Genomic DNA, 55,156 nt, shown 5'->3' on the forward strand with positions numbered 1-55,156 from the left:
GACCTCTGCGCCCGGATGAACAGGAATCCCTCCCTCACTCCGCTCAGCTCTATCGGGAGCTGGCCGCAGCCCAGCTCCCCGCCGCGGTCAGTCAGGAGGCATTTACATGAAAAAAGAACATTATCCCAAGGGGCAGCGCCGGCAGGCGCTGAAAGAACAGGTAAAGGCCAAGCCCGGACTGACCGCCGTCTATATCATTCTCCGGGCACTGGTCATTGTGGCTATCGTGGCACAGTCCTTCAAGGGCAATTTTGAAAATGTGTTCCTGTGTGTCCTCACCCTGTTTCTTTTTACGCTGCCCGCCTTCCTGGAGCGTACCATCCGCATCGAGATCCCGGACACCCTGGAAATCATCATCCTGTTATTTATTTTTGCGGCCGAGATCCTGGGTGAGATCCAGGCCTATTACATCCAGTACCCCTACTGGGATACGATGCTCCATACGCTCAACGGCTTTCTGTGCGCCGCCATCGGCTTTTCCCTGCTGGACATTCTCAACCGGAATGAAAAACTGAAATTCAGCCTTTCTCCCGTTTATCTGGCCGTGGTGGCCTTTTGTTTCTCCATGACCATTGGCGTGCTGTGGGAATTTTTTGAATTTTCCATGGACCAGCTCTTCCTGCTGGATATGCAGAAGGACACCGTGGTCAATTCCATCGGCTCGGTGATGCTGGACCCCAGCGGCGGCAACACCCCCATTGCCATCAAACACATTACCGACGTCATTGTGGTCACAGCCGATGGCACGCAGCAGTCTCTTGGGCTGGGCGGTTACCTGGATATCGGTATTATGGATACCATGAAGGATCTGTTCGTTAATTTCATTGGCGCGGTGGTCTTTTCCACCATTGGCTTCCTCTATGTGAAAAACCGGGGCAAAGGAAAATTTGCGCCTCAGTTTATCCCCACTGTGGTGGATCATGTGGAAATAACGGTCGATCAGGACGGTCCTGCTCAGGATTGACCTATCCCCATTCTTCTGTCTTTCCACCCGCTGTCTCCTTTTTTCAAATTTTCTTATAGCAAGCCCGCATAGAGTTCTTCCAACAGGTCCATACTAGGATCGTACCACGGTAACAAGGAGGAATTAGCTATGAACCAGACCCCTAACAACAGCATCAAATGCTCTGTCACCAACTGCGCCCACCACTGCGGCGGTCAGAATTACTGCACCCTGAATGAGATCAAGGTGGGCTGCTGCGAGCCCAACGCCACCAAGTGCGCCTCTACCGAGTGCGCTTCCTTCCAGCTGGGCCAGCATTAAACGTCTGAGCAGCAAAAAACAGGACCTGCTTTCGCAGGTCCTGTTTTTTGTGTTTGGAATTACTCCTTGGGCTCGGCGGGTGCCTCCGCCTTGGGCGCCTCCGCCTTGGGGGCGGCGGCAGCGGCCGGAGCAGCCTTGGGCGCCGCAGGCTTCACCTCGGGCACCTTGCCGTCCACGGTGATCAGCTTGCGGGGGCACTTCTGAGCACAGATACCGCAGCCGATGCACTTCTCGTAGTCGATCACAGCCAGGTTGTTGACCATGGTGATGGCTTCCCTGGGGCAGTTCTTCATACACAGGGAGCAGCCGATACAGCCGTTGTCGCACACCTTCCGGGCATCCGCCCCCTTGTCGTGGGAGGAGCAGGGAATGGTAACGTGACGCTTGGTCTTGTAGGGCTCCAGAGCGATGATGTGGCGGGGGCACACATCCACGCACTTGTTACAGGCCTTACACTTCTCCTCGTCCACCTTGGCCACGCCGTCGATGACATGGATGGCGTCGAAGGGACAGGCCTTCTCGCAGGAACCCAGACCCAGGCAACCGTAGGAGCAACCCAGATCGCCGCCGCCAGGCAGCTTGGACGCAGCCACGCAGTCGTGGAGACCCACATAGTTGTACTGCTTGTAGTTCTGGCCGCAGCCGGTGCAGTGGACCTGAGCGACCTGCTTCACAGAAGCTCCGGCGGATACGCCCATGATCTCGCCGATCTGAGCGGCCACAGCCTCACCGCCGGCAGCGCATGCGTTGACGGGGGCGGTGCCCTTCACCACGGCGGCGGCATAGCCGGAGCAGCCGGGGAAGCCGCAGCCGCCGCAGTTGGCGCCGGGCAGACAGCCCAGGATGGCCTCTTCACGGGGGTCCACCTCAACGGCAAACACCCGGGACGCCACAGCCAGCACCAGACCGAAGATGGCGCCCAGCACAGCCAGCACCACAACGGCAAAAATAACAGTATTCATACTCTCACGCCTCCCTTAACCAAAGACCTTCAGGCCGGAGAAGCCCATGAAGGCCAGGGCCACCAGGCCGGCGGCCATCAGGGCGATGGGGAAGCCCTCAAAGGCCTTGGGGCACTTGGAGAACTCCATGCGCTCACGGATGCTGGCGAAGATCACGATGACCAGCAGGAAGCCGATACCACCGGTAACGCCGTACACCACGCTCTCGATGAAGCTGTAGTTGTTCTGGGTGTTCTGCAGCACCACGCCCAGCACAGCGCAGTTGGTGGTGATCAGAGGCAGGTACACACCCAGGGCCTCATAGAGGGAGGGCATGGCCTTCTTCAGGAACATCTCAATGAACTGCACCAGAGAGGCGATGACCAGAATATAGGTCACGGTCTGCATAAAGGTCAGGTTCAGAGGAACCAGGATCAGGTTGTTGATGGGCCAGCAGATGGCGGAAGCCAGACCCATAACAAAGATGACGGCGAGGCCCATGCCGGAGGCCGTCTCCACCTTCTTGGACACGCCCATAAAGGGGCAGATGCCCAGGAACTGGGCCACGATAAAGTTGTTGACCAGGATGGCGCCAAGGGCTATGGTAAACAGTTTTGCCCAATCCATTACTTGGCCACCTCCTCAGTCTTCTTATCGCCCTTCTTGGGCTTGTTCAGGATGTACTGCATGGCGGCAATCACACAGGCCAGAGTGATAAAGCCGCCCACAGGCAGGATCATACCCAGAGCGGGGATGCCCTCGGGCAGGATGCGGATGCCGTCCCCGCCGTTGAGAATGCCGCCGCCAAAGGTACCGTTGCCCAGGAACTCACGGACCACGCACATGATGACCAGCACCATGGTATAACCCAGGCCCTGGAAAATACCGTCCAGCGCGGAGGAGGCGGGACCGTTCTTGTAGGCAAAGGACTCGGCCCGGCCCAGAATGATACAGTTCACCACGATCAGGGGGATGAACAGGCCCAGGCTCTCAGCCAGGGAGGGCAGGAATGCCTGCAGGCACAAATCCACCACGGTCACGAAACCGGCAATCACTACGATAAAGCAGGCGATACGGATGTTGTTTGGGATGATCTTGCGCAGGATGGAAATGATGATATTGGCCAGAGTGAGGATCACCAGCACCGACAGGCCCATGCCCAGGCCGTTGAACAGCGTGGTGGTGATAGCCAGCACGGAGCACATACCCAGCAGCTGGACGGTGACGGGGTTCTGGAAAAACAGGCCGTCACGCAGTTGATTCTTTACATTCATTTCTTCAATACCTCCTTAGCCCAGGCTGGCCGCGGCGGCAATGGCGCTGGAAACAGCCTCTGCCACGCCGCGGGAGGTGATGGTTGCGCCGGTAATGGCGTTGATCTCGCCGCCGTCTTTGGTCACCTTGACCTCTCCGGTCTTGCCCACAAACTGAGCCTGCCAATCAGGCTTGCTGGCGTTGGAACCCAGGCCGGAGGTCTCGCCGCTGCTGGTGATGGACACGCCGGTACAGGCACCGTCATGATCCACGCCCACCATAACGATCAGGTTGCCGCTGAAAGAGGTGGCGGGCTTGACCTCCACCACATAGCCGGCGTCGCCGGCCTTGTTGATGCTGAGTACGGTGGGGTCGTCGCCAGTGTACTCCACAGGCTCATAAGTATCGGAAGGGAGAACAGCAGACATTGCCGCCTTGGTCTTGGCTTCCTTATTGGCCGCGATATAGGGAGCGGTAAGCATATTGATCAGGCCCAGCACCAAAGCGGTAGCCGCACAGATGGCAAAGAGCACAATGACCAGAGTGGCCATGCCAGGCTCTTTCTTCTTGGTTACAGTCTCACTCATGGTTTAGCCCTCCTTTCCGGCTTTGGCCTTCGCCTTGGCGGCAGCCTTCATTTCCTTGGTAACGCCGTAGCGGTTGGGCTTACCCACCTTGTCAATGAGCCACACGCAGCAGTTCATGATCAGGATGGAGTAGGACACGCCCTCGGGATAGCCGCCGAAGTAACGGATGAACACGGTGAGCAGGCCACAGCCAATACCAAAGATGACCTCACCCCTCTTGGTGACAGGGCTGGTCACATAGTCGGTAGCCATGAAAAAGGCGCCCAGCATCAGACCGCCGGTGCACAGCTGATAGAGCATCCAGGTGAGCCGGTCGTTGCCGCCCATGGGGAAGGCAAAGGTAAGCACGGCTACAGTAGCGATGTAGGCTACGGGGATGCGGGCGCGGATCACGCCCCGCCAGATCAGGTACAGGCCGCCCAGCAGCAGCATGAGGGCGGAAACCTCGCCAATACAACCGCCCACGTTGCCCACGAAGGCGTCCAGCAGAGAGGCCTTGGGCAGCAGGCCGCCGTGCATGAAGTCAGCGCCCAGGGGGGTGGCGCCGGTAACGATATCGGCGCCGGCCATGGTAACGGAGCCGGAGAATAGCCCGGCCCACTTGTCAGCGCCGATGCCGGGCACGATCCAGGTGGTCATGGCCACAGGATAGCACAGCATCAGGAAAGCACGGCCGCCCAGGGCGGGGTTCATGAAGTTCTGGCCCAGGCCGCCGAAGAGCTGCTTGACCACCACGATGGCGAAGAAATCGCCGATGATCAGCATCCAGTAGGGCAGGGTGGGCGCGCACACAAAGGCCAGCAGCACGCCGGTGACGGCGGCGGACAGGTCGCGGTTGGCGCAGGACTTCTTCATCAGCTTGCGGTAGGCCCACTCGAAGAACTCGCAGGCCACCACGGAGATCAAAGTGGCAACCAGGGCGCGGGGGCCAAAGAACACCACACCCATGACCAGGGCGGGCACCAGCGCGATGAGCACGTCGCGCATCAGGTTCTGGGTATCAATGGGGGAGGCCACGTGGGGGGACGAGGCCACCGTCAGATTCAGCTTCTTTTCCTCATTCATGCTTTGGCCGCCTCCTTTGCCGCTTTTTCCTTGGCCGCCAGATTCCGCAGCTCACCCTTGGTCACGCGGAAGGACTGGACCAGGTGGATACGGGCGGGGCAGATGTAGTTGCAGGAACCGCACTCGATGCAGTCCATGACGTTGAGGGCCTCCGCCTCTTTCCACATACCCTTTTCGGCATACAGATGCATATACACGGGAGTCAGGTGCATGGGGCAGACGTTGACGCAGCGACCGCAGCGCAGGCAGACCTCTTCCTCCACAACGGGAGCGGCCTCGCGCTTGGTGAGGCAGAGCACGGCGTTAGTCCCCTTGATGCAGGTGACGTTCAGGTCATACTGAGCGATACCCATCATGGGGCCGCCGGTGAGGATGCGCTCAGGCATCTCCTTGAAGCCCTTGGCCTCGTCGATGAGCTCCTGGAAGGACATACCCAGGGGCACCAGCAGGTTCTTGGGCTCCTGAATGGCGTCGCCGGTAACGGTGATCACCCGGTGGGTAACAGGCTTGCCCTCCACCACGGCGTCGTACACAGCGGCGGCGGTACCCACGTTGAACACGGCGCAGCCCACATGGGCGGGCAGGCCTCCGGGGGGCACCTCACGGCCTGTGATGCTCTGGATCAGCTGCTTCTCAGCGCCCTGGGGATAACGGGTACGCAGGGAGGTCACAGTCACGTCTCCCTTACCGCCAGCCAGAGCCCGCAGGTGATCCACAGCGTCTTCCTTGTTGGCCTCCACACCGATGACGCCACTCTTCAGGCCAAAGGCCTGCATGAGGATGCGCAGACCGCCAATGACCTTTTCGCCATGCTCCAGCATGAGGCGATGGTCGGCGGTGATGTAGGGCTCACACTCGGCACCGTTGAGAATCACAGTGTCCACCTTGCCGATGCCGGAGCTGATCTTCACATGAGTGGGGAAGCCGGCGCCGCCCATACCGGTAAGGCCAGCCTCCTTCACAATGTTGACGATCTCGTCCGCGCTCAGCTTGGTATAGTCGGGATGAGGGATGAGTTCGGAACCCCAGGTATCCTGGAAGTCGTTCTCGATCACCACCGACATACACTTGCCGCCGCCCACGTAGGGGCGGGGCTCCACCGCTTTGACCTCGCCGGAGACCGAAGCGTGGATGGGGGCACCCAGACCGGCGATCTCACCGATCTTCTGACCCACCTTGACATGGTCGCCCACAGCAACGATGGGCTTACAGGGAGCACCGATATGCATGGACATAGCGATGACCACCTGCTTGGGAGCAGCGCTCAGAGGCGCTATCTCCTTGTGGCGTGCCAGCTCCTTCCGGTCATGGGGATGCACGCCGCCGTAAAAGCTTTGCTTCATAGGTCCACCTCGCAAATCTGACCCACACACGGGCCATTTTTCTGAGTTGTTTGACCGGTATCTCAAACAGAACTATCATATCGCAAAGCACATAAATTGTCCAGTTAAAACCGTCAAATTTCTTACTGTTTTTCATTTAAACTTGCCAGTTTTATTAAAAACATAGATTCTTCTGCTCCATTTTTGCTCTTTGAAAAAATTATACCAACCGGTTTTCCTGTTGACGGAACCGTGGATTCTGTCCCGCCCTCCGTCACTTTACTTGTTTAAAATGCAGAAGTTTTAAAAGGTTGATTGACAAAGCCCCCAGGGAAAGTTATGATTATGTCTAACAACTTGCAGCAGCAGAAATGCGATGACCGGGACAGTACGGGCGGCACATAAGCGCAGAGAGGGAGCGGTCGGTGTAAGCTCCCGTGAGGCCGCATCGGAAGGTCACCCGGGAGCGGCCCCGCCGAATACAGTAGGCGGGGACGGTCACCCTCCGTTACCGGGGCACGAGTGCGCGGGGTTGTCCCGCGAAGTTAGGTGGTACCACGGAGTGCTATGGCGGCTTCGTCCTATGGGACGAAGCCGCCATGTTGTTTTTCTCCCATACCAGCCAAAGGAGGTCTTTTCCACCATGAGAATGAAAACAGCCCAGATCCTGATGGAATGTCTGCTGGAGCAGGGGGTGGATACCGTATTCGGTTACCCCGGCGGCACCATTCTAAATGTATATGACGAGTTCGAGCTGCACGGCTATAAGGATAAGATCCGGCATATTCTCACCGCCCATGAGCAGGGCGCCTCCCACGCCGCCGACGGCTACGCCCGTGCCACCGGCAAGGTGGGCGTGTGCTTTGCCACCTCCGGCCCCGGCGCCACCAACCTGACCACCGGCATTGCCACCGCCTATTACGACTCCTCCCCCGTGGTGTTCATTACCTGCAACGTCAGTGAAAACCTGATTGGCAAGGACTCCTTTCAGGAGGTGGATATCACCGGTATCTCCATGCCCATCACCAAGTGCAACTACCTGGTAAAGGACCCCAACCAGCTGGCCGACGTGATCCGGGAGGCCTTCGCCATCGCCCGCACCGGCCGCCCGGGCCCGGTACTGGTGGACATCGCCAAAAACGTCACCGCCGCCGAGGCGGAGTATGAGCCCCTGCCCCTGGCGGAGCATCCCAACCACGGCCGTCTGGCCGCCATGCTTCGCCGGGCCAGCCACGATTTGAAAGCTCCCGAGCCCGATGCCGGAGATATCCAGACTCTGCTGGATATGATCGAGGAGGCCCGCCGACCTCTGGTTCTGGTGGGCGGCGGCGTGATCCGTTCCAAGGGCGCGGTGCCCCAATTCCGCAAATTTATCGAGACCCTCAGCGCCCCGGTTGCCTCCACTATTATGGGCGGCGGCGCCTGTCCCGGCGACCATCCTCTGTTTACCGGCATGATCGGGATGCACGGTTCCCACGCCTCCAATATGGCCAGCGACCAGTGTGACCTGCTCATCGCCATCGGCTGCCGCTTCTCCGACCGGGTAGCCACCGATCCTGCTACTTTCGCCCCCAATGCCAAGATCGTCCACATCGACATCGACCGGGCGGAGATCGACAAGAATGTGGTCACCGACCACCACATCATCGGCGACGCCCGCCGGGTGCTGGAGCTGCTCAACGCCAAGCTGCCCGCCCATGACTATCCCGCGTGGAAGGAGTGGGTGTTCTCCCACGAGGAGATCCCCCTGAAAAAGGACGATATCCTCCACCCCCATGAGATCCTGGAGACCATTCAGGAGGTTACCGACGGGGACGCCATCATTACCACAGACGTGGGCCAGCATCAGATGTGGTGCGCTCAGTACTACCACTTCTCCCGCCCCGGCCAGCTGATCACTTCCGGCGGTTTCGGCACCATGGGCTTCGGCCTGGGCGCCGCTATGGGCGCCGCCGTGGGCAACCCAGGCAAGGTGGTGGTCCAGTGTACCGGTGACGGCTGTTTCCGGATGAACTGCCATGAACTGTGTACCGCCGAGCACTACAACATCCCGGTCATCACCGTGATCTTCAACAACCGGACTCTGGGCATGGTGCGCCAGTGGCAAAATCTGATCTACCACAAGCGTTTCTCTCAGACCGACCTGGACCGGGGCCCTGACTTTGTGAAGCTGGCGGAGGCCTACGGTATTCAGGGCGAGCGTGCCGCCACTCAGGAGGAGTTTGAATCGGCCTTCCGCCGGGCTGTGGCCGCCGGCCGCCCCTATCTGATCGAGTGCGCCATTGATAAGGACGCCATGGTCCACCCCATGGTATCCGCGGGTACCCCTGTCACCGACTTTATTCTGGACTGAGGAGGGTGTGGAATATGAATGAGATGAACGCCACCCGCCGCACCCTTTCGGTGCTGGTGGAAAACGCCGCCGGCGTCCTGTCCCAGGTCTCCCGGCTGTTTTCCCGCAAAGGCTACAACATCGAATCCCTGGCTGTTGGCACCACCGATGACCCCACGGTTTCCCGTATCACCATCGAAGTGTGGGCCGACGCCCCCATGATCGAGCAGATCATGAATCAGCTGCGGAAGCAGTTTCCTGTCTACTCCGTTCAGGAATTGAAGCCGGAGCGCTCCATTCGCCGGGAGCTGGTGATGTTCAAGGTCAAGGCGGAGACCCACGACATCCGCAACGAAGTCATCCAGATTGCCAATATCTTCCGGGCCTCCATTATTGACGTATCTCTGAAGTCCCTGACCCTGGCCCTTATCGGCGATGAGACCAAAGCAGAGGCCATGCAGAAACTGCTGGAGGCCTTCGGCATCCTGGAGCTGGTCCGTACTGGTATGGTGGCTCTGGAGCGAGGGGCCTATACCATTGAGGACGAGACCAAAGAACAAGCCGAATTCAATCTGGGCAAAAACTTCCTTTAAAAGCCACCAGGCCGCCACCGGCGGCCCGCTCTCGAAATCTTTTCAGAGATTGTATCATACTTATCATTCTTTTCCTCCCCGCTGTGTTATCATCGGGGACAAGAAAAAACCTTCATTTGACAAAGGAGTGCAAAGACTATGGCTAAAATGTATTATGAGAAGGACTGTGACCTGTCTTATCTGAACGGCAAAAAGATCGCCATCATCGGCTACGGTTCTCAGGGTCACGCTCACGCCATGAACCTGAAGGATTCTGGCTGCGATGTGTGCGTCGGTCTGCGTCAGGGCTCCAAGAACTGGGCCAAGGCCGAGCAGGCCGGTCTGCAGGTCAAGACTGTCGCCGAGGCCGCCCAGTGGGGCGACATCGTGATGATGCTCATCAACGACGAGGTCCAGGCCGAGGTCTATAAGAAAGATATCGCTCCTTATATGACTGAGGGCAAGGCCCTGGCTTTCGCCCATGGCTTCAATATCCGCTATCAGCAGATCGTGCCTCCCGCCGGTGTGGACGTATTCATGGCCGCCCCCAAGGGTCCCGGCCACACCGTCCGCTCCACTTACGTCAACGGTAAGGGCGTACCCTGCCTGGTGGCCGTGGAGCAGAATGCCACCGGCAACGCCTACAAGATCGCCCTGGCCTACATCGCCGGTATCGGCGGCGCTCGTGCCGGCGTGATGGAGACCACCTTCCACGACGAGACCGAGACCGACCTGTTCGGCGAGCAGGCCGTGCTGTGCGGCGGCGTGGTGGACCTGATGCGCTGCGGCTTTGAGACTCTGGTGGAGGCCGGTTACGAGCCCGAGAACGCCTACTTCGAGTGCATCCACGAGATGAAGCTCATCATTGACCTGATCAACAAGGGCGGCGTGGCTGCCATGAACTACTCCATCTCCGACACCGCCGAGTATGGCGAGTATGTGTCCGGTCCCCGGGTGCTGCCCTACGAGGAGACCAAGAAAAATATGAAGGCCGTGCTGGCCGACATCCAGGACGGCACCTTCGCCGGCAAGTGGATCGCCGAGAACAAGAACGGCCGCACCTTCTTTAACTCCAAGCGTGCCGCGCTCAAGAAGCACCAGATGGAGATCGTGGGCGAGGAGCTGCGCAAGAATATGATCTGGGGCGGCGACACCGACCTGGATACTGCTTCCAACTAATTGAATGACAAAAAGTGGCCCTCCGGTTGGAGGGCCACTTTTTATTTAGATGCAAACCGCTTCATGATCCGCTCCAGCACCCGGTGGAGCAGCACACCCAGAGCAATATTGAGGGTATAGGCAATGAGATAGAAACTGATATGTCTGGGATCGTAGTCCAGCCAGGGAGCCAGAAGACTATACTCCCGGGTAATGACCACGTTGAGCAGATAGATCTCCAGACTGCTGCTCCCTACCAGACGCAAAAAGGCAGGCACCCGCCGGCCGGGATACCAGACCAGCAGTCTGCCCAGAATAAGGCACACTGGCACTACCCCTGCGGTAATCGCAAGCGTCAACGGAAAAATGGTGGGCTGGACCCGCCAGCACGGTACCACAGCTATCCCAAGCATCAGCGCCGCCCCCCACACCGCCAGGTGCCGGACACTGAGCTTTTTGCCCTCCATCACATAGGAGCCCACCAGAAAGCCCATGGCAAAATCCGGGATACGCAGCAGAAAATCCGGCAGGTGCAGCACTCCGGCACTCCAGGTCACCCGATAGAGCAGATATCCCAGCAGATAGATCGTCAGGGTCAGCCACTCCTTATGGCGGCAGCGACAAAACAGTTTGAAGTACAGCGGAGCCACCAGGTAAAACACCAGAATTACAGAGATATACCAGTTGAAGCCGCCGGGCACATTCATCCAGTAATACAGCGTGGACAAATTCCAGAAGATCACATCAGGGGTGATCCGTCCTGCCGCGGCCAGTGCGATGCTGTATACCCCCACCACCAGCCAAAAGGCGGGCAGCAGCCGGCGCAGCCGGCGGCCCAGATAGCGTCCGTAGGGTTCCTGTTCCCGCCGGGCCAGAGAGCAGCAGATTCCCATACCGGAGAGCAGCAGGAAGATATCCACCCCTGCAAAGCCCAGGGCCCGGAACATCTGAAAGGGTCGAAAGGCAATGTTCAGTTCATAGGCATGGAAGAGCATCACATACAACATGGCCAGTCCCATCAGCTCTCCCCGGTAGCGGCTCAGCAGTCCATAGCTGTTCTGCTTTTCCAAGGGCATTCCACCACCTCGTTTTTCAAACGATATGTCCTATTATAAAGATACATAACGTCTTCGTCAATCCACTGTCATTCCTCCAGCCCCATCACATCCATGGAGTGGCGCATATGGATGGCCATGGCATAGCCCGCCCCCTCCCCGTCCCGCTTGCGGAAAAATTCCATCAGCAGAGCGTGGTCCCGGCAGGTGTCCTCCGCCAGCTGCTCCTGGTGTTCCCCCGCCATCAGGGCAGAGGACACCGCCTGATCGATGAGGGGAAGCAGCCGCACCAGAAACTCGTTGTGGGCGCCCCGGACAATGGCGGCGTGGAAGGCACGGTCGGCCTGGGTCCGGTCCTCTCCCGCCCGGATGCACTGCTCCACCATTTCCCCCCGGGCCAGGATGTCAGCCAGCTCCTCCTCTGTGGCCCGCTGGCAGGCTAGCGCGGCGGCCCTGGGTTCAAAGATAGAGCGCAGCTCAAACAGGTCCCTCAGCTGTCCCCGCACCCGCTCCAGGCTGGAGAAGCCAAAGTCATTCATCTCCTCTACCGCCGCCGACACAAAAGTGCCTTTGCCCCGGCGCACCTCCAGCACCCCCTGGGCAGTCAAGGTGCGGATGGCCTCCCGCAGGGTGGCCCGGCTTACCCCCAGCTCTCTGGCCAGCTCCACCTCGTTGGGCAGCTTCTCGCCCGACTTCAGTCCCTTCTCCACCACAATCCGGCTGTACAACCCTTCCGCTGTCTGCTGGGCCAAACTTTTTTTCTCCATACCCTACTTCCCTTCCGGTCAGTTCTTGACAGTTCTCCTTCTATCATATAGTATATAGTCAGACAATGCAAGCATTATCATACAACGTAAGCGGTACATAGAAGGAGGTCATTCCCCATGCGCAGCGACAATGTTACCAAGGGCGTGGAACGCGCCCCCAACCGCTCCCTTTTCTATGCTCTGGGCTATACCAAGGAGGAGCTGGAGCGTCCCCTCATCGGCGTGGTGTGCTCCTATAATGAGATCGTCCCCGGCCACATGAATCTGGACAAGATCGCCGAGGCGGTCAAGGCCGGCGTCCGGGCCGCCGGCGGCACCCCGGTGGAGTTCCCCGCCATCGCCGTGTGCGACGGCATCGCCATGGGCCACATTGGCATGAAGTATTCCCTGGTTACCCGTGACCTGATCGCCGACTCCACCGAAGCCATGGCCATGGCTCACCAGTTCGACGGTCTGGTCATGATCCCCAACTGCGACAAGAACGTGCCCGGCCTGCTGATGGCTGCCGCCCGGGTCAATATCCCCACCATTTTCTGCTCCGGCGGTCCCATGCTGGCCGGCCGCCTCAACGACGGCCGCCGTTCCTGCCTGAGCCATATGTTTGAGGCGGTGGGCGCCTACAAGGCGGGCAAGCTGGACGAGTGCGGCGTGGAGGACTACGAGAACAACGCCTGTCCCACCTGCGGCTCCTGCTCCGGTATGTACACCGCCAACTCCATGAACTGCCTCACCGAAGCCATCGGTATGGGGCTGCGGGGCAACGGCACCATCCCCGCCGTGTGGTCCGCCCGGCTGCGGCTGGCCAAGCACGCCGGTATGCAGATCATGGAACTGGTGAAGAAGGACATCCGTCCCCGGGACATCATGACCCCCGCCGCCTTCCACAACGCTGAGGCGGTGGATATGGCCCTGGGCTGCTCCACCAACACCATGCTCCACCTGCCCGCCATCGCCCACGAGTGCGGTATCGAGCTGGATCTGGACATGAGCAACAAGATCTCCTCCAACACCCCCAACCTGTGCCACCTGGCTCCCGCCGGCGACACCTACATGGAAGATCTGGAGGGGGCCGGCGGCGTGTACGCCGTCATGAAGGAGCTCACCAAGAAGGGTCTGCTGGACACCTCCGTCATGACCTGCACCGGCAAGACCCTGGAGGAAAATCTGGAGGGTGTAATCAACCGCAATCCCGAGCTCATCCGCCCCATTGAGAACCCCTACTCTCCCGACGGCGGTATTGCCGTGCTCAAGGGCAATCTGGCTCCCGAGGGCTGCGTGGTCAAGCGCTCTGCCGTTGCCCCCGAGATGATGGCCCACACCGGCCCAGCCCGGGTCTTTAACAGCGAGGAGGAGGCTATTTCCGCCATCTATGCCGGTAAGATCGTCTCCGGCGATGTGGTAGTCATCCGCTACGAGGGCCCCAAGGGCGGCCCCGGTATGCGCGAGATGCTCAACCCCACCTCCGCCATCTGCGGCATGGGTCTGGGCGAGAGCGTGGCTCTCATCACCGATGGCCGATTCTCCGGCGCCACCCGAGGGGCATCCATCGGCCACGTCTGCCCCGAGGCCGCCCAGGGCGGTCCCATTGCCCTGGTAGAGGAGGGCGACATCATCTCCATCGACATCCCCTCCTGCAAGATCGAGCTGCAGGTGGACGAGGCCACCCTGGCCCAGCGGCAAGCCAAGTGGGTTTGCCCCGAGCCGCGCATCAAAACGGGCTATCTGGCCCGGTACGCCAAGCTGGTCACTTCCGCCTCCCGGGGCGCGGTGCTAGAGTGAACCTGTACTTTCATTTCAATATGCAAAAATGACCGCCCGATTCCGCTACTCCTGATAGGGGTAGCTTGAAGCGTGTCCTTGGGCCAGGCAGGCAGTGTAATTGCACTGCCTGCCTTTTCCGTTATTTCCCCGCAGGCCAGCATATCGTCTGTCTCGTTGAGATTGAAGTCCCGGAAACAGATTTGGAGCTTCTGCGGTGCGTGTTTGGAGTATTGGACCTCTTTTTCATATACGATGATCTTCGCTACGAAGGTGCGGAGCAGTTCCGGGGTCAGTTCCGTCATGTCGGTGGACTTTCTGTCCTTGGCAATAGAATTCTTGGCATTGGCCATGCTGCTCCGCAGTTTCTCCAGGCGCTCCTCCGTGGCGGAGATGGCTTTGGCCAGCCGCGCTTTAGTCCGGGCAATATACCAGTCCAGAGAATATACCCCGCTCATCCATATTTGTCCGGCGGCGCTTATGGGATCGTACCGCCTGTACGATATATCAGGGTTTCTGATCTACCAGCGCTTCATGGGTGTGCTCAAAGATGAGCCACTCGGATTCCCCGCTGTACCTTGGCGTTCATCACTTTCCGCACCTTGCGGCTGCAGTCCCGCACCCGTCGCTCATTGAACAAATTATCAAAAGGCATCAGCTCGTTGCTGTTTTCATACTTGGTGTCCATATCGTCGTTGACAGCGATGTCACCGTTGCTCATATCATCCATCATCTGCTCAAAGGACGGGCGATTGAAATTCACTTCGGAATAGCCATTGTCCACATAAAATCTGGTGTTCTGGAAGCCATTCTCATTGGCATACTTTTGCAGGATAAGTTTTTGGAAAGAGATCTATCAAGGGTATTTTGTCGTTATAGTTACAATAAACATTTACAAATTAACCGGCTATGCAATATTCGAGAAAGATCATCGGTGTATTGACATTTCCATGCAGAAGTGGTACTCTAGATATTGAAGATAATCAGAATATCAAAATAAATCAAAATCACTACAGGGAGGGAGCAGGTTTGAGCTACTGTTCCGATTTAACAAAGGAACGGATTATGGATTGTGCCAGGGCGGAATTTCTAAAAAAGGGCTTTCGGGAAACACAGCTTAAGGACATTGCAGCGGCGGCCAAGGTGACAACCGGGGCGATATACCGCCACTTTGAAAACAAAGAGGATTTGTTCTATACACTTGTTAAAGAAGTGTATGAGTACACGCTTGACATAATGGATCACATTGAGGAACACACTCAAAACAGCGCCGAAGATTTGCAAAACGCACTGCAAGCAGATTCCATAGAGCAGTCTTATCGAATGGCCATGGAATTTGTGCAGTATATGTATGAACACCTTGCAGCGTTTCAACTGCTGCTCAAGTGCAGCGCCGGCTCGAAAGTGGAAAACTTTATAGAGGACGCAAGTCTGCGATATACAAAGCGCAATCTTGCGTTCACAAAAAAGATGCATGAAAACGGAATTGCTCATAACCTGCCCAATGAATTGGACATTCACATCATTACCACCAGCTACATCACGGCGATCTGTGAATGTATCCTGCATGATGTACCGCATGAGCAGGCCGGGCAGTATGTGCATAATATTATTACCTTCCATCATTACGGTTGGTACGGTCTGCTTGGGATCAAGCAAAAATAAGTGGCGGAATGCCATTTATTTTTGCACATAAGTTAGCCATCCCTAACTAAAAGGGGGTTGTTTTTATGAATCAAAAAAAGCCGGGGGCGATCCGGCAGCTTCTCAATTACGCCGGAGAGAGTAAGTGGAAATTGTACCTTTCCTCTTTTCTGGCGATAGTGGGTGAACTCCTCGGCATGGTGCCCTTTTTTGTCGTAACTGTGCTGATCCAGCAAATTTATCTGCAAACAGTTACCATGCAGAGCGCAATTCTTCTGTTTTTCATCGCACTGGCTGGACAGTTAGGCAAGGTGTTTTTTACATACGAGTCCTCGTTTATGTCTCACAAGGCGACCTATCGGATCTTGAAAAACATCCGCAGCCTGATTGCCGATAAAATGCAGCGGGTTCCCATAGGGGTGGTGCTGGACACGCCTACGGGCGCATGGAAAAACCTGATGGTGGATACTGTATCAAAATTAGAGGATTCCATGGCGCATTTTATGCCGGAAATCGCCTCGAACATTGTTGCCCCGATTTGCTGCCTGATTGTCTCATTTGCACTGGATTGGCGCATGGGGCTGGCTTCTCTGAGTACGATTCCCCTTGGGGCATTGGGGTATATTGGTATGATGCGGGACTATGAAAACAAGAGCGCTACCTACATGAGAGCGCAAAACGAGATGAACAGTACTCTGGTGGAGTATGTCAACGGCATTGAGGTCATCAAGGCGTTTCATCAAAGCGCGGCTTCCTATGGGAAGTTTACCAATGCCATCAACTTTTTTCACGACAGCACACTGGCATGGTGGAAACAGAGCTGGTTTTGGTCTGCGTTTGTGATGGCAGTTATGCCGTCTACCCTGCTGGGAACACTTCCTGCTGGCGCATGGCTGTATATGAACGGAGATATTTCCCTTTCCGTCTTTGTCACCTGCTTAATTCTTCCGCTTGGACTTATTGCGCCTTTGATGAGAATCGGGAAATATTCCGACCAGTTCAGTATAGTCAATGCCTGCCTGGATCAAATTGGTGCATTTTTAGATAAGGAAGAACTGCATCGTCCGGAGAGGCCGGTACAGCTTGATCCCAAAGAATCCTTCCATTTTCAAAGCGTCACATTTGCATACGATGAGGAAAAAGTGCTTGATGATGTATCCTTTACCATAAAGCCGGGAACCGTCACAGCCATCGTCGGGCCATCCGGCTCCGGCAAATCGACCATTGCAAAGCTGATGGCCGGGTTCTGGGATGCGTCGCGGGGACAGGTATGCTACGGCGGCAAAAGCATCAAAGAGATTCCGTTTCAACAGCTCATGGATGAAATCAGTTATGTGGCACAGGACAACTTCCTGTTTGACGAGAGCATTCGGGAAAATATCCGTATGGGCAATCCGTCTGCCACTGACGATGAAGTGGAAGCAGCCGCCAAAGCGGCACAGTGCCACGACTTCATTCTACAGCTGGAGCACGGCTATGATACAACAGCTGGCGACGCAGGCGGCAGGCTGTCCGGCGGGGAGCGCCAGCGCATTACCATTGCAAGAGCCATGCTCAAAAAAGCGAATGTAGTGATTTTGGATGAGGCCACCGCCCATGCCGACCCGGAAAACGAAGCGCTGATCCAAGCTGCCATCAACCGGCTGGTAAAGGGGAAAACCCTGATCGTGGTGGCGCACCGTCTTGCCACGGTCCAGGACGCAGACACCATCCTTGTGATGGAGCAAGGCAAAATCGCAGGCAGCGGAAAGCATCAGCAGCTTTTGGAAAGCTGCCCACTGTATCACCGTCTGTGGAGCGATGATGTCCGTACCGCAGACACCGACGAGGACGGAGTGAGTGAAGATGATCTCGATCGTTAAACGGCTTTTGACCCTTTCTGGGAAATATCGCCCACGGATTATCGCAGGGCTGATTTTCAATGCTTTCAAATCCTGCTGTGTTTCCTTCATGCTCTTTGCTGTGTTGCTCATCACGCTCAACATTGAGCATCTCACGCCCACAGTGATCCTGCAGGCGGTGTGCATCATTCTGGCAAGCATTTCGGGGCGCTTTTTGTTCCAGTATCTCAGCGATGTAAAAATGAGCGCTTCCGGCTATGAAATTTTCCGGGAGAAGCGCCTGGAAATCGGCAATCAGCTCAAACACGCACCCATGGGATATTTTACAGAAAACAACCTTGGCACCATTCAATCGGTACTTACCACAACCATCTCGGATTTAGAGGGTACTTGCACCCTTGCGCTGACCTTTTTGGTTGGCGGCTTTGTGCAGGCTCTTGCCATGACACTCATGCTGCTGGTGTTCTGCCCGCCGGTGGGTCTGCTCTCTCTTGCCGGAATCGGCATGGGAATACTGGTTCTGCAGAAAATCAAGAAAGCCGCGGGCCAGCATACCGGAGATATGCAGAAAGCACAGGAAATCATGGTGGGTACGGCGCTGGAATACATCAAAGGCATTTCCGTGCTTCGCTCCTTCGGCAAGGGCAGGGACGGCAAGGGCAAAATGGACGCTGCTTTTGAAAACAAATGCCACAGCAACATTGCCGTTACAGTTACCACCGCAAAGCTGATGAAAGCCTATGAGGCGGTGTATAAAGTTACCAGCTGTCTTCTTGTGCTGCTTACAACCGCGCTTTATTTAACCGGCGCCATCACCCTGCCCTACTGTTTGATGTTTATAATCAGTGCGTTTTTGATTTTTATGGAGCTGGAACTTTTGGGGGATGGAGCATTTTTAAGTAAAACGCTTGCAACGCAGCTGGATCGCCTGGATCAGATTGCTGATATTCCTGTGCTGGATGAAAACGGTACAACGATCCAGCCGGAAAATTTCAATATTGAGTTTCGTCATGTGAATTTTGGCTATGACAGCAGACCCATTCTGAAGGATGTATCGCTCACCATTCCACAGGGGACGACCTGTGCCCTCGTGGGGCCGTCCGGCTCTGGAAAAACAACACTCTGCAATATGCTGGCGCGGTTTTGGGATGTATCGGCCGGAGAAGTGCTGGTTGGCGGGCATAACGTAAAGGAATACACTTGTGATTCCCTTCTCTCACAGATCAGCATGGTGTTTCAGAAGGTGTATCTGTTTCACGATACCATTGAAAACAACATCAAATTCGGCAAGCCAACCGCCACCCACGAGGAAGTGGTTACGGCGGCAAAAAAAGCCTGCTGCCACGAATTTATTGAAAAACTGCCGCAGGGGTATCAGACAGTGATTGGCGAATCCGGCTCCACCCTATCCGGCGGCGAAAAGCAGCGCATTTCCATTGCCCGTGCGATTTTGAAGGATGCGCCCATTGTGATTCTGGACGAAGCTACCTCCAGCGTAGACCCGGAAAACGAACATGAACTCATTCAGGCGATTACGGAACTGACCAGGAACAAAACGCTGATTTCCATTGCACACAGGCTCTCCACGGTTCGCAGCGCCGACCAGATTCTGGTGATTGATAAAGGCTGTATCGTCCAGCGCGGGACCCATCGGGAACTGGCTGCAAAACCGGGTATTTACCGCACTTTCCTGGAGTGCCGGAAACAGGCGATCAGCTGGAAACTGTGAGGTGATCTATCCGAATGAACGTAAAACAAATCGTACTGGAGGATGTGAGCTTCCAGTACGAGAATCAGAAAAAGCCGAGCATCGACCATGCCAGTCTCCATGTTCACGCCGGGGAGTTTCTTGTTCTCACGGGAGAAAGCGGCTGCGGAAAAACCAGCCTGACCCGCTGTATCAATCACTTAATTCCCCATTTTTATGAGGGTGATTTGCAGGGGACGGCGCAGGTTTTGGGAAAGGATATTCGCCTGACCTCCGTGGGAGAGGCCGGAAAACGAATTGCTTCCATTTTTCAAGACCCAAGAAGCCAGTTCTTTACCACCAACAGCTCCTGCGAGGTGGCGTTTGCCTGTGAAAACTACGGCGTACCCCATGAAGAAATGGTGCGCCGTGTAGAAAATGCCTTTTCAACCCTCGGCATCCAACATCTTCGTGAGAAAAATGTGTTTGATCTATCCAGCGGAGAGCGACAGAAAATTGCTTTTGCCGCCGCACTCACCTTACAGCCGGATATCTTTGTATTGGATGAACCATCCGCCAATCTGGATATTCAGTCCATCTACCAGATTCATGATATTTTATTGCGGTTAAAACAACAAGGGCATACCGTGATCCTGTCGGAACACAGATTGTTCTATCTGAACGATTTGGCTGACCGCTTTATCCGCATCGAACAGGGCAGGATTGCGGAAGTGTTCACCCAGCAGGAAATGTCACGGTTGACCGCCGCACAAATGGAGGAGCGCAGACTGCGTACCTTCGATTTGAAAAGCGTTTCCTATGGGAAAGAAACTGCGGACGCCAAAGGCAATGCGTCGGTTACGCTTGCTGTTCAAAAGCTATGCTTTGCATGGGATAAAGGAAACGACCTGCTGCAAGATGTTTCTTTTCGGGCATCGGGCGGCGAAGTGATCGGCCTTGTGGGAAAAAACGGAACCGGCAAAACCACGCTTGGAAAGGCGCTTTCCGGGCTGATCCCTTTTCGGTCAGGAACGATTTTGTACAACGGGAAAAAGGTCAAAGGCAGCAAACTTTCAGATCAGGTGTATTTCGTCATGCAGGAAGCAGACCATCAGCTATATACAGACAGTGTGGAAGCGGAGCTGCGGCTGGGGCATAAAAAAACGCCGGAACTGGAAGAAAAAATCACAGAGATCCTGAAATCTCTACATTTGGAACCATTCCGAACGGTACATCCTTATGCCCTTTCCGGTGGGCAAAAGCAGCGTGTGACCATCGCTGCGGCGCTGCTTTCCGAAAAGCCGGTCATTGTCCTGGATGAACCCACCAGCGGGTTGGACTATACCAATATGCTGGCTGTATCCGCTGCGATTCAAAAAATGCAGGCAATCGGAAAGCTGGTCATTGTCATTACACATGATTTGGAGCTGTTGAGCCTTGTGGCAGACAGGGTATGCCTGCTCTCCGGCGGTGCTCTGCTGGAAGACAGGAAGGTCAAAGATACAGAAACCCTGCAAGGTATCCGAAGGTTCATGGAGGAAGATATGCAGCGGACAGGGGGTGAAGCCGATGGGAAACGGCTCTATACCACATAGAAAAGGTTTTTACTACGACCCCAGGCTGAAGATTCTGCAAATCCTGCTGACCACACTCCTGGCTTTCGCCCTGAGCGGTGAATATACGGGGGTTTTCCTGTTCGCTGTTGTCGTTGTGTTTGTACTGGCAAATGGGCTGTATGGCGTTGCGACAAAATTTGCGGCGGTTTATACGCTTCTCTTTCTGGTTGCCCAAATCGTGCCTTTGTTTTTTACTTCGATGATCCACCTGTTTTTCCTGCGGATCATCAGCATATCCCTTTCCATGGTGATCCTCTATCAAACCACCGACATTACAGAGCTGATCAACGCATTGCAGAATATGCGGCTGCCCATGTGTATTGTATTGCCGTTTGCCATTATCCTGCGTTTTATCCCGTCTTTGCGGCAGGATATTACTTATATCAAACAGGGAATGCAGACAAGGGGGATCGGCCTGACGCCCAGGCAGCTTCTCTTACACCTCGTACAGGTCTACGAAGGTTTTCTGGTGCCGCTTCTCATGCGGGTGCTGATGACAGCCACGGAGCTTTCCGCCTCTGCCGAAACCAGAGGGATCAGCTTTCCCTGTCAGAAAACGCACTATCGCAATATTCGCTTTGGGGCCAAAGATACTGTGATTCTTTTTGGTATGATGGTTCTGTATACAGCCATTATCATATACTCATTTTTATGATCAAAAGGAGGAGTTCCGATGAATTCAAAAAAGTTTCAAGCCAAAGATCTGGTCGTTACCGCACTGCTGATGGCCTGCGGCTTTGTGCTGTATGCGCTCTGTGCGCTCCTGGCAATGACGCCTTATACGATGGTACTGGTTTTGCCTGCATGGTCGATCCTTGCAGGTATCACCTATTTTCTTGTGGCGGTAAAAACCAAAAATCCATTTATGCTGTTCATTTATACCGCTGTGATGGGAATGATTGATTTTTATATTCCCTGCATTCTTTTGTGTATTACTGCCGCTGCCATAAATCTTCTTGTTATGCGTAAAAAAGATATTTGCAAAACCAGTACATTGACATTGGGATGGGTCCTTACCACACTGGCGCTCAGCTTTGGCGGAATGTATGTGCCGTTTTTGTTTATGGCCTCTCAAACCATGGAACTGTATGCAGATAGTTTTGGAACGGAATATCTGCAAATCCTGACAAATATGACAACACCGTGGTTTGCTGTTCTGATGCTTGCTGTGACTGCCCTTTGTGCTCTATTGGGTTCTTTCATTGCAAATAGAATGCTCAAGAAGCATTTTGAAAAAGCAGGCGTGGTGTAATCAGGTATCCGTCTCCGTTTCTTCCACTGAAGATGGATGCCTTTTCATTTCAAAATGATTCCGTTTATATGCCAGTTCCCATGCCAACTGGAACCCGCAAAGGAAGCTGTCCATAGAACGTTCCTCTGCAATTAGGCCCTGTGCGTCCATGACCCGAGCACCAGTTTTCTCCTAGGTTTTTCCAGACGCTCAATGAGTTTCCCGTGATAAGTTTCAATTCCTTGTTCAGCCTCTGACATGGATAAAGCGGTATGAAATCTGTTGTACAGTAATTTCAATGTATCGTTCATGTGTCCCGCCTCCCTGCAGCAAGACACAATACCACAGGTAGGCTAAAAAGCCACTGCAAATTCATAGAATCTTATGCTTTCGTATGTTCACTTTTACTGCGCGCCTCCTTGTTGGCTTCCTTACCAAAGCAGTATATAAGGCGCACCTTTAAGAAAGCTATAATGGCAGATCAGAAAAATGAAAAGCCTTCGGAGTATTCCGAAGGCTTTTACTCAGGGGTTCTGGTTAAATGCGTTCCCAGCGGATGGTAAATGTAGTCTTTTGGTTTGGCTCACTGCATACGGGCAAGGTTGCTCCCATCTGTTCCGCAAGGGACTTGGCAATGGACAATCCCAAACCGTAACTGCCTGTGTGTTTCCGGGAATTATCTACCCGATAAAAGCGGTCGAAGATTTTATCCATATGCTCTGGTGGGATTCCTTCTCCCGTATTGGAAACTGTAAGGATTGCATATTTCCTCTGGCGATGCAGGCAGACCTCAATGGTCCTCCTGTATTTGTATATTTGCAAGCATTATCCAGCAAAATCTGAATCGCCTGTTCCGCTTTATCCAGGTCGCCGTCCACAGAAACGTCTGTCTCAATTTGCTGCTCAAGAGAAACCCCTTTTTCATATAGCATAGTCTCAACAGACAGAAGGGTGCGCTCCAGCAAATTGCTCAGGCAGATCGGTTCCAGCTTTACCGCTTGCTCCGTCTGGTCGGCACGTGCAAGCTCCAGAAGTTCTGTCACCAGCTTACTCATGCGCCCGGTTTCATGGGAAATGTGATCCAACCATTTTTCCTGGCTCTGGATGGTTTTCTGCTTATTTGCCTGCAATGCCTCCAGGTTGGCGCGGATCGAAGCCAGCGGAGTTTTGAGTTCATGAGACGCATCCTGAACAAACTGCTTTTGCTTATGATAGGACTGCTCGATAGGAACAACCGCCCGTTTTGCCAACAGGATACTGATTCCCAGCATAGCCAGCAGTGTCAGGACGCCTACGCCTACAAAAGCGGCCAATAGTTCCAGTAAACTTTGCTTTGACACTGTAATGTCCAAAAACGCAATCTGGCTGAATTGCTCAATGGTGGCGTCCTCGGAAGTGGACTCCACCTTCGCATAGGCAGGAGTCCTTGAAAAGAGGAACCGCCGCCCCTCCAATTCAATTTCTCCTTCTTTACGCCCGTTGGTCTGTTGGATGGCCTGGTTAATCCACTCCCTGGATAGTGCGCCAAAAGAACTGTCAAAAACCGATTGATTTTGTTCATCCACAATCACGCCAAAGGCATCGGCATACTCCTGGGCAACTCCAACTATTTGGAAAGAATCACTTCTTTCATTGGCTTCTTGGTAGCGAAGGGTAGTGGAATGAATATTCTCCAGTTTCAATAGATTTTGCTTTTGTATTTGATAGGCAGTAATCAGATAAACGGCGGCGAAAGAAAGCAAAAGCACTATCGACAGCATTGCCATGTTGGTGAGGATAAAACGGTGTTTCAGCTTTTTGAACATATGCTTACCTCCCAGCCCGCAGTGCATACCCCATTCCGCGGACTGTCTCGATGGAGGTATCAGTCCCCAAAGCCTTTAATTTTTTTCGCAAAAATGAGATGTAGACCTCCACATGGCGATCCTCGGCATCACTGTCAAACCCCCAGACCTTCTCAATGATCCGGTCTTTTGAAATCACGCCGCCTCGCGCGTCCATCAACATTTCTAAAAGTTGGCTTTCTTTCAAGGTGAGTTTAAATGACTGGTTTCTGCAATAGAGAGACAGGGTGTAAGGATTCAAATATATATCCCCAAACGCACACCCACTCTGAGCAGAAATTTCCTGTTTCCTCCTGGCCAAAACCCGCAGTCGGGCCAACAGCTCCTGCATTTCAAAGGGCTTTGTCAGGTAATCATCCGCCCCCCAAGTCCAGCCCGGTCACTTTGTCCTCCGTCTCACTCTTGGCGGTAAGCAACAGGACGGGGACCGCAATTTTTTCCTGGCGAATTATTTTCAGGATTTCCAAACCGCTGTGTTCCGGCAGCATAATATCCAGAATGATACTGTCATAGATACCAGAAAGCGCACAGTCCAGGCCGTATGTTCCGTCGTGAGCCAGATCGACGGTATAATTGTTTTTTTCTAAAACTTGTGCCACAGCCTGCGCCATATATTCTTCATCTTCCACCAGCAAGATCCGCATATTCGGCCGCCTCCTTTCTGAAATCAATTCAGTATAGCGGTCCAACCTTTAAGAAACCTCAAATCAAACCTTCGCAGCGGATACACTGTGCTTGATCTGCATCAGTACAAGCACCAGACTGACACCCAGCAGGATATGACCGATCCCGGCAATACCGGAAATCGCCGCACTCATACCAGAGGAAAGGGCAGTTCCCAGCACCTGGGTCACGCCCCGTACCACAAACATCACCACAGTCAGATTTAGGCCAATCTGATAGACCGTCAGGATCCGCCCGGTATTGGGTCCGGTGAAAGAAAAGTTCTTTTCCAGCAGGAGCAACAGCAGGAAAAACACCATACCCAGCAGGAAGTAGTGGGTATGCACCACCCCCAGGGTGGTTTTGGCGGTAAAGCCGTTGAACTTGGTAAACTCCCGATAAAACACGCCTCCCACCATAGCAAGGACAGCGTACAGCAGAGCCAGATTCATATATCGTTTCATGTTCATTCCTCCTTTATTTGCATTCCTTCTTCATGGCGAAGTAACCAATCAGAACCGTCCACACATAGGCACAGGTCTTGGGAATCATCAGCATCCCGATCATAGGGATGGTATCTGCCCACAGCACCACCGGGATGTAAAAGCCAAAGCTCAACACGATGGTCAGCCACATCCATCGGAATGCCCGATCTTTACACTCCTTTGCGCTGCGATAGAACAGCACGATCACCAGGAGACCCAGCAGAGCAAAGGGAATGTTGCGGTAGATGCCCCAGGAGAGGGGCGCTTCCGCGCTGAGCCACTGATTCTGCGGCATCATGCACAGGGCGATCCGCACACCGGCCAGGACATACACGGCAGCCGTCAGGCCATTTCGGCCTTTGATCTGATACCGCTGCCGCCACACATAGTAGAGCAGCACATAAAAAATGGTCATAGTGACCGAGGTAATCCATTTACCCAGCCCCAGAGGGACGATATAGTTTTCCAGTCCAGTGGTACACAGGGCCAAGGCCCGGGGAATCAGGTGAAAGGAATCGCCTGCTCCCAGCACCACAGCCATCCAGCCAAACAGCTTGAACTGGCTGTCTCGCTTGCTTCCCCGGATCATCAGTACGCCGATGGTAATGACGGAAATCAGATAGACCGTATCAAACAGGGTTTCTACTATTGCTTGCATCCTTTATTCTCCTTTATGCTCAGTTTTATTTTGAACGCTGGCACCGGCCAACACGGCTTTACCAAAGTTACGGCCAAACAGTAATCCGGCCAGCAAAAGGGAAGCCCCCAGACCGGTATAAAAGACGGCGATAAACCGCTCAGGCGCCAATCCGCTCACCCGCAGACCGATTCCACCGGACATCATGACCGCCATGATAGCGAAGGCTTTTTCATCAAAGAATTTGAGAAAGAAATGGCGCTCCTCCCGATAGCCTCTGATTCTGGCTGTATGCTTTTTCACCAGCTTTCCAAAAATAAATCTCTGAAACACAGCAAAAACCAGGGCAGACAACAGGAAATTCAGCACAGATCGATAAGGCTGGTATGCAATCAATCCAATGCGAAGAATGTTGAAGCCCGCCGCGCTCCATACCAGACAGGCCAGGAGCAACAGGGTATTTCGTTTTACTTTCATAGGCGTACTCCTTTTGTTGAACAAGGTTCAGTTTCCGGGTTAAAAAATTCCCACCCCACAGCGGGAATTTTAATAAAGGGTCCTGCGGACAATTTCCAGCACAGCGTTTGGATCATAGTCCTGGCGCAGTAGAGCGGACAGCATCAGGGAAAAGAGGACGTCTGCAAATTTTTCAACTGTAAATTGCTGGGTAAACGCACCAGGGCGAATTTTGGTATCCTGCTTCAAGACGGCGCTCAGGCCCTCCAAAATATGCTGCCAGGTCTGCTGCATTCGCCGTTTTCCGTCCGGCTTATCCTCCCGCATGAAGCCCAGAGAATGGAGGGTGAAGAAACCGGGATACTGTTTGCAGCCGTATTCCATTCTCCCATACATCCAGATAATACAGGCCTGCGTGTCCTGAAACACAGCTCCATCTTCCGGGCGGTGAAAAATTTCGCACCAGACACTTTCCACCGTAGCTCCCACCAGCGCCGCTTTGGAATCAAAATAGTTATAGATAGACCCCACAGATACACCGCAGGCCGTAGCCACAGAGCGAATGCTGACTGCGGACCAACCCTGCTGCTGGATCAGTTCCCGGCTGGTTTTTAAAATCTCTTCTTTCGATGTTACAACAGTATTCATCCGATCACCTCAATATGAACGACGTTCATTATAGGGCGTGATATGTGGTTTGTCAATTAAAAAATATCTTGGGTGGAACCAAACTTGTCTGAGACCTGAGATAAAACTATAATTTATACAGTCCCGTGTCAGTTCAATGGTCATTTCCATCCATCAAAAAAACTGACTTGAAAATAGCCGCAAGCCAATTTCTTTTGGCTTGCGGCTATTTTCTCGTTTGACACTTTTGGGCCAGACACCCCAGGGCCTCTCTCAATCGGTCGTTCTTGGGTTAATCTCAAGAAGTCCTTATGAGGAGTAGCCCTTGAGCGGCCATTTTATTTGATATTAAGTGATCAACTGCAGCATCCACACCGCTCACAGGCAGAAGGGGTAGCTGCACAGCCGCCCAGGGCGGTCTCCCGCAGCTCAACAGGCAGGTGGCGGCCCACCCGATACATAGCGGCCAGCATCTCGTCAAAGGGGATCAGCTGCCGGATGCCGCTCAATGCGATCTCGGCGGCCACCAGTGCGTTTGCCACACCGGCGGCATTGCGGTTCTGGCAGGGGTACTCCACCAGACCGCCCACCGGGTCGCACACCAGCCCCAGCATATTCATCAGCACAGTGGAAGCCGCGCTGAGACACTGCTCCGGCTCGCCCCCCATCAGCTCCACGGCGGCGGAGGCGGCCATAGCGGCGGCAATACCCACTTCAGCCTGACAGCCGCCCACAGCACCGGCCACGGTGGCATTCCGCATGGCCAAATAGCCGATAGCGCCGGCGTTGAACAGCCCATCCACGATCCGGGCATCTGAAATATGGTAGGTCTCCTGAAGGGCCAGCAGCAGACCGGGCACCACACCGGAGGACCCGGCGGTGGGAGCCGCCACGATCAGGCCCATGGAGGCGTTGACCTCCAGCACAGCCATGGCATAGGCAATGGCTTTCTGCAATACTGGACCGCAGATGTCCTTCTTTTTGGCGGCATGGGCGGCAAGATGCTTGGCCTCTCCGCCGATGAGTCCGCCCATGGAGCGGACAGGGCTGGTCAGCGGAATGGTAGCCGACTCCCGCATGATCTCCAGCACCCGGTTCATCCGCCGTGTGACCGTATCCACCGTGGTCTCTCCCAAAATACATTCACGGCGGCGCATGATCTCGGAGATGGGACACCCCTCCTGCCGGCAGAGCGCCAGCAGTTCATTGGCATTTTTAAACTCCATGTTCCCGCCTCCTTATGACTGAACGATCATAACGTCCCGGATATAGGGGTTAGCCCGCAGCTCCTCATCAATGCCGTCGGGCAGGGTGCCATCCGACTCGATGATGCTGTAGGCGGTATCTCCCTTGCCCTCCCGGAACAGCCGCATAAAGGCGATGTTCACGTTGCGGTCACTGAGCACCTTGGTAATATGGGCCACCACACCGGGCTTGTCCTGCTGGACCACCACCACCGAGGCGTATTCGCCGCTGAAATCCACACGGACGCCGTTGATGCGCACGATGTGCATCTTGCCGCCCCCCAGGGACTCGCCCCGAACCGTCATGACCTCTCCGGCAGCATTCTCCATACGGATATCCACAGTATTGGGATGGATGTCGGTCTCCACCTCATTGGGCGTGAAGGAGAAGGCCAGCCCCCGCTCATTGGCGATGCGGAAGGAGTCACGGATACACAGATCATCGGTGGAGAACCCCATGATGCCGCCCAGCAGGGCCCGGTCAGTGCCGTGGCCGTGGTAGGTCTTGGCAAAGGAGCCATACAGGGTAAAGTCCACCTGCTTCAGCGGCGGGGCAAGCAATTTGTGAGCCACGTTGGCAATGAGCACAGCGCCGGCAGTATGGGAACTGGACGGGCCAATCATATTGGGTCCCAGTACGTCGAATACGCTGATGAACGACATAGAATCACTCCTCCGAGGCGGCGGGCGCCTTTAGAATGAACTTCTGGTAAATGGCGTTGACAATGGTGCCGATGGCGTTGTCACCGGATACGTTGCAGGCGGTGCCAAAGGAATCCTGCGTGATATAGAGGGCCACCATGATGGCACAGATGGGGCCGTTCACGTCGCCGGCCTCGGTACCGAACACCATATAAAGGAAGGGCAGCGCAGTCATAATGGAGCCGCCGGGGGCGCCGGGGGAAGCCACCATGGCGATACCCAAAGTCATGATGAAGGGCACCACAGTACCCAGGCTGATGGGCAGCTGGTACATCAGACAAACGGCAGTGGCACAGGCGGTGATGGTGATCATGGAACCGGCCATGTGGATGTTGGCGCACAGAGGCACCACAAAGTTGCGGATCTCCTCCAGGATGCCGTCCTTCTTGGCACACTCCAGGTTGACAGGGATGGTGGCGGCGGAGGACTGGGTACCGATAGCGGTGGCATAGCCGGGGATCTGGTTGCGGATGAGCGCAAAGGGATTCTTCTTGGATACCGCACCTGCCACAAAAAACTGGATGCAGATATAGATCAGGTGCATGGCGATGACCACCAGGAACACCTTCCACAGGATGCCCAGAATGGCGAAAGTCTTTCCAGAATAGGTCATATTGGTGAAGGTGCCGCAGATGTACAAGGGCAGCAGGGGAATAATGACCTTGTGCAGCACCTTGTCAATGATGGCGGAAAAGTCCTCCATGCCGTGATAGAGGCTGTCGCCGATCTCCTTGCCCCGCATGGTGGACAGGCACAGGCCCAGCACAAAGGCCAGGGTAACGGCAGACAGGGTGTTGAGCAGGGGCGGGATGGACAGGGAGAAGTAGCCCTCCAGGGAGACGTCGGCGGTGGCAGCGATCTGGTCCAGGGCACCCTCGCTCATAAAAGAGGGGAAGAGATTGGAGGATACCAGATAGGAAGCGGAACCCGCCACCAGTGTGGAAAAGTAGGACAGGAGCACGGTGATGATAAGCAGTTTGCCAGCGCCGCTGCGCAGGTTGGCAATGCCCATGGTCACATAGGCCACAATCATCAGCGGGATGATAAAGGACAGGAAGGTGCTGAAGATAGAGGAGCAGGTTACAATCACACGATTAAACCACTCCGGCATAAAGCTGCCAAACAGGATACCAATGATAATCGCCAGGATAAGTTTGGGAATCAAGCCGATTTTGATACGTTTCTGTTCCATACAGATTCCTCCTTTGACGTTCTCCATTTTGTCTATTTTCCTCTTGACTTTTTAGAGGCTTCAGTATAACATTGCACAATAATTAAATCAAACAAATCTAATTTATTAGATAGTTGAATTTTATTAATAACAGGCAAGAAAGACAGAAGGAGGGCTTGGTATGGAACTGCGTCAGCTGACCACATTTGTACGGGTCGCCCAGTTTCAGAGCTTTTCCAAGGCAGCCGCCAGTCTGGGGTATTCCCAGTCGGCGGTAACTGTACAAATCCGCCTGCTGGAGGAGGAGCTTGGGGTCCGGCTCTTCGACCGCATGGGAAAGCGGATCGCTCTGACAGGACAGGGCCGGGTCTTTCTGGACAGCGCCATTAACATTATGCAGGACGTGAGCAAGGCTCGGTTGTCCGTAGCCGGATCGGGGGAACTTCTTCAGGGACAGCTCCATATCGGCACGCTGGAGTCCCTATGTTATGCCAAGCTTCCTGGGATCATCCGGAATTTTCGGGTCCAGCATCCCCAGGTCAACTTGCAGATCACCACCGGCATTCCGGAGGAATTAATCTCCAAAATGGAGCGTGGAGAACTGGACATCATCTATATTTTGGACGAACCCCTGTACAACAACGGCTGGTGCAAGATGCTGGAGCAGCCGGAGGAGATGGTGGTGGTGGCCTCCGCCTCTCTGGGGACAGAGCTCAGCGGTACATCCCACAAGCTGGTGGATCTGCTGGACAAGCCCTTCTATTTGACTGAGCGGGATGCCAACTACCGGCGTCTGCTGGACCACCGCCTGGCTGCCTTTGGCCAGGCCATTACCCCCGCACTGGAGAGCAGCTATGCCTCTTTCCTGCTGCGGGTTTTAGAGGAGACGGAAGGGCTTTCCTTCCTGCCCCGTTTTCTGGTGGAGGAGCCGGTACGCCAAGGAAAGTTGTCCATTGTGGATGTCAGCGACCTCAAAGCGGTGATGTACGGCCAGATCTTCTATCACCGTGAGAAATGGGCCACCCGGGAAATGGAGGAGTTTGTCCGTTTCTGTACATCCGCTCAGACGTCGGCCCCCACCGTTCTTTGAGCCTATAAAAGATAAAACAGCCACCCTGTGCATTGCGCCTATGGACGCAATGCACAGGGCGGCTGTCTGTGTCATGATGTTCTATTCCGCTTTCTCCGTCTGACCCAGAATGGCCGCGGCTTCCTCCGCCGTCAATTTGCCCGCCTCTGCCAGGGCCTGTATACGCTGCTCATCCCACAGTCTGGGATAGTAGCTCTTGGCCAGTTCATATACGTTCACAATTCCACCCCCGTCATAATGGCCAGATAGTCCAGATCCGCCCGCAGCCGTTCCAGCTCTGTGGGCTCAGGCTCCGGGGCAGGTCCCGGCTCCGGAGCCTGGCCGGGAGTCAGGCCCACCAAAACGCCATTGCGTATGTCCAGCTCACAGTAGCCGCAGCAATCCCAGGCCGCTTTCTCCAGCTGGGGCGGTACTGAGATCCACCCCTCCAACCAGCACTCCGTCCGGTGACTCTGGCTCTGCAAGCCGTGGCCGCCGTCTTCTCTGGCCTCAATTTCAATGATGGTCAACATCCAGATCCCTCCTCATCCGTGTCAATAAGTGATACAACAGCTTGCGAAGCCATGATTTCCTTTCCTGCCGTCCTCCCCCCTGCCCTTTCAGCCAGGCCAGCAGCCGGCCACTGCTCCAACTGTCACTCCGGAAATCCGGAGCAGGACCTCCCACCTCCACCGTACGCACCTGTCCACCCCGGACAAATCGCAGCAGCCGGTCTTTTAGCTGGATGGGCACAGGCTTGGGTGTTGTTTTATTCCACTTCCGGTAAGGCCGTCTCTCCCGGGGCTTCTCCTCTGGAGGCAGGTCGTTGAAGTGGGCCATGAGCCGCTCCTCCAGGCTGTCCAGCCCCCGCACCTCTACTTCTGCCCCCAGAACCAGACTCTCCAGCCGCTTCAGGCCGCATCGAATGGACCGCAGTACCGAGGCGTGGTCCACCCCCAGCAGGGCGCCGATCTCCCGCAGGGAGAGCCACTCCCCGTAATAGAGATACAGATAGGTCTGCTGCCGGAGGGTGAGCCGGTCCAGCACCGCCTTCAGCACCGACCGCTTCCCCAGATCCACCACCAGAGGGCCTCCCTCTTGACCGCTCAACAGCTGATAGAGGACTTTGGCATCCGCCTCAATGCGGCGCTGTCCCCGCTGCAGCGTACGGCATACGGTGGAGCGGTTCCGGCCCACATCCCGGGCCACCTGGGCCTGGGGCTTGCCGTCGCCGGTACCTGCAAGATAGACTTCCTGAACATCCGTGAGCCCCGTCCGGGCCGTCCGTACCGCCAGACGCATTTTATCCTGTTCAGTGGGGCCTTCTGATACCTCCGCGCTTTCTACCTCTGCCCAGGTCTGATACTGCATCCTGTCCCACCGCCAGCCATCCCCCCCGGCCCAAGTGGTGCCCCGACTGATCCTGTGCCGGGGCATCAGTTCCCGCAGCTGCCGGGCACAGTCCGTCAGATCCTCCTCCGTCCGGGCCAGTTCCAGCCGTAAAGCCTTCTTCTCTCTTCCCTGCGCCCCGTCCAGCTCAGTTTGAAGGGCGGCCTTCTGCTTCCGCAGCACCCTGACCCGTTCTCTGATCTCTCTGGCACTGCTCATCGCTTCTCCTCGTTGACCCGGGGCGCGATCAGGTCGGCAGTGGTATATTTCCCGCTTCTCGGCCGGGTGTAGTATTCCTCCGACAGCTGCCGCAGCTCCCGCATCTCCCGCAGCATCTCCCGCAGCATCAGGATCTCCCGGTTGGTCACCTGCCGCTCCGCTCCCTCCTGGCTCTCCAGGCGCTCTTTTGCCGCCTCCAGCCTCAGTCTCAGCCGGGCGGCCGCCTCCCGATACTGCCCGGATAATTCCTGCAATTTGGCCATCCCGTTCACCTCCTTTTTTACCGGCGCGGCCGTCCCATCCCTGTATCGCCCCGCTCGCTGTTGGAAGAGTCTTCATTTTCTCTTCACTTTTAGCGGTTCCACCCCCAAAAGTTGGACGGCAGCATACACCGAAGGAAAAAATTTTTTAAATTCCAAACTTCCGTCAAAATAGGGAGGTCCCTTCCTGAGATGGAAAGGACCTCTTTACAACAGCGGAAAGGTCGGATATCATGTAGATAACAGGAAAAAGCGCGCTCCCTTGGGAGCCGCGGGAAGGAAGAACCGTTCATGAAGAAAAGCGATCCCCACTATCAAGCTTACCTGCAGATTCTGCGGGAAGAGCTGGTCCCCGCCATGGGCTGCACCGAGCCCATCGCCCTGGCCTATGGCGCGTCGGTGGCCCGCCGGGCCCTGGGCTGCCTGCCCGAGGCCGTGTCCGTGCAGGTCAGCGGCAACCTGATCAAGAACGTGAAGAGCGTCATCGTTCCCAACACCGGCGGGCTGAAGGGTATCCCCGCCGCCGTTACCGCCGGACTGGTGGCCGGCGACCCGGACAAGGTACTGGAAGTCATTTCGGTTGTGACGGAGGAGCAGAAGGCGGAAATAGCAGACTTTCTCCAGTCCCACCCCATCGGGGTCCATCTGGCCGACACCCCCCTGACTTTCGACTATACCATCACCCTCACCGGCGGTGGCCACACCGTCACCCTGCGCATCGCCAACTACCACACCAACATCGTGCTGCTGGAGAAGGACGGAATAAAGGAGATTGACATTCCGGTGAAGGGAGAGCAGGAGACCGCCCTCACCGACCGCTCCATTCTCTCCATTCAGGAGATCGTGGACTTTGCCGACAGCGTGGATGTGGATGACCTGCGTCCCATGCTGGATCCCCAGATCCAATACAACATGGCCATTGCGGAGGAGGGTCTGCTCCACGCCTACGGGGCCAATGTGGGCAAGGTGCTCATGAGCACCGAGGCCTCCCTGGAGCGGCGGGCCCGGGCCAAGGCGGCCGCCGGGTCGGATGCCCGGATGAACGGCTGCGAGATGCCGGTGGTCATTGTCTCCGGCAGCGGCAACCAGGGCATCACCGCCTCAGTGCCCGTCATCGAGTACGCCCGTTCTCTGGGCATTCCCGAGGAGCGGATGTACCGGGCGCTGGCGGTATCCGACCTGTGCACCATCCACCAAAAAACCTACATCGGACGCCTGTCCGCCTTCTGCGGCGCGGTAAGCGCCGGAGCGGGGGCGGGCGCCGGTATCTGCTATCTGCTGGGCGGCGGTTACGATCAGGTGAAGCACACTATCGTCAACGCCCTGGCCTTCCACTCCGGCGTGGTGTGCGACGGGGCCAAATCCAGCTGCGCCGCCAAGATCAGCATGGCGGTGGAGGCCGGTATCTTCGGCTATCAGATGTACCAGAACGGTCAGGAATTCCGCACCGGCGACGGCATCATCAGCGATGGCGTGGAGCTCACCATTCAGAATATAGGCGAGCTGGGCCGCCAGGGTATGCGGGAGACCGACCATGTGATCCTGGAAATGATGACCCGGGAGCCCTGCTAAACAACAAAAGCACAAAAAAGCGTCTGCCGAGGCAGACGCTTTTTTGTGCTTATATTCGTTATGCCTTTTTCTGTTCCTGTCTGACCAGCTTGACGCAGGCGGCGATGACGCCGAAGAGGAACCAATAGGTGAACATATTGCGGGGATAGAACCAGGTATACTCGGCTACGCTCACCACCAGGATGCCGCAGAAGGCGCCCAGGGCTGCCGCCAGCATCCGCTTGGTGCGCTTGTCCAGAGCGGCCCGGAAGGCCTTCACGCCGCTCTTGAGCTGGTAGAGCAGCAGGGCCAGGAAGGAGATCACGCCCCAGATACCCGTCTCCGCCCACATCTGCAGGTAATTGTTGTGGGTGTGGATGGGATAGGTGCCGTCAAAGTTGGTGGGATAGGTCTGGAATACCTCTTTCATCACGTCGGTACCCAGTCCGATGCCCTTGACCCAGTGGTCCTGCATCAGGTTGCTGGTGGTATTGTAGATCTCAAAGCGATACTGGGTGGAACTGTCCTGAGTGTTGGTGATGGTAAGGATCCGGTTGTAGATGGTCTCGGGCAGGAAGGGGATGGCCAGCAGTCCGGCCACGATAAACAGGGGCACCCACCGCCAGTCGGTGAGGGCCAGGAACACCACCACCGCCAGGGCCAGACCGATCCAGCAGGAGCGGCCGTAGGTAAGACCGATGGCCACCACGCCCACGCACAGGGAGAGCAGGGAGAGGATCTTCCCCCGCCAGCGGGAGTTAAGGAAGAGGGCCAGATCCAGGGGCAGCAGCATCACCAGCTGTTCGGCAAAGTTGTTGGGATTGTCAAAGAAGGAATAGATACGGCCGGGCATACCGGCGTTGACGGTCATATCCTGCTGGGAGGCCACTACCTCCACGCCGATATATCCCTGATAGCAGCCATAAATGGAGGCGATGGAGATGCCCAGCACCGCCAGGGCCACCATCAGCTGGAGCTGCTCATACTTCCGCACGGTGCTCACCACCAGCAGCACCAGCAGGAACGCGGTGATGTGGAAGGCGAAGAAGCGCATGGACAGGCGGGTGGCAATGGACCCGGCCAGGGCAATGCAGATGAAGGCCATATAGAGGCTCATATAGGGCCCCAGCGTATCCAGCTCCAGCCGGTCCTTGGCCCGGGAGGCGCTGCCGATGATGAACAGTCCGGTGACGGCCACCGCGCCCAGCAGACCGTAGGTATTGTTCCACATCTCATGGGGGGCCACCAGCATCACCAGCATGAACAGGCCCAGGAAGAAGAATCCGGCCCCACCTACAGCCCCCAGGAAGCGGCAGAACAGGCTGCCGTCCCAGACCGGGCGGCCGATCTTGTAGAGCCACTTACAGATGGCGCACGGGATGTTGATGATGCCGGTAAAGAGCTGACAGGACAAGCTGTCCGGCCAGGCCTTGGGGATGGTCCCCTCCCGCCAGGCAAAACGGAAGAGAACGCTTCCCCGCAGCTGACGGGTAAACCACCGCTCCAGGCCCGCACAGGCCCGTCCGGGCAGACTGCCCGCCCAGGCCTGCCGGATTCCCAGCCAGAAAGCCAGGAAGAAGCGAAGAAACAGGCTGTTTTTTGCGATAGACATCAGGTTTTACTCCTTGGAATCAGTCGTGAAGAGCTTTTTCGTACACACCATAGGTAACCTTGGCCATCTTGTGGATCTCGAACTTCTCCTCGATGGTCCGCAGGGCATTCTCCCGGCAGGCCGCGCTAAAATCCGGGTCCTCCAGGAACCGCTTCATGGCCCCCGCCATGGAGTCGGGATCGTCGTAGGTCACCAGCAGGCCGCAGCCCGCCTCGTCATTGACAATGTCCGAATTGCCGCCCATATCGGTGGCGATCACCGGCAGGCCGGCGGCCATGGCCTCGATGATGAGGAAGGACAGGGCCTCATGCTGAGAGGAGTTGACATACAGATCGGAGCCCTTGTACAGGTTCTTGATATCCTTGCGGAAGCCGATGAACTTTACCTGCTCCTCCAGCCCCATCTCCTTGACCTGAGCCTTGGAGGGCTCCAGTAGGGGGCCGTCTCCCGCCAGTACCAGGGTAAAGGGCTTGTCCGTCAGTTCGGTCAGCCGCTTCACCGAGTCAATCAGGTACTTGTGTCCCTTGTCGTCGGCAAAGCGGGAGGCGCACAGCATGACAAACCGGTCCTCCGGCAGGCCCAACTCGGAGCGAAGGGTGGATTCCGAGCGGTCCCCCGCCCAGGCTTCCAGATCCACCGCGTTGAAAATCACCTGGATCCGGTCGCCGCTCCAGCCGTTGGCAATGAGCTGCTCCTTACCCTTGTTGCACACGGCGATCATCTGATCCTGCCGCTTGTCCATCCAGCGGTTGGACAGACGGGTAATGAAATCATTGGCCAGGACAAAGTGGTTGGTATATACCACCCGGATCTTTTTGTTGTACTTTTTGGCCAGCAGGGCGGTATAGTGTTCCCGCAGGTAATGGCAGTGGATGAGATCGATGTCCCACTCCCGGCACAGGTCGGCCAGGGCCTTGGCGGCCCCCTTGTCGAACCGGCGGCGCATGGTGACCTGTCGGCAGGGGACTCCCATGGCCTCCAGCCGCTCCACCAGCAGCCCGCCCTCGTTATAGGCAAAGAAGGGCTGCACCAATCCGTCGGCAGAGAGGTACTTCACCAGAGTTTCCACATACCGCTCCGTCCCCGCCTTACCCGCATAGTTGAGCAGATAGAGTACCTTGCGCATGGCAAATTCTCCTTTTCCTTCGGCGGATCACTTTTCCGCCCAGTTGCCGGTAGCCTCCGCCTTCAGATAGGCATTAATGAAGCCGTCCAGATCGCCGTCCATGACACCGTTGACGTTGCTGGTCTCGTAGCCGGTGCGGTTGTCCTTCACCAGCTGATAGGGCATGAATACATAGGATCGGATCTGGCTACCCCACTCGATCTTCAGCTGCACGCCCTTGATGTCGGAAATCTTCTCGGCGTGCTGCTGCATCTTCAGCTCCACCAGCTTGGCCCGCAGCATCCGCAAACAGGTGTCCTTGTTCTGGAACTGGCTGCGCTCGGTCTGACAGGACACCACAATGCCGGTGGCATGGTGGATCAGACGAACAGCAGAGGAGGTCTTGTTGATGTGCTGACCGCCGGCGCCGGAGGAACGGAACACCTGCATCTCGTAGTCCTCGGGCCGGATCTCCACATCGGCGTCCTCGGGCAGGTCGGGCATAACCTCAATGGCGGCAAAGGAGGTCTGCCGCCGGGCGTTGGCGTCAAAGGGGGATACCCGCACCAGCCGGTGCACGCCGTGCTCGCTGCGCAGATGGCCGTAGGCGTTCTCGCCCTCGATGAGGATGGTGGCGCTCTTCAGACCGGCCTCATCACCGTCCAGATAGTCCAGGGTCTTGCAGGTGAAGCCGTGTCGCTCGGCCCAGCGGGTATACATCCGGAAGAGCATCTGTGCCCAGTCCTGGGCCTCGGTGCCGCCGGCGCCGGCGTGGAAGGTGAGGATGGCGTTGGAGTTATCGTACTCGCCGGTGAAGAGGGTGGACAGCTTGGCCTCCTCCATATCGGCCTGCAGCTTGGCAAAGCCCTCCTCCAGCTCGGGCACCAGGCTCTCGTCCTCCATCTCATTGCCCAGCTCGCACAGGGTCATCAAATCCTCCCACTGGCTCTGGCGCTTCTCCTGACCCTCGATCTTGTCCCGCAGGTTCTTCACACGCTGCTGCACCTTCTGGGCCTTCTCCAGGTTGTCCCAGAAGCCGTCTGAGGCGGACTCCGACTCCAGCATCTCGGCCTCCCGCCGGGCAGCCTCCAGACCCAACGCCTGCTCCAGCTCCTCCAGCTCGGGCCGCAGGTTGTTGAGCTTTACCTTATATTCATCAAACTGTAACATAGATCCACTCTCATTTCCGTAAAATAGCCATATTATTATACCCAACGGCAGGGCCGATGTAAAGAGAAGGGCACCAAAAAACCGCCCGAAGGCGGGCGGTTTTTATCGGCTGCTGGCGGACCAGGCCGGATCGGCACAGAAGATCAGATCATCTACGTCTCCGCTGGGACCGGCGGGCTGAATGGTATCATCATGCGGGTACTGCTTCATTTGACTCCCTCCTTCCCGGTGATGTACATATCAGTATATGCCCACCGGCATGGAAAATGTGTACGTTTCTTGTCGCAGGAATTCCTCTTTTTTCCATCCCGTTCCGGCAGTCTGGAAGGGCTTGACAAAGGGCCCATCCCGTGCTATAGTTCTGCATATCAAATCGGATGGACATTCGTCCGCCGCATAGCGACAAAGGAAGTCCACAGGAAAAAGCCGACGGCTTGCCGAAGGAGCAAAACTCTCAGGCGTTTCCCCCGGGAAATGAGGACTGTGGATGGATGTGGCTCTGGAGAAGTCCCCCCAGCGGGGATGCCGAAGGTGCAACGCGCCCCCACGGGGCACGAATCTCTCAGGCAAAAGGACAGAGTGAAGGACAGCGGCATCCGGTGTACCGGATGTCTTTCTGCTTGTATTTCAGGGCCAAACCGCAGTGCGTGCGGTTTGGCCCTTTTCTTTGCCGCAATCCCAAGAGACGAGGAGAGAGTACAATGGAATGGATCGAAGGACTGGTGGGCGCGGTCAACACCGTGCTGTGGGACTATGCGCTGCTCTTTTTGCTGGTAGCCACCGGTATTTTCTTTACGGTACGTCTGGGTTTTATCCAGCTGCGTAAATTCGGCGAAGGAATGCGCCGGCTGTTCGGCGGCTTTTCCATGAAGGGCGCGCGGGCGGGCAAGGAGGGTATGTCCTCCTTCCAGGCCCTGACCACCGCCATTGCCGCCCAGGTGGGCACCGGCAACATCACCGGCTGCGCCACCGCCCTGTATTCCGGCGGCCCCGGCGCTATTTTCTGGATGTGGCTGTCTGCTTTCTTCGGTATGGCCACCATCTATTCCGAGGCCGTGGTGGCCCAGAAATTCCGCACCACCGACGCCGACGGCCATGTGACCGGCGGCCCCCTCTACTACATCCGGGCGGCCTTCCGGGGCAAGTTCGGCAAGTTCCTGTCCGGCTTTTTTGCTATCGCCATTATCCTGGCCCTGGGTTTTATGGGCAATATGGTCCAGTCCAACTCCATCGGCGACGCCTTCCACACTGCCTTCGGCATTCCCAAGCTGGTGGTAGGCGTTGTGGTGGCAGTCATTGCCGCCTTTATCTTCCTGGGCGGTGTGCGGCGCATCGCCTCCTTCACCGAAAAGATCGTCCCCATCATGGCCTTTTTCTACATCGTAGGCTGCATCATCATCCTGTGCATCAACCACGAAACTCTGCTCTCCGCCCTTCGCTCCATCTTCGTGTGTGCCTTTGACCCCCAGGCGGTGTTTGGCGGCGCTCTGGGTCTGAGTATGCGGGAGGCCATGCGGTACGGCGTGGCCCGGGGTCTGTTTTCCAACGAAGCCGGTATGGGCTCCACCCCCCACGCCCACGCTTTGGCCAAGGTGGAAAAGCCCCAGGATCAGGGTATCATCGCCATGATGGGCGTGTTTATCGACACCTTTGTGGTGCTCACCCTGACTGCCCTGGTCATCATCTCCTCCGGGATGCTTCAGCCTGTGAACGGTCCCCTTCAGGGCACCGCTCTGGCCCAGGCCGCCTTCAATGCTGCCTTCGGCTCCTTCGGCAACGCCTTTGTGGCCATTTGTATGCTGTTCTTTGCCTTCTCCACCATCATCGGCTGGTATTTCTTCGGCGAGATCAATGTGAAGGCCCTTTTCGGAAAGAAAGCCACCAGAGTATACGCTGTTATCGTGGTGGTGTTTATCGTGATCGGCTCCACACAGAAGGTAGACCTGGTGTGGAACCTGTCGGATATGTTCAACGGTCTGATGGTGCTGCCCAACCTGATTGGTCTGCTGGCGCTCAACGGCCTGGTGGTCAGGATCACCCGCGGCTCCGGGGATCAGCTGCATCGCTGACAACAAAAAGAGCGCGCTGCACAGCGCGCTCTTTTCCGTTATCCCTTCAGCAGTTCCATGGGGTCCACACTCTGGCCCTCCCGCTCCACGCTGAAATGCAGATGGCTGGCCAGGGCACTCTCGGCAATAGCGGTATTCCCTACCGAGCCGATGATGTCACCTACGGCGACCTCATCCCCCACCTCCACCGTGGGAACGGAGGCCAGGTTGGCGCAGGTAGTGGTCAGGTCGCCGCCATGGTCGATGACCACGGTGGTGCCCAGCATCACATCCTCCGTTACCTCAACCACCACACCAGAGGCGGGGGCCCGGACCTCTGTGCCGGCAGCGGCGGCAATGTCCACACCAGCATGGGTGCGCCAGTCCGCCATGGTCACATCATAGGCCAGGGTCTCCACGCTGTAATTGGTGAGCACCTCTCCCCGCACCGGCCAGGTGAGGGAGGTGGGCGCGCTCTTGGGCGTGGGGGTGGGCTGGACTGTGGCCGAGGGTGTGGCGGGGGCTACGGCGGGAACCGTGGCGGTAGGCCTGGGGGTTGCGGTCACAGTTGGCTTCACCGGCATCACGCTGGCGGCCGGGGTAGGGGCCGGGGTCACCGTGATGCTGGCTGTACCGCCCACGGGCTGCTTCTCCTGCTCCCCGGTGAGGGAGGAAAACAGGAACCAGCCGGAGATCCCGATGGCCGCAATACAGAGAGCCAGGACGATGTAAAATCCCTTTCCCTCGATAAAGTCGCTGAAATGGTGGTAGAATGATTTTTTCATACGCTTCAGCACCTCCGATCCTTATTTTGGACAGGCCGGAGAGGGCTTATACACATTGCTCGGAAATTTCTGTATTCTAAATGATAACCCCCGCCCCGCAGAGTATATCTGACTCTGCGGGGCGGGGGTATTTCTTCTGAGGCTTACCGGGCCACGATCACGCGGATCCGGCCGCCGGCGCTCTCGCTCTTGTCGCACCAGCCGGTGAGGGTATAGTCTCCTTCCGTCACCTTGGACAGGCTGGAGAGCAGATACTCGCCCTTATCATAGACGTAAACCACCACCTGCTCGGAAAGAGCATACTGTCTCCGGTCGGTGCCCACGGCAAAGTTCCCGCTGACACTGACGCTGTCCAGCTTCTGCTCATTCAGGCTGTACAGGCGCTCCACATTGGTATCACTGTCCATCTTGACCTGGCAGGGGCCGGTCTTCAGATTGTAGATTTTGGAGTCGGAGCCAAACACCAGCTCCTTACCGCCCACATCATAAGTATAGGCGGAGGAGATCTGGAAGCCGCCGGTGGGCAGGCTCACATTGACCTCATTCACATCGGTAATGATGCCATACTGGTGCAGATCGCCGGTCACATCGTTGAGGATCAGATGGCTGATCTCCCCGTCGCTGTTGAGGGCATAGTAGCGCACCATGCTGCCGGTCAGTTCCACCCCCGCCAACCGGCTGGGATAGACCCGCACCGGTGTACGGGATTCATAGGTATCAATGATCTGCACATCGTCTGCCAGCACATAGCCGCCCAGCTTGCTGCCGTCGGAACCGACCTTGCCGGTCAGCTTGACGGTGCTCAGCCGCTTCACCTGGACGCTGCTGTCGCCGGTGATGACCTGGACCAGGTCCCCCTCCTCCAGGCTCTTTTCGCTGCACTGGTAGCGGTAGCTGCTGCCGTCGGTGGCTGCCACCGTCACCGTGCGGGCGGTATAGGAACCGTTATTTCCGTCATCATAGGGCAGGTTTTCCACTTTGGTGATCACACCGTAAATCAGCGTGCCTTCGCCGGGCCCCTCACCCAGGGCGGCCACGCCGCCGTTGCGGCCCAGCAGCAAGGTGACCTGATCGCCCACCGCATAGCTGCCCAGGTCGGACAGCGCATAGGCGGCGGAGGTGGTCTCAATGGCATAGGTTTTGCCCGCCACTGTCACCGAAGTGGGCGCGGAAGCGGAGGGGCTGAGGGCCTCCAGGGTACCGGTGGCCTTATCTGAGTAAGCCCACACCGTCCGCATGGATTTGGACCAGTAGAGCACGTCCTGGGCCTGTATGCTGCCCAGTGTGGCCGCCTTGCTGTTGCGGTATACCGTGGCAGCGGAGGCATTAAAGGGCAGGGCACCCTGCCAGTTGGCGGAGGCCACCACCGGCCCCTCCATGGCAGAGTTGATGAGAGCCACCCGGTCCAGTTCGCCGGCCGCATTCACCAGATTCAAGGTGGGTTCCAGCACATTCAGGTGGTAGACCCCCTCCTTGTTCTTGGTAATCATCAGATTGTAAAACAGGTACAGGGCGTCCCGCCGGGTCATGTTCTCACTCTGAGCGCAATTTACGCCCTCGTCCAGATCCAGGGCCCGGTACTGAGCCATCTGACCGGCGGGCCAAACCCCGGTAAAGTCGCTGTCGGTATAGCCCAGCAGCCGCAGTACCATAGTGACCCCTTCCGCCAGGGTGATCTTCCGGTCTGGGTTGAAGTTGCCATACAGATCTCCCTGAACCAGGCCCAGGTCCACAGCGGCTTTCACATAGGGAGCCGCCCAGTGGGTCTGGGGCACGTCCGGATAGGGCTTGACAGCCACCGTATCCCCTACCGTATCCCGGCTGGTGGAGGCAGCCACTGTCATTTTGGTGAATTCCGCCCGGGTGATGGTGCGGTCCAGAGCCAGATCACCATTTTCGTCTCCTACCATAATGTCCAGCGCGGCCAGTACCTGGGCAGCCTCCTCCTCGGCCGGAGGGGCCGCCAGCGCCGCAGGAGCCAGTCCCAATACCAAAACCAGGGCCAGCAGTCCGGATAACAGTCTATGTTTCATCTTTTTTCTCCTTCCTACGGAAACGGGCCTTCGTTACCGTAAGTATATACCCCCTGAAGGCAGGAGGCAAGAGGTTCATCCCCAAGCGTCAATCGTATCGCAGCGCATCGATGGGGTTCAGTTTGGCCGCCTTGTTGGCAGGCAGGTAGCCGAACAGGACGCCGATGCCCACCGATACGCCAAAAGATACCAGGATGCCGCTGAGATTGGGAATGGCGGCAAAGCCCTCGGCGTCGCTCATCACCGCCCCCACTATCACAGTAAACAGATTGGCCAGCAGGATACCCAATAGGATGCCGATTACGCCGCCGATGGCGGAGGTGGTACCTGCCTCAATGATAAACTGGCTGCGGATGTCCCGGCCCTTGGCACCCAGAGATTTTCGAATGCCGATCTCCCGGGTGCGCTCGGTCACCGATACCAGCATAATATTCATAATGCCGATGCCGCCTACCACCAGGGAAATCGCGGCGATGACCACCAGAATGGTCATGAGCACGCCCAGCATGGAGTCCATCATTTCCATCATTTCCGCCGAGGTCATAACGAGATAGGCGCTGCTGTCCCCATAGATCCGAAAGAGCATATTCTCAATAACGCCCTTGGCGGCGGAGGAGGTATCCTTGCTGGTGCTGGTGACCAGATAAGAATTCATTCCAATGCCGCCGCTGGCGGCATTGATTTGCTCCACCAGCCCGTAAGGCAGATAGATCTGATCATCGCCGCTGCCCTCGGTGGAATCCGCCTTCTGGGCCAGCGTACCAATGACAGTATAGGGTACGCCCCCTATGGTCAGTGTCTGTCCCAGGCCCTGACCTCCAAACATATCCTCATTGAGGTAGCTGCCGATCACACACACCTTTTGATTCTTTTCCACATCCACATAGCTGAGAAAGCGCCCCTCCTTCAGCTTGTCACCGGTGGCCGTCTGACCCTTCTGGCTGTTGTACATGGTTTCACTGACGCCGTAGACTTTGGTGCGCTCATACTCCTGTGCGCCCTGCCGGACAATGGTGGTGGCGCTGAGATAGGGGCTCACCGAATCGATGTACTGTGGGTATTTCTCTGCCAGTGTGTAAAAATCATCCGGCCCGGCTTCCCGGTTTCCACCGTAGGAATAGATCCCCACCTGGATCATATTGACGCCGACCTGCTCAAACTGGCTGTTCATGTACTGCTGCATCCCATTGCCCAGGGAGACAATGACGATGACTGCCGCCACGCCGATGATGATACCCAGCATGGTAAGCAGCGCCCGCACCTTACTGGTCATTAGGCTTTTGATGGCCAACCGGAAGGATTGCCCTATCTTCATAGATTCAGCACCTCCCTGGCTCCGCCGAGCTCCTCCTCCAGCTCGGGCTGGACCACGGCTTTAGGATCACGAGCGTCTCCGTCATAGATGATCCGGCCGTCCTGAAGGCGGACAATACGTTTGGCCCTTACTGCAATAGAGTTATCATGGGTGATGAGGACCACGGTATCTCCCTCGGCGTTCAGTTTCTGAAGGAAGCCCAACACCTCCCGGCCGGTACGGGAATCCAGCGCGCCGGTGGGCTCGTCGGCCAGGATCACCGAGGGATTTCCCGCCAGAGCACGGGCAATGGAGACCCGCTGCTGCTGACCGCCGGAGAGCTGGCTGGGCAGGTTTTTCCGTTTATCCACCAGCCCTACCCGCTCCAGAGCCTGGAGGGCCCGCTCCCGGCGCTCGCTGCCAGGTACGCCGGCATACAGCAGAGGCAGCTCCACATTTTCCAGTACATTGAGCTTGGGTATGAGGTTATACTGCTGGAAGATAAAGCCCAGCATCTTGTTGCGGATCTCGGCCTGCTGGTCATCGTCCATGGTGGACACATCCACCCCGCCCAAATGATAGGTGCCGGAGGTGGGCACATCCAGGCAGCCGATGATATTCATAGCGGTAGACTTGCCGGAGCCGGACTGACCCACGATGGCCACAAATTCCCCCTGATCCACCGTCAGGGAGACGCCGTCCAGGGCGTGGACGGTCTCCTCCCCCATCTGGTAGATTTTATAGACGTCTTTGAGTTCAATGAGGTGTTCCATGGCTTAACCCATCCCCATCATAGCTTCCATCATATTGGACCCCTGGGGACTGGGGGCCAGGATCACTTCCCCCGCCTCCAGACCGTCCACGATCTCGATGTAGCTGTCGTCGTTGCGGCCCAGGGTGACCTGCCGTGCCTCCGCGGCGGTGATGTCCACCACGTTTCCTTTTTCATCCAGGCACTCAGGGGTAGCCACCAAAACAGTGTTCCCCCGCTCCACAGCTTCCACCGGAAGGACAAGCACATTGCCCACCTCTTCCACAATGATCTTGGCGGAGACGTTCATACCGGGATACAGCTCTTCAGGGGAGCCGTCCACCAGAACCGTGACCGGATAGCTGGTGTGTCCGCTGGCGGTGGTGCCGTTGATGTTGATCTTATCCACCACGCCGGTGAAGCTCTGCCCATCCAGGGCGTCGGCGGTGATCTCCACCTTCTGACCCACCTGGATCTGGCTGATATCCTGCTCGTCGATATCCATCTCAAAGGTGAGCTGGGAACGGTCATAGATCACGGCGGGATAGGTCACGGTCGTACCGGAGTTTGACATTCCGCTGATGTTATCTCCCACATCCAGATTCTTTTCAATGACCTGGCCGTCAATGGTAGAAGTAATAGTATAGTCATCCAGCTTCTCCTGGGCATTTTTCAGGGAGAGCTGAGCATTTTCCAGAGCGATCCTGGCATTCTCGATCTGGGTGTCCAGATCCGCTTCGGCAATCACGCCGATGACCTGCCCCGCACTGACACGGTCCCCCTCTTTCACATGGAGCACATCCAGGTCGCCGGAGGCCTTGGCCGTGATCTGAGCGGAGGCGGCATAGGTAAAGTTGGAACTGGCCGCGCAGGCTGCGCCGCCAATGGAGGCGGTACCCTGGCTGGTCTCAGACAGCACACCCGGGTTGTTGACCTGAATGGTTACCTGGCGCACCAAAGTGCCGCCCGCTCCCACCTCATCGGTGGCGGCGATCTCAGCCACTGTACCGGTCAGGGTGGAACCGGTGCCGTTCACTGTCACCGTGGCGGTCTGTCCCACATAGAAGCCGGCGGCGTCCGCCCCATGGAAGGGTACCTTCAGCTTCATGTGATCCCGGTCCAACACATCGGCGATCACAGTGCCCGCCGTAACAGTGTCCCCCTGCTCCACGTGCAGCTCGGTGATGACTCCGGCGTCCTTGGCGGTGATGTTCCGATCCTTCTGGTTGTCGCTCCGGGTCTTGAGCAAATCATCCAGGGCCAGCTGGGCCGAACGGACATTGAGGTGGAGCTGCTCAATGTTGTTTTCCACATCCTTGGCGTCGATGCGGAAAAGTACGGCGCCCTTATGTACCGTCTGACCTTCCTCAAAGGGAGCCTCCAGGATCTCGCCGCTGACCAGGGTAGTTACCTTGTAGGACTGGATGGGCTCAATGGTGCCGGTACCCGACACGGACACCGTCATATTCTGCATGGAGGCCGTGTAAGGCAGATAGGCGCTGCTGATGATCTGTTTGCCCGCACCCATACAGCGGGAGAGCATAAAGACAATGATCGCCGCGATCACCGCCAGAACGATCACCCGCTTGACCCACTTGCGCTTCTTTTTGGGCGCCTTGAACTCCGGGAGCTTCTTCTGCTCCTCCTTCGGCGCCACTGTGGTTTCCGATTTTACTTGGGTTGCTTCCATGGTCGTTTCTCCTTTTCATTGCTGTCCCCAGCCGGGCGCGGCCTCTTTGGCCGCCACACCTCGCTGTAAGATCCCCAGAATACGGATCAGCCTGGCTCTGGCCTGCTCCACACCACCATCCTGCGCTGCTGTCAGCATGGTCCCCGCTACCGCGGAGATCAGCAGATGAAACAGATCTGGCAGATCGGTCTCGCTGCGCAGATCCAGCCGGGACAGCTCGATCTTGTCCCGCAGGCGGTCCACAATGGCGCAGGGCCCCTGTCGACTGAGGATGAGTCCCGGCTGGAGCCGCTGATTACGGCGGAGTATCCCCGCCATCTCCCGGAAGTTGTCGCTGTTCCGGTTGGCCTGCAAATAGTCAAACAGGTCCAGAAAGGCCTGAAACAAATCGCCCCCATCCCGGTCCAGCCATTCCTCCACCTGTTCCACCAACTGCTGGCCATAGGACTCCATGAGATAGTGGAACAGGTCCTCCTTATCGGTAAAGTACATATAGAAGCTGCCCCTTGGAATACCCGCATCCCGGATTATCCGGTTGATGGAGGCATCCTCATAGGGCACCCGAACAAATTCCGCCCGGGCCGCCGCCAGCAGCCGCTCCCGTTTTTCTGCCGGCAGATGGAAAAAAGTCATACTTGGCACAGTGGTTCCCTCCAGACCTGACAACCTGTCGCATTATCTTAATCCGACAACCTGTCATATGTCAACAGGGCGGGAACAGAATTCACAATTTGTTCCCAACCACTTCGCTGGATAGCATAACAGACCCGTCTCAAATCTTCCATAAAAAAAGGATGAAATTTTTCTAAAAAATCACAACCGATGGCAGCCCTTCCATTTTTCATGCAAAAGGGGCGCTGCACAGCAGCGCCCCTTTGAAAAGATGCTTTGTTTTTCTTACTTGCCCACGATGGCGGCAGTATCCATGGCGATCATAAGCTCCTCATCGGTGGGGATGAGCAGGACCTTTACCTTGGAATCGGCGGCGGAAATAACCTTCTCCTTGCCCCGGACATTGTTGGCCTCGGCGTCCATCTTTACGCCCATGAACTCCAGACCGGAAGCAGCAGCCATACGGGTGTTGGCATCGTTCTCGCCCACGCCGGCGGTGAACACGATGGCGTCCACACCGCCCATAGCGGCGGCATAGGCGCCGATGAGCTTCTTCACGCCGTACTGGAAGGCCTCCAGAGCCAGAGCAGCCTGCTGGTTTCCGTCATTGGCAGCATTTTCAACATCGCGGAAGTCGGAGGACACGCCAGAGATACCCAGCACGCCGGACTTCTTGTTGAGGACATTCATCATTTCCTTCATGTCCCAGCCATATTTGTTCATCAGGTACTCCATGATGCCGGCGTCCAGATCACCGGAGCGGGTGCCCATGGGCAGACCGGCCAGGGGGGTGAAGCCCATGGAGGTGTCCACGCTCTTGCCACAGTCCACAGCGGCCACGGAAGAGCCGTTGCCCAGGTGGCAGGTGATGATCTTCAGCTCCTCAATGGGCTTGCCCAGCATAGCGGCGGCACGCTGAGACACATAGCGGTGAGAGGTGCCGTGGAAACCATAGCGGCGGACCTTGTCTTTCTCATAGTACTCGTAGGGCAGAGCATAGATGTAGCTCTTGGCGGGCATGGTCTGATGGAAAGCGGTGTCAAACACGCCCACCATGGGCACGCCGGGCATGACCTGCTCACAGGCCTTGATACCGGTGATGTTGGCGGGGTTGTGGAGCGGGGCCAGGGGGATGCACTCCTCCAGAGCGGCCATGACCTCATCGGTGATGCGCACGGAGCCGGCGAACTTCTCGCCGCCGTGGACCACGCGGTGACCCACAGCATCGATCTCAGAGGCGCTCTTGATCACACCGTGCTCGCTGGAGAGCAGAGCGTCCAGCACAGCCTGAATGGCCTCGGCATGGGTGGGCATGGGGATCTCAAACTCATACTTGGCGTCCTTGGCGGGGACCTTGTGGGTCAGGCGGCCGTCGATGCCGATGCGCTCACACAGACCTTTGGCCAGCACCTCTCGGGTGCCGGGGTCCATGAGCTGATACTTGAGGGAAGAGCTGCCAGCGTTGATGACCAGAACTTTCATCGTTCCATCTCTCCTTACTTTTCCTGATAAACTATGGCTTGAGAGCCAGGCGTTCCCGTAGTACAATAACAGAAACATATCGGTTTTATTTTATCCCTTTTTGACACAAAGAACAACCCACATTTTTACTGAAAGGGAGAAAAATTTTACTCTTGTTCTGGAGGAAAAGCCATGAGGGCCGTCGGCATCGTTGCGGAATACAATCCATTCCATCTGGGTCACGCCTGGCACATCGCCCACACTCGCCGCCTGTTGGGGGAGGACCGTCCCGTGGTGTGCGTTATGAGTGGCCACTGGGTCCAGGGGGCGGACTGCGCCGTTACGGACAAGTGGACCCGGGCGGAGTTTGCCCTGAAGGGGGGCGCCGATCTGATTTTGGAACTTCCCACCCCCTGGGCCATGTCTTCGGCTGAGACCTTTGCCCGTGGGGCGGTATCTATTCTTGCCGCTACCGGGGTGGTGGATACTCTCTCCTTCGGCAGCGAGTGCGGCAGCACTGATGAACTGCGCCATGCGGCGGAGGCTCTGGATTCCCCAGACTATCCGGCCAGACTGCGGGCTGCTCTGGACAGAGGGTTGTCCTTTCCAGCCGCCCGGCAGGAGGCTGCAAATTGTTCCTGCCTGTCCACCCCCAACAACAACCTGGGGGTGGAGTACCTGCGGGCGCTCCGCCATCTGAACGCCTCCATGGAGGTGGTGACGATATCCCGCCGGGGGGCGGAGCACAACGGAAGCCAGACGGTGGAGGGTTTTGCTTCCGCCACCCAGATCCGCCGGCTGCTGCGGGCGGGGCGGTACCAAGACGCCGCCCCGCTGGTCCCCGCAGGCACCCTGGAGCAGCTTGGGGCAGCCTCCTCCCTGTCCCATATCGAGCGGGCCATTTTGGCCAAACTGCGCACCATGGATGCTGAACAGTGGCGCATCCTACCTGACAGCGGCGCGGCGGAGGGCCTTCCGGAACGGCTGATCCACGCCGCCCGACAGGCTTTCTCCCTGGATGAATTCTATTCCCTGGCCAAGACCAAACGGTACACCCATGCCCGGCTGCGGCGGCTGGCTCTGTCCGCCTTTTTGGATCTAACGACAGACCGCCCTGTCCTCCCCCCTTACGTCCGGGTGCTGGGGTTCAATGGCCAGGGGCAGGTGTTGCTGAAGGACATGAAAAAACGCTGCACTCTGCCCATGCTCACCAAGCCCGCCCATGCCAAAATCCTTACCGGCCCCGCCCGGCAGCTCTTTGAGGCGGAGGTCCGGTACACTGACCTATATGGGCTGTGCTTCTCCACCCCAAAGCCCTGTGGGCTGGAATGGACCTCCACCCCAGTCATCATGAAATAAAAAAGTGTCGCGGGAATTCCCGCGACACTTTTTTATTGCTTTAGTTTTCAGTGAGCACACCGGACAGATCCACGGGGGTAGCATCGCTCCACAGGCGCTCCAGATCGTAGAACTCTCTGGCCTCCTCATTGAAGATGTGGACCACCACGGAGGAGAAATCCAGCAGGATCCAGATGCCGCCCCGGTGGCCCTCCACATGGTGGGGGGGCTCGCCGGCATCCTTCAGCTCCTTCTCACAGACATCGGCCAGGGCCTTGATCTGAGTGGTGGAGGTAGCGGAACACAGCACAAAATAGTCGGCCAGAGTGGTCAGATGACCGGTCTCCAGTACCTTGATATCCAGGCCCTTCTTGCTGTCCAGAGCTTTGGCGGCCAGCAGGGCAATTTCCTTGGGTGTTAACATAAAATCTCTCCTTTATTCCACAGGCGGCATTCCCGGGCCAATCTCCGGGGTCGGTTCCGGAGCGGGTGTGGCTGCCGGCGTAGGCGCTGGCGTAGGGGTGGGCACCGGGGTCGCAGACGGCTGAGCGCTTGCCACCGGGGTAGATGTGGGCACCGGGGTTGCCGAGGGCTGAGCACTGGCCGCCGGGCTGTTACTGGGCTTGGGGGTAGCAGTTACCTCCGGCTTGGGGGTACTGCTGGGCTTGGGGGTGGAGGTGCCGGAACCGCTGGAACTGCTCGAACCAGAGGAACCGGACGAACTGCCGCCCTGAGGCTTGGCAGCGTAGCTATCCTCCACATATCCTCTGGTGGAGGACAGGGACCCATCATCGTTCACACTCATCAGGTCCAGCTGATCCAGCCGGATGTCTTCCAAATAGGGATTAAAGTAGGTGTTGATCATCTCCAGGGTCTGATTCTGGATGGGGGTCACATAGGACTGCTTGTTGCCTACCGTCCGGCTGTATACCCAGGCGCCCTCACAAGGCAGAGTCATGAAGTTGACGTTCTCCATGCTCAGCCCGCCCAGAATGGCCTCCTGGGCAAACCAGGCCAGGTTATTCACGGTAAGGGTACCGCGGGTATCCACATTGTTAAAAAAGATCTGGGCCAGGGCGGGGATCTTGTCCACAGTCAGGTTGTTCAGACAGGTCTCGATGACCGCTTTCAGGAAATCCTGCTGGGTCTGAATGCGGCCCAGATCGCCGGAGGGATAGCCGCCGTAGACGATCAGCTTGCCGTTTTCAATCTTGTTGTTCTTCCGCCAGCGCAGCAGCTGCATGGCCTCGTCACCGTCGATCTCCTGGGGACCGGCTTTCAGATGGATGTAGAGATCCTGAGTGCCGTCATCATAATTCATATCATAGGGCACGTCAAACCACACCGGCCCGATGGCGTCCACCAACTCGCCCACAGCCTCCCATTCCACCACCATGGTGAAGTCGGGCTGGAATCCGATGAGGTAGGAGATCTCCTCCTTCAAATAGTCGATGCCGTCCTTGTCATACTTGGGAGCCCAGTTGTAGACGGAATTGATCTTCTTCACGTCCCAGGGCACATTGACCATGGTATCACGGGGAATATTCAGCACATTGAGCTGCTGGTTGGGAATGTCGTAGGACATGACCATAATGGTGTCGGTGTTGCCGCCGCCGCCGGTATCCCGTCCCACCACCAGGAAGGTGTAGAACTCCTCCTTCCGGTCGCCGGACAGTTTGGGTCCCGTCATCTCCATTCCGGCAGAGGCCTGAGCGTCGGGCGGGGTCACACTGGGAATCTGCGGCTTGACCACCAGGAGTTTATAAGCGACGAACAAAACCACAATCAGTGCAGCGATGACCGTCAATACAATAAAGAAAATGCGCAGCGCCTTTTCCTTTGGGGAGCGCTGGGGCTTCGGCTTTTTCTGCTTGGGGGCTTTGGGCGGCTTTTGCTCTTTCGCGAGCCGGGCGCCGCCGCGGCTGTTCTTTTTCTCTTCCGGGTTCATCTCAAGGTTCCTTTCTGCTGGATTTGCTCCTCAGCCAGTCCCTGGCCTGCAGCGTGTTGCCGTGGACCGGCAGGCCCCGGTCCTTCATCTCCTGAATACTCATCTCGCAGCCCAGCAGCACGGCCTGGTCCAGATCCTCATAGGCCAGCTTCCGCAGCTTATCCACACCGGGGAAATCCCGGTTGGGCTCCATGTAGTCGGCAATGTACAGAATCTTCTCCAGCAGCGTCATATCCGCTTTGCCGGTGGTATGCCAGAAAATCGCATTGTAAATATCGTCGCTCACTCCATACACATCCCGGGCCACACACGCCCCGGTTTTGGAATGGAGCAGCTTGACAGCACGCTGTTCCAAATCATCCAGTACGATACCATATTTATGGCATAATTGCAACTGCTCGTCCATCTCCAGATATTTTGTAATATCATGGAGGATACCCGCCCGGCGGGCCTTTTCTTCGTCGGCGCCCCAGCGGCGGGCCAGACGCACCGCCTCTTCTTCGGTGCCCCGAATGTGGGCGATCCGCTTGGCCCGGATCATGGAGCAGGCGCAGGCCCGCAGTTCCCGGTCAGGCAGCTGCTTGAGGTCATAGTGAACACCGTAGAGTCCGTGACGGATGATATATCCATATACCGCCGGAGACAGATACTCCTGTCCCTCTCCCCGGGCCAACAGTTCCCGCAGCTGGGTGGAGGATACGTCTACAATATGGGGCAGCTGGAGCACACAGGTCTTGGCTCCAAGGGTCTTTTGCAGATACTCCGCCTGGATGTTCAGTGCCTCGCCACTGTCGCTCTGGGTACGGGCAAAGGTACATACCCCCGCCAGGCGGGTGATCCGCTCCGGCTCCCGCCAGTTCTGCAGGGTAAGAAACATATCGGTACCCATCATCAACCACAGTTCCGCGTCGGGATGCTGTGCGTGGAGCTGCTCCAGGGTATCGGCCGTATAACTCTTCCCGGGCCGGGTCAACTCCAGATCACTCACCCCGATCTGGTCAGGCAGCAGCAGGCTGTCTGCTGCCAACTCCACCATAGCCAGCCGTTCCCGGGGGCCGGGGCTGCCCTCAGGCAGTTGCTTGTGGGGCGGCAGCGCCGCTGGAACAAACTGTAAACGGTCCAGTCCCAGCACGTCCATTGCCGCCTGAGCCGAGGTCAAATGCCCCAAATGGGGTGGATTGAAGGTCCCGCCATAGATGCCCAGCTTCATGACCATGCCCCCCTCGTTTATTATGCTTTGCGCTTTTTGTCCGATACCAGAATGATCTTGTCTTTCTTATCCTTTTTGTGGGTTGGACGATACAGAACAAATTTTGTTCCGATCACCTGCACCACATCGCTGCGGGTAACAGCGGCCAGTTCCTCCGCCGCCTCCCGGCTGGTGAGCATACAATTCTCCAGCACTTTGCCCTTGATGAGTTCCCGGGCCTCCAGCGCGTCGTCAGCCTGCTTCACCAGGTTGTCGCCGATGCCGTCCTTGCCTATGTGCAGGATGGTGTCAATGCTGTTGGCCAGGCCCCGCAGCTGGGCCCGCTGTTTACTTGTCAATTCCATTCAGATAATTCTCCAATTCTGTTTTAAATTTATTCAGTGCATTTCCCCGGTGGGAAATGGCATTCTTCTCTTCTGCGGTCAGTTCCGCAAAGGTCTTTTTCAGTCCCGGGATAAAGAACACCGGGTCGTAGCCGAAACCGCCCTCGCCCTTGGGGGCGTAGGCGATGGTGCCGGTGCACTCTCCTCTGGCCTCCACCTTGTCCCCATTGGGGAAGCAGCAGCAGATGGCGGAGACAAATTTGCCCCGCCGGTCCAGCTGGCCCCGCAGATTCTCCAGCAGCAGCTTGTACCGCCCCACGTCGTCCAGCTCGGGACCGCCGTAGCGGGCGGAGTACACGCCGGGGGCACCACCCAGAGCGTCCACACACAGGCCGGAGTCGTCGGCAATGGCGGGCAGGCCGGAGGCCTCACATACCGCATGGGCCTTCAGCCAGGCATTCTCCTCAAAGGTAGTGCCCGTCTCCTCCACATCCACGTCCACGCCCACTTCGGACTCCAGCACCACGTCCACCCCCAGCTGGGAGAGGATGGTCTTCATTTCCACCAGCTTGTGGGCGTTCTTGCTGGCCAATACCATTTTCATGTCTCAGCCCTCCAGTACGTTTTTCTGGATGGTCTGGAGCTGGGCGATGCCCTTGGCGCACAGATCCACCAGAGCCCGCTGCTCCTCCAGCGTGAAGGCCCGGCCCTCGCCGGTCCCCTGGAGCTCCACCAGTCTGCCGTCCCCAGTCATCACGCAGTTCAGATCCACCTGAGCGGAGGAGTCCTCCTCATAGCACAGGTCCAGCAGCAGCTGGTCATCCACAATGCCGGCGGACACCGCAGCCACCTGATCCACCAGAGCGTCAGCAGCACCCACCTTCTTCAGTGCCAGGGCCAGGGCCACATAGCCGCCGGTGACGCTGGCGGTACGGGTGCCGCCATCCCCCTGGAGCACGTCGCAGTCGATGGTTACAGAGCGCTCACCCAGCTTTTTCATATCCACGCAGGCACGGAGGGACCGGCCCACCAGCCGCTGGATCTCCGCCGAGCGGGGAGACAGCTTCAGCTTGGACACGTCCCGCTTGGACCGCTCCCGGTTAGCCCGGGGCAGCATGGAGTACTCGGCGGTGACCCAGCCCTCCCCCTCGGGAACGTGGGGCGGAGTGCGCTCCTCCACGCTGGCGCAGCACAGCACCTGGGTGTTGCCGCAGCGAATGAGGCAGGAACCCTCGGCAAATCTGTTGAAATTAGGAATGATCTCTACAGGCCGCAGCTGGTCCGCCGCCCGTCCGTCAATTCTGGCCATATCAGATAACCTCCCTTAAATCAGCGCTTCCACAAAGGCCTCCGCTTCAAAGGGCA

General features: G+C 56.9%; 60 protein-coding genes, 2 riboswitches and 1 other annotated feature (2 of these 63 only partly in view). Of the genes, 17 read left to right on the plus strand and 43 right to left on the minus strand.

All coding sequences use genetic code 11. The features are described 5' to 3' along the window. The 3 genes from WHJ28_RS06200 to WHJ28_RS06210 form a co-directional block, all read left to right on the plus strand. On the plus strand, positions 1 to 110 hold the final stretch of the coding sequence (locus WHJ28_RS06200) for a gamma carbonic anhydrase family protein (protein WP_340040700.1). It extends 421 nt beyond the left edge of the window; 110 of the gene's 531 nt are visible here — the last part of the coding sequence; its start codon lies beyond the left edge, outside the window; the stop codon is at positions 108 to 110. Further along, positions 107 to 964, plus strand: a complete 858-nt coding sequence (locus tag WHJ28_RS06205) for a DUF2238 domain-containing protein (RefSeq protein WP_340040702.1) — start codon at positions 107 to 109, stop codon at positions 962 to 964. Before WHJ28_RS06200 ends, WHJ28_RS06205 begins: the two co-directional genes overlap by 4 nt. 129 nt (positions 965 to 1,093) lie before the next feature. Further along, positions 1,094 to 1,264 carry a DUF1540 domain-containing protein gene (locus WHJ28_RS06210; RefSeq protein ID WP_087187715.1) on the plus strand — a complete coding sequence of 57 codons (171 nt, stop codon included), beginning with the start codon at positions 1,094 to 1,096 and terminating at the stop codon, positions 1,262 to 1,264. A 59-nt stretch (positions 1,265 to 1,323) separates the two neighbouring features. Here WHJ28_RS06210 and rnfB read toward each other — a convergent pair whose 3' ends face one another. Genes rnfB through rsxC form a run of 6 tightly spaced genes read right to left on the minus strand, consistent with a single transcriptional unit; the run spans position 1,324 to position 6,454 of the window. Then, positions 1,324 to 2,226: an RnfABCDGE type electron transport complex subunit B gene (rnfB, locus tag WHJ28_RS06215; RefSeq protein WP_340040704.1), complete on the minus strand. Its 903-nt coding sequence runs from the start codon at positions 2,224 to 2,226 to the stop codon at positions 1,324 to 1,326. A 15-nt stretch (positions 2,227 to 2,241) separates the two neighbouring features. Then, on the minus strand, positions 2,242 to 2,832 hold the full coding sequence (gene rsxA, locus WHJ28_RS06220) for an electron transport complex subunit RsxA (protein WP_340040706.1): 591 nt from the start codon (positions 2,830 to 2,832) through the stop codon (positions 2,242 to 2,244). Next, on the minus strand, positions 2,832 to 3,479 hold the full coding sequence (rsxE, locus tag WHJ28_RS06225) for an electron transport complex subunit RsxE (RefSeq protein WP_340040709.1): 648 nt from the start codon (positions 3,477 to 3,479) through the stop codon (positions 2,832 to 2,834). Before rsxE ends, rsxA begins: the two co-directional genes overlap by 1 nt. Before the next feature lie 15 nt (positions 3,480 to 3,494). Then, positions 3,495 to 4,046 (minus strand): RnfABCDGE type electron transport complex subunit G, encoded by a 552-nt coding sequence (locus WHJ28_RS06230; protein ID WP_340040711.1) that lies wholly within the window; start codon positions 4,044 to 4,046, stop codon positions 3,495 to 3,497. Between the two features lie 3 nt (positions 4,047 to 4,049). Then, a complete protein-coding gene (locus WHJ28_RS06235; RefSeq protein WP_340040713.1) occupies positions 4,050 to 5,111 on the minus strand; it encodes an RnfABCDGE type electron transport complex subunit D in 1,062 nt (353 codons plus the stop codon). Continuing rightward, positions 5,108 to 6,454, minus strand: a complete 1,347-nt coding sequence (gene rsxC, locus WHJ28_RS06240; RefSeq protein ID WP_340040715.1) for an electron transport complex subunit RsxC — start codon at positions 6,452 to 6,454, stop codon at positions 5,108 to 5,110. Before rsxC ends, WHJ28_RS06235 begins: the two co-directional genes overlap by 4 nt. A gap of 346 nt (positions 6,455 to 6,800) precedes the next feature. Beyond that, positions 6,801 to 7,020 (plus strand) — a binding site (T-box leader). Between the two features lie 56 nt (positions 7,021 to 7,076). On the opposite strand from rsxC, the gene ilvB reads away from it, so the two are divergent. The 3 genes from ilvB (at position 7,077) to ilvC (ending at position 10,516) form a co-directional block, all read left to right on the plus strand. Beyond that, the gene (gene ilvB, locus WHJ28_RS06245) at positions 7,077 to 8,786 is read left to right on the plus strand and encodes a biosynthetic-type acetolactate synthase large subunit (protein WP_340040717.1); all 1,710 of its coding nucleotides are present in this window, start codon (positions 7,077 to 7,079) and stop codon (positions 8,784 to 8,786) included. Between the two features lie 14 nt (positions 8,787 to 8,800). Next, a complete protein-coding gene (gene ilvN / locus WHJ28_RS06250) occupies positions 8,801 to 9,358 on the plus strand; it encodes an acetolactate synthase small subunit (RefSeq protein WP_340040719.1) in 558 nt (185 codons plus the stop codon). Positions 9,359 to 9,496: 138 nt separating this feature from the next. Continuing rightward, entirely contained in the window at positions 9,497 to 10,516 is a 1,020-nt protein-coding gene (gene ilvC, locus WHJ28_RS06255) for a ketol-acid reductoisomerase (RefSeq protein ID WP_340040721.1), read from the plus strand. A gap of 41 nt (positions 10,517 to 10,557) precedes the next feature. On the opposite strand, the gene WHJ28_RS06260 is transcribed toward ilvC, so the two are convergent. Next, the gene (locus WHJ28_RS06260) at positions 10,558 to 11,571 is read right to left on the minus strand and encodes an acyltransferase family protein (RefSeq protein WP_340040723.1); all 1,014 of its coding nucleotides are present in this window, start codon (positions 11,569 to 11,571) and stop codon (positions 10,558 to 10,560) included. A 68-nt stretch (positions 11,572 to 11,639) separates the two neighbouring features. Further along, positions 11,640 to 12,317, minus strand: a complete 678-nt coding sequence (locus WHJ28_RS06265) for a FadR/GntR family transcriptional regulator (protein WP_340040725.1) — start codon at positions 12,315 to 12,317, stop codon at positions 11,640 to 11,642. A 117-nt stretch (positions 12,318 to 12,434) separates the two neighbouring features. Between WHJ28_RS06265 and ilvD the strand changes: the two genes are divergently transcribed. Beyond that, positions 12,435 to 14,096, plus strand: a complete 1,662-nt coding sequence (ilvD, locus tag WHJ28_RS06270) for a dihydroxy-acid dehydratase (RefSeq protein WP_340040727.1) — start codon at positions 12,435 to 12,437, stop codon at positions 14,094 to 14,096. Here ilvD and WHJ28_RS06275 read toward each other — a convergent pair. Then, complete coding sequence (locus tag WHJ28_RS06275; protein ID WP_340040729.1) at positions 14,036 to 14,533, minus strand: DUF4368 domain-containing protein; 498 nt, start codon at positions 14,531 to 14,533, stop codon at positions 14,036 to 14,038. The two genes, ilvD and WHJ28_RS06275, sit on opposite strands and share 61 nt — an antisense overlap. A gap of 86 nt (positions 14,534 to 14,619) precedes the next feature. Then, entirely contained in the window at positions 14,620 to 14,796 is a 177-nt protein-coding gene (locus WHJ28_RS06280) for a recombinase family protein (protein WP_340040731.1), read from the minus strand. A gap of 308 nt (positions 14,797 to 15,104) precedes the next feature. Between WHJ28_RS06280 and WHJ28_RS06285 the strand changes: the two genes are divergently transcribed. The 6 genes from WHJ28_RS06285 to WHJ28_RS06310 all read left to right on the plus strand — a co-directional run bounded on the left by WHJ28_RS06285 (position 15,105) and on the right by WHJ28_RS06310 (position 22,115). After that, a complete protein-coding gene (locus tag WHJ28_RS06285; protein ID WP_340040733.1) occupies positions 15,105 to 15,740 on the plus strand; it encodes a TetR/AcrR family transcriptional regulator in 636 nt (211 codons plus the stop codon). A 65-nt stretch (positions 15,741 to 15,805) separates the two neighbouring features. Continuing rightward, complete coding sequence (locus WHJ28_RS06290) at positions 15,806 to 17,581, plus strand: ABC transporter ATP-binding protein (protein ID WP_340040735.1); 1,776 nt, start codon at positions 15,806 to 15,808, stop codon at positions 17,579 to 17,581. Beyond that, positions 17,565 to 19,289, plus strand: a complete 1,725-nt coding sequence (locus tag WHJ28_RS06295) for an ABC transporter ATP-binding protein (RefSeq protein ID WP_340040737.1) — start codon at positions 17,565 to 17,567, stop codon at positions 19,287 to 19,289. The genes WHJ28_RS06290 and WHJ28_RS06295 overlap by 17 nt, the downstream gene beginning before the upstream one ends. Before the next feature lie 14 nt (positions 19,290 to 19,303). Beyond that, a complete protein-coding gene (locus tag WHJ28_RS06300) occupies positions 19,304 to 20,842 on the plus strand; it encodes an ABC transporter ATP-binding protein (protein WP_340040739.1) in 1,539 nt (512 codons plus the stop codon). After that, complete coding sequence (locus tag WHJ28_RS06305) at positions 20,817 to 21,518, plus strand: energy-coupling factor transporter transmembrane component T family protein (RefSeq protein ID WP_340040741.1); 702 nt, start codon at positions 20,817 to 20,819, stop codon at positions 21,516 to 21,518. The genes WHJ28_RS06300 and WHJ28_RS06305 overlap by 26 nt, the downstream gene beginning before the upstream one ends. Before the next feature lie 18 nt (positions 21,519 to 21,536). Continuing rightward, positions 21,537 to 22,115 (plus strand): MptD family putative ECF transporter S component, encoded by a 579-nt coding sequence (locus tag WHJ28_RS06310; RefSeq protein ID WP_340040743.1) that lies wholly within the window; start codon positions 21,537 to 21,539, stop codon positions 22,113 to 22,115. A gap of 131 nt (positions 22,116 to 22,246) precedes the next feature. On the opposite strand, the gene WHJ28_RS06315 is transcribed toward WHJ28_RS06310, so the two are convergent. The 12 genes from WHJ28_RS06315 to WHJ28_RS06365 all read right to left on the minus strand — a co-directional run bounded on the left by WHJ28_RS06315 (position 22,247) and on the right by WHJ28_RS06365 (position 29,944). Continuing rightward, positions 22,247 to 22,405: a hypothetical protein gene (locus tag WHJ28_RS06315; RefSeq protein WP_340040745.1), complete on the minus strand. Its 159-nt coding sequence runs from the start codon at positions 22,403 to 22,405 to the stop codon at positions 22,247 to 22,249. Between the two features lie 226 nt (positions 22,406 to 22,631). Further along, entirely contained in the window at positions 22,632 to 22,889 is a 258-nt protein-coding gene (locus WHJ28_RS16495) for an ATP-binding protein (protein WP_425461107.1), read from the minus strand. Next, positions 22,775 to 23,899: a sensor histidine kinase gene (locus tag WHJ28_RS06320; protein WP_340040747.1), complete on the minus strand. Its 1,125-nt coding sequence runs from the start codon at positions 23,897 to 23,899 to the stop codon at positions 22,775 to 22,777. Before WHJ28_RS06320 ends, WHJ28_RS16495 begins: the two co-directional genes overlap by 115 nt. Before the next feature lie 4 nt (positions 23,900 to 23,903). Next, complete coding sequence (locus WHJ28_RS06325; RefSeq protein ID WP_340040749.1) at positions 23,904 to 24,179, minus strand: winged helix-turn-helix domain-containing protein; 276 nt, start codon at positions 24,177 to 24,179, stop codon at positions 23,904 to 23,906. Between the two features lie 112 nt (positions 24,180 to 24,291). Beyond that, positions 24,292 to 24,627, minus strand: coding sequence for a response regulator (locus tag WHJ28_RS06330; protein ID WP_340040751.1), 336 nt, complete (start codon positions 24,625 to 24,627; stop codon positions 24,292 to 24,294). Between the two features lie 18 nt (positions 24,628 to 24,645). Continuing rightward, complete coding sequence (locus WHJ28_RS06335) at positions 24,646 to 25,065, minus strand: DUF2871 domain-containing protein (RefSeq protein WP_340040753.1); 420 nt, start codon at positions 25,063 to 25,065, stop codon at positions 24,646 to 24,648. Between the two features lie 13 nt (positions 25,066 to 25,078). Next, complete coding sequence (locus tag WHJ28_RS06340) at positions 25,079 to 25,744, minus strand: hypothetical protein (RefSeq protein ID WP_340040755.1); 666 nt, start codon at positions 25,742 to 25,744, stop codon at positions 25,079 to 25,081. A 3-nt stretch (positions 25,745 to 25,747) separates the two neighbouring features. Beyond that, entirely contained in the window at positions 25,748 to 26,200 is a 453-nt protein-coding gene (locus tag WHJ28_RS06345) for a hypothetical protein (protein ID WP_340040757.1), read from the minus strand. A 69-nt stretch (positions 26,201 to 26,269) separates the two neighbouring features. Next, positions 26,270 to 26,827 (minus strand): TetR/AcrR family transcriptional regulator, encoded by a 558-nt coding sequence (locus WHJ28_RS06350; protein WP_340040759.1) that lies wholly within the window; start codon positions 26,825 to 26,827, stop codon positions 26,270 to 26,272. 335 nt (positions 26,828 to 27,162) lie between these two features. Next, complete coding sequence (gene sdaAA, locus WHJ28_RS06355; RefSeq protein WP_340040761.1) at positions 27,163 to 28,032, minus strand: L-serine ammonia-lyase, iron-sulfur-dependent, subunit alpha; 870 nt, start codon at positions 28,030 to 28,032, stop codon at positions 27,163 to 27,165. 12 nt (positions 28,033 to 28,044) lie between these two features. After that, positions 28,045 to 28,713, minus strand: coding sequence for an L-serine ammonia-lyase, iron-sulfur-dependent subunit beta (sdaAB, locus tag WHJ28_RS06360; RefSeq protein WP_340040763.1), 669 nt, complete (start codon positions 28,711 to 28,713; stop codon positions 28,045 to 28,047). A 4-nt stretch (positions 28,714 to 28,717) separates the two neighbouring features. Further along, entirely contained in the window at positions 28,718 to 29,944 is a 1,227-nt protein-coding gene (locus tag WHJ28_RS06365; protein WP_340040765.1) for a dicarboxylate/amino acid:cation symporter, read from the minus strand. A gap of 160 nt (positions 29,945 to 30,104) precedes the next feature. Between WHJ28_RS06365 and WHJ28_RS06370 the strand changes: the two genes are divergently transcribed. Beyond that, positions 30,105 to 31,013 carry a LysR family transcriptional regulator gene (locus WHJ28_RS06370; RefSeq protein ID WP_340040767.1) on the plus strand — a complete coding sequence of 303 codons (909 nt, stop codon included), beginning with the start codon at positions 30,105 to 30,107 and terminating at the stop codon, positions 31,011 to 31,013. 81 nt (positions 31,014 to 31,094) lie between these two features. Here the strand turns inward: WHJ28_RS06370 and WHJ28_RS06375 are convergent, their stop codons facing one another. Genes WHJ28_RS06375 through WHJ28_RS06390 form a run of 4 tightly spaced genes read right to left on the minus strand, consistent with a single transcriptional unit; the run spans position 31,095 to position 32,863 of the window. Continuing rightward, the gene (locus WHJ28_RS06375; protein WP_340040769.1) at positions 31,095 to 31,232 is read right to left on the minus strand and encodes a hypothetical protein; all 138 of its coding nucleotides are present in this window, start codon (positions 31,230 to 31,232) and stop codon (positions 31,095 to 31,097) included. Beyond that, positions 31,229 to 31,525: a toxin-antitoxin system toxin subunit gene (locus tag WHJ28_RS06380; protein WP_340040771.1), complete on the minus strand. Its 297-nt coding sequence runs from the start codon at positions 31,523 to 31,525 to the stop codon at positions 31,229 to 31,231. The genes WHJ28_RS06375 and WHJ28_RS06380 overlap by 4 nt, the downstream gene beginning before the upstream one ends. Then, positions 31,509 to 32,600, minus strand: a complete 1,092-nt coding sequence (locus WHJ28_RS06385; protein ID WP_340040774.1) for an RNA polymerase sigma factor sigma-70 region 4 domain-containing protein — start codon at positions 32,598 to 32,600, stop codon at positions 31,509 to 31,511. Before WHJ28_RS06385 ends, WHJ28_RS06380 begins: the two co-directional genes overlap by 17 nt. After that, positions 32,597 to 32,863 (minus strand): hypothetical protein, encoded by a 267-nt coding sequence (locus WHJ28_RS06390; protein WP_340040776.1) that lies wholly within the window; start codon positions 32,861 to 32,863, stop codon positions 32,597 to 32,599. Before WHJ28_RS06390 ends, WHJ28_RS06385 begins: the two co-directional genes overlap by 4 nt. 288 nt (positions 32,864 to 33,151) lie before the next feature. Here WHJ28_RS06390 and WHJ28_RS06395 point away from each other — a divergent pair, with 288 nt between their 5' ends. After that, on the plus strand, positions 33,152 to 34,432 hold the full coding sequence (locus tag WHJ28_RS06395) for an L-cysteine desulfidase family protein (protein ID WP_340040778.1): 1,281 nt from the start codon (positions 33,152 to 33,154) through the stop codon (positions 34,430 to 34,432). A 58-nt stretch (positions 34,433 to 34,490) separates the two neighbouring features. Here WHJ28_RS06395 and WHJ28_RS06400 read toward each other — a convergent pair whose 3' ends face one another. The 3 genes from WHJ28_RS06400 to prfB are packed head-to-tail and all read right to left on the minus strand — an operon-like array spanning position 34,491 to position 38,298. Continuing rightward, positions 34,491 to 36,023 carry an O-antigen ligase family protein gene (locus WHJ28_RS06400; protein WP_340040780.1) on the minus strand — a complete coding sequence of 511 codons (1,533 nt, stop codon included), beginning with the start codon at positions 36,021 to 36,023 and terminating at the stop codon, positions 34,491 to 34,493. Positions 36,024 to 36,042: 19 nt separating this feature from the next. Continuing rightward, positions 36,043 to 37,149, minus strand: coding sequence for a glycosyltransferase family 4 protein (locus WHJ28_RS06405; protein WP_340040781.1), 1,107 nt, complete (start codon positions 37,147 to 37,149; stop codon positions 36,043 to 36,045). Positions 37,150 to 37,176: 27 nt separating this feature from the next. After that, on the minus strand, positions 37,177 to 38,298 hold the full coding sequence (gene prfB, locus WHJ28_RS06410) for a peptide chain release factor 2 (protein ID WP_209346275.1): 1,122 nt from the start codon (positions 38,296 to 38,298) through the stop codon (positions 37,177 to 37,179). A 406-nt stretch (positions 38,299 to 38,704) separates the two neighbouring features. Continuing rightward, positions 38,705 to 38,792, plus strand: a riboswitch (glycine riboswitch). Positions 38,793 to 38,795: 3 nt separating this feature from the next. Beyond that, a riboswitch (glycine riboswitch) is annotated at positions 38,796 to 38,878 on the plus strand. 121 nt (positions 38,879 to 38,999) lie between these two features. Between prfB and WHJ28_RS06415 the strand changes: the two genes are divergently transcribed. Beyond that, positions 39,000 to 40,367, plus strand: coding sequence for an alanine/glycine:cation symporter family protein (locus WHJ28_RS06415; RefSeq protein WP_340040783.1), 1,368 nt, complete (start codon positions 39,000 to 39,002; stop codon positions 40,365 to 40,367). A 38-nt stretch (positions 40,368 to 40,405) separates the two neighbouring features. Here the strand turns inward: WHJ28_RS06415 and WHJ28_RS06420 are convergent, their stop codons facing one another. From WHJ28_RS06420 to WHJ28_RS06450, 7 genes are all read right to left on the minus strand, one after another. Beyond that, entirely contained in the window at positions 40,406 to 41,131 is a 726-nt protein-coding gene (locus WHJ28_RS06420) for a peptidoglycan DD-metalloendopeptidase family protein (protein ID WP_340040785.1), read from the minus strand. Positions 41,132 to 41,274: 143 nt separating this feature from the next. Beyond that, complete coding sequence (locus WHJ28_RS06425; RefSeq protein ID WP_340040787.1) at positions 41,275 to 43,164, minus strand: S-layer homology domain-containing protein; 1,890 nt, start codon at positions 43,162 to 43,164, stop codon at positions 41,275 to 41,277. 88 nt (positions 43,165 to 43,252) lie between these two features. Then, positions 43,253 to 44,479: an ABC transporter permease gene (locus WHJ28_RS06430; RefSeq protein ID WP_340040789.1), complete on the minus strand. Its 1,227-nt coding sequence runs from the start codon at positions 44,477 to 44,479 to the stop codon at positions 43,253 to 43,255. After that, positions 44,476 to 45,231 (minus strand): ABC transporter ATP-binding protein, encoded by a 756-nt coding sequence (locus WHJ28_RS06435; RefSeq protein ID WP_340040791.1) that lies wholly within the window; start codon positions 45,229 to 45,231, stop codon positions 44,476 to 44,478. The genes WHJ28_RS06430 and WHJ28_RS06435 overlap by 4 nt, the downstream gene beginning before the upstream one ends. A gap of 3 nt (positions 45,232 to 45,234) precedes the next feature. Beyond that, positions 45,235 to 46,899 (minus strand): efflux RND transporter periplasmic adaptor subunit, encoded by a 1,665-nt coding sequence (locus WHJ28_RS06440; protein ID WP_340040793.1) that lies wholly within the window; start codon positions 46,897 to 46,899, stop codon positions 45,235 to 45,237. A gap of 15 nt (positions 46,900 to 46,914) precedes the next feature. Further along, entirely contained in the window at positions 46,915 to 47,532 is a 618-nt protein-coding gene (locus WHJ28_RS06445) for a TetR/AcrR family transcriptional regulator (RefSeq protein WP_340040937.1), read from the minus strand. A 264-nt stretch (positions 47,533 to 47,796) separates the two neighbouring features. Further along, entirely contained in the window at positions 47,797 to 48,993 is a 1,197-nt protein-coding gene (locus WHJ28_RS06450; protein ID WP_340040795.1) for an acetate/propionate family kinase, read from the minus strand. 171 nt (positions 48,994 to 49,164) lie between these two features. Here WHJ28_RS06450 and WHJ28_RS06455 point away from each other — a divergent pair, with 171 nt between their 5' ends. Continuing rightward, positions 49,165 to 50,331 carry a tRNA(Met) cytidine acetate ligase gene (locus WHJ28_RS06455; RefSeq protein WP_340040797.1) on the plus strand — a complete coding sequence of 389 codons (1,167 nt, stop codon included), beginning with the start codon at positions 49,165 to 49,167 and terminating at the stop codon, positions 50,329 to 50,331. A 40-nt stretch (positions 50,332 to 50,371) separates the two neighbouring features. On the opposite strand, the gene rsfS is transcribed toward WHJ28_RS06455, so the two are convergent. The 7 genes in view from rsfS to ftsY are tightly spaced (at most 20 nt apart) and all read right to left on the minus strand, a layout consistent with a single transcriptional unit that may run on beyond the window. Further along, the gene (gene rsfS, locus WHJ28_RS06460; RefSeq protein WP_087266931.1) at positions 50,372 to 50,734 is read right to left on the minus strand and encodes a ribosome silencing factor; all 363 of its coding nucleotides are present in this window, start codon (positions 50,732 to 50,734) and stop codon (positions 50,372 to 50,374) included. Positions 50,735 to 50,746: 12 nt separating this feature from the next. Next, positions 50,747 to 52,258, minus strand: coding sequence for an LCP family protein (locus tag WHJ28_RS06465; RefSeq protein WP_340040803.1), 1,512 nt, complete (start codon positions 52,256 to 52,258; stop codon positions 50,747 to 50,749). Position 52,259: 1 nt separating this feature from the next. After that, positions 52,260 to 53,468 (minus strand): bis(5'-nucleosyl)-tetraphosphatase (symmetrical) YqeK, encoded by a 1,209-nt coding sequence (gene yqeK, locus WHJ28_RS06470; RefSeq protein ID WP_340040805.1) that lies wholly within the window; start codon positions 53,466 to 53,468, stop codon positions 52,260 to 52,262. A 20-nt stretch (positions 53,469 to 53,488) separates the two neighbouring features. After that, positions 53,489 to 53,812, minus strand: coding sequence for a ribosome assembly RNA-binding protein YhbY (yhbY, locus tag WHJ28_RS06475; protein ID WP_340040807.1), 324 nt, complete (start codon positions 53,810 to 53,812; stop codon positions 53,489 to 53,491). Continuing rightward, positions 53,796 to 54,395 carry an XTP/dITP diphosphatase gene (locus WHJ28_RS06480; RefSeq protein ID WP_340040809.1) on the minus strand — a complete coding sequence of 200 codons (600 nt, stop codon included), beginning with the start codon at positions 54,393 to 54,395 and terminating at the stop codon, positions 53,796 to 53,798. Before WHJ28_RS06480 ends, yhbY begins: the two co-directional genes overlap by 17 nt. Positions 54,396 to 54,398: 3 nt before the next feature. Continuing rightward, positions 54,399 to 55,100 (minus strand): ribonuclease PH, encoded by a 702-nt coding sequence (gene rph / locus WHJ28_RS06485; protein ID WP_340040811.1) that lies wholly within the window; start codon positions 55,098 to 55,100, stop codon positions 54,399 to 54,401. A 15-nt stretch (positions 55,101 to 55,115) separates the two neighbouring features. Then, on the minus strand, positions 55,116 to 55,156 hold the 3' portion of the coding sequence (gene ftsY / locus WHJ28_RS06490; RefSeq protein WP_340040813.1) for a signal recognition particle-docking protein FtsY. Its footprint extends 859 nt past the window's final position; the window shows 41 of its 900 coding nt (coding positions 860-900); the start codon falls outside the window, past its right edge; it ends in the stop codon at positions 55,116 to 55,118.

The organism is Flavonifractor porci (assembly GCF_037572415.1).
GTDB classification, from domain to species: Bacteria; Bacillota; Clostridia; order Oscillospirales; family Oscillospiraceae; genus Flavonifractor; species Flavonifractor porci.

Bases quoted from the DNA above. Each gene is read 5' to 3' on its own strand.
- WHJ28_RS06205 (WP_340040702.1), top strand. From the start codon at position 107: ATGAAAAAAGAACATTATCCCAAGGGGCAGCGCCGGCAGGCGCTGAAA.
- WHJ28_RS06210 (WP_087187715.1), top strand. From the start codon at position 1,094: ATGAACCAGACCCCTAACAACAGCATCAAATGCTCTGTCACCAACTGC.
- rnfB (WP_340040704.1), bottom strand. From the start codon at position 2,226: ATGAATACTGTTATTTTTGCCGTTGTGGTGCTGGCTGTGCTGGGCGCC.
- rsxA (WP_340040706.1), bottom strand. From the start codon at position 2,832: ATGGATTGGGCAAAACTGTTTACCATAGCCCTTGGCGCCATCCTGGTC.
- rsxE (WP_340040709.1), bottom strand. From the start codon at position 3,479: ATGAATGTAAAGAATCAACTGCGTGACGGCCTGTTTTTCCAGAACCCC.
- WHJ28_RS06230 (WP_340040711.1), bottom strand. From the start codon at position 4,046: ATGAGTGAGACTGTAACCAAGAAGAAAGAGCCTGGCATGGCCACTCTG.
- WHJ28_RS06235 (WP_340040713.1), bottom strand. From the start codon at position 5,111: ATGAATGAGGAAAAGAAGCTGAATCTGACGGTGGCCTCGTCCCCCCAC.
- rsxC (WP_340040715.1), bottom strand. From the start codon at position 6,454: ATGAAGCAAAGCTTTTACGGCGGCGTGCATCCCCATGACCGGAAGGAG.
- ilvB (WP_340040717.1), top strand. From the start codon at position 7,077: ATGAGAATGAAAACAGCCCAGATCCTGATGGAATGTCTGCTGGAGCAG.
- ilvN (WP_340040719.1), top strand. From the start codon at position 8,801: ATGAATGAGATGAACGCCACCCGCCGCACCCTTTCGGTGCTGGTGGAA.
- ilvC (WP_340040721.1), top strand. From the start codon at position 9,497: ATGGCTAAAATGTATTATGAGAAGGACTGTGACCTGTCTTATCTGAAC.
- WHJ28_RS06260 (WP_340040723.1), bottom strand. From the start codon at position 11,571: ATGCCCTTGGAAAAGCAGAACAGCTATGGACTGCTGAGCCGCTACCGG.
- WHJ28_RS06265 (WP_340040725.1), bottom strand. From the start codon at position 12,317: ATGGAGAAAAAAAGTTTGGCCCAGCAGACAGCGGAAGGGTTGTACAGC.
- ilvD (WP_340040727.1), top strand. From the start codon at position 12,435: ATGCGCAGCGACAATGTTACCAAGGGCGTGGAACGCGCCCCCAACCGC.
- WHJ28_RS06275 (WP_340040729.1), bottom strand. From the start codon at position 14,533: ATGAGCGGGGTATATTCTCTGGACTGGTATATTGCCCGGACTAAAGCG.
- WHJ28_RS06280 (WP_340040731.1), bottom strand. From the start codon at position 14,796: ATGAGCAACGGTGACATCGCTGTCAACGACGATATGGACACCAAGTAT.
- WHJ28_RS06290 (WP_340040735.1), top strand. From the start codon at position 15,806: ATGAATCAAAAAAAGCCGGGGGCGATCCGGCAGCTTCTCAATTACGCC.
- WHJ28_RS06295 (WP_340040737.1), top strand. From the start codon at position 17,565: ATGATCTCGATCGTTAAACGGCTTTTGACCCTTTCTGGGAAATATCGC.
- WHJ28_RS06300 (WP_340040739.1), top strand. From the start codon at position 19,304: ATGAACGTAAAACAAATCGTACTGGAGGATGTGAGCTTCCAGTACGAG.
- WHJ28_RS06305 (WP_340040741.1), top strand. From the start codon at position 20,817: ATGGGAAACGGCTCTATACCACATAGAAAAGGTTTTTACTACGACCCC.
- WHJ28_RS06310 (WP_340040743.1), top strand. From the start codon at position 21,537: ATGAATTCAAAAAAGTTTCAAGCCAAAGATCTGGTCGTTACCGCACTG.
- WHJ28_RS06315 (WP_340040745.1), bottom strand. From the start codon at position 22,405: ATGAACGATACATTGAAATTACTGTACAACAGATTTCATACCGCTTTA.
- WHJ28_RS06320 (WP_340040747.1), bottom strand. From the start codon at position 23,899: ATGTTCAAAAAGCTGAAACACCGTTTTATCCTCACCAACATGGCAATG.
- WHJ28_RS06335 (WP_340040753.1), bottom strand. From the start codon at position 25,065: ATGAAACGATATATGAATCTGGCTCTGCTGTACGCTGTCCTTGCTATG.
- WHJ28_RS06340 (WP_340040755.1), bottom strand. From the start codon at position 25,744: ATGCAAGCAATAGTAGAAACCCTGTTTGATACGGTCTATCTGATTTCC.
- WHJ28_RS06345 (WP_340040757.1), bottom strand. From the start codon at position 26,200: ATGAAAGTAAAACGAAATACCCTGTTGCTCCTGGCCTGTCTGGTATGG.
- WHJ28_RS06350 (WP_340040759.1), bottom strand. From the start codon at position 26,827: ATGAATACTGTTGTAACATCGAAAGAAGAGATTTTAAAAACCAGCCGG.
- sdaAA (WP_340040761.1), bottom strand. From the start codon at position 28,032: ATGGAGTTTAAAAATGCCAATGAACTGCTGGCGCTCTGCCGGCAGGAG.
- sdaAB (WP_340040763.1), bottom strand. From the start codon at position 28,713: ATGTCGTTCATCAGCGTATTCGACGTACTGGGACCCAATATGATTGGC.
- WHJ28_RS06365 (WP_340040765.1), bottom strand. From the start codon at position 29,944: ATGGAACAGAAACGTATCAAAATCGGCTTGATTCCCAAACTTATCCTG.
- WHJ28_RS06370 (WP_340040767.1), top strand. From the start codon at position 30,105: ATGGAACTGCGTCAGCTGACCACATTTGTACGGGTCGCCCAGTTTCAG.
- WHJ28_RS06380 (WP_340040771.1), bottom strand. From the start codon at position 31,525: ATGTTGACCATCATTGAAATTGAGGCCAGAGAAGACGGCGGCCACGGC.
- WHJ28_RS06385 (WP_340040774.1), bottom strand. From the start codon at position 32,600: ATGAGCAGTGCCAGAGAGATCAGAGAACGGGTCAGGGTGCTGCGGAAG.
- WHJ28_RS06390 (WP_340040776.1), bottom strand. From the start codon at position 32,863: ATGGCCAAATTGCAGGAATTATCCGGGCAGTATCGGGAGGCGGCCGCC.
- WHJ28_RS06395 (WP_340040778.1), top strand. From the start codon at position 33,152: ATGAAGAAAAGCGATCCCCACTATCAAGCTTACCTGCAGATTCTGCGG.
- WHJ28_RS06400 (WP_340040780.1), bottom strand. From the start codon at position 36,023: ATGTCTATCGCAAAAAACAGCCTGTTTCTTCGCTTCTTCCTGGCTTTC.
- WHJ28_RS06405 (WP_340040781.1), bottom strand. From the start codon at position 37,149: ATGCGCAAGGTACTCTATCTGCTCAACTATGCGGGTAAGGCGGGGACG.
- prfB (WP_209346275.1), bottom strand. From the start codon at position 38,298: ATGTTACAGTTTGATGAATATAAGGTAAAGCTCAACAACCTGCGGCCC.
- WHJ28_RS06415 (WP_340040783.1), top strand. From the start codon at position 39,000: ATGGAATGGATCGAAGGACTGGTGGGCGCGGTCAACACCGTGCTGTGG.
- WHJ28_RS06420 (WP_340040785.1), bottom strand. From the start codon at position 41,131: ATGAAAAAATCATTCTACCACCATTTCAGCGACTTTATCGAGGGAAAG.
- WHJ28_RS06425 (WP_340040787.1), bottom strand. From the start codon at position 43,164: ATGAAACATAGACTGTTATCCGGACTGCTGGCCCTGGTTTTGGTATTG.
- WHJ28_RS06430 (WP_340040789.1), bottom strand. From the start codon at position 44,479: ATGAAGATAGGGCAATCCTTCCGGTTGGCCATCAAAAGCCTAATGACC.
- WHJ28_RS06435 (WP_340040791.1), bottom strand. From the start codon at position 45,231: ATGGAACACCTCATTGAACTCAAAGACGTCTATAAAATCTACCAGATG.
- WHJ28_RS06440 (WP_340040793.1), bottom strand. From the start codon at position 46,899: ATGGAAGCAACCCAAGTAAAATCGGAAACCACAGTGGCGCCGAAGGAG.
- WHJ28_RS06445 (WP_340040937.1), bottom strand. From the start codon at position 47,532: ATGACTTTTTTCCATCTGCCGGCAGAAAAACGGGAGCGGCTGCTGGCG.
- WHJ28_RS06450 (WP_340040795.1), bottom strand. From the start codon at position 48,993: ATGAAAGTTCTGGTCATCAACGCTGGCAGCTCTTCCCTCAAGTATCAG.
- WHJ28_RS06455 (WP_340040797.1), top strand. From the start codon at position 49,165: ATGAGGGCCGTCGGCATCGTTGCGGAATACAATCCATTCCATCTGGGT.
- rsfS (WP_087266931.1), bottom strand. From the start codon at position 50,734: ATGTTAACACCCAAGGAAATTGCCCTGCTGGCCGCCAAAGCTCTGGAC.
- WHJ28_RS06465 (WP_340040803.1), bottom strand. From the start codon at position 52,258: ATGAACCCGGAAGAGAAAAAGAACAGCCGCGGCGGCGCCCGGCTCGCG.
- yqeK (WP_340040805.1), bottom strand. From the start codon at position 53,468: ATGAAGCTGGGCATCTATGGCGGGACCTTCAATCCACCCCATTTGGGG.
- yhbY (WP_340040807.1), bottom strand. From the start codon at position 53,812: ATGGAATTGACAAGTAAACAGCGGGCCCAGCTGCGGGGCCTGGCCAAC.
- WHJ28_RS06480 (WP_340040809.1), bottom strand. From the start codon at position 54,395: ATGAAAATGGTATTGGCCAGCAAGAACGCCCACAAGCTGGTGGAAATG.
- rph (WP_340040811.1), bottom strand. From the start codon at position 55,100: ATGGCCAGAATTGACGGACGGGCGGCGGACCAGCTGCGGCCTGTAGAG.